Source organism: Desulfobulbaceae bacterium (assembly GCA_015231515.1).
In the GTDB taxonomy this organism is placed as follows: Bacteria; Desulfobacterota; Desulfobulbia; order Desulfobulbales; family VMSU01; genus JADGBM01.
Genome location: JADGBM010000002.1, coordinates 57,672 through 99,382 on the forward strand (window position 1 = coordinate 57,672; position 41,711 = coordinate 99,382).

Sequence of the window (41,711 nt, forward strand, 5' to 3'; positions counted from 1 at the left end):
CGTGACGCCCAGCTTGAACAGATTGAAAAGCTCAGCTTTGAAAGAAACCGACTAGCTGACAGCATTAACCAGAACCGCCTAAAACTTAAAGCTGTCCAAAATGATACCAACTCCAGTTCTGTTATGATTGAAACAATGGAACGGGAGCTTGAAAATATCGAAAATGAGAAGGCTGCTATGCAGAAGCGCCTCATTTCTGTTGGCGATGGAATTTCTGAAATAAGCGCACAAAAAAAGGACAGGCTCCCCGATGTCATGGGACAGGATAAGATTTTGAAAAAGATGTACCGCATTTTTAAAGAGGCTGAAGATCGTATGGAAGTTTCTATCCACCTCAGCGGCACAAAAACAAGCCCCGAGTAAGACCTGTGAATGTTAAAAGAAACGTTACCGCCACATCAAGGATTACCGACAACGAGCCTGTCTCACTGTTATTTCTTAAACGACAGGAGTTGGCCAGACAGTCTGAGCGAGGGTTGCTACCGATATATAAATCGTATGGACTTATCAGTGAAGAACAGTATCAAGTATTGCGTAACGATATAACCTTCCTCTTTCTTGATAATATTGCTGACACTATCCAGCTGGTTTTTTCGGTGGACGGCAACAGAGATGAGGTGCTTTTACAATATAAATTTACTGAAACGGGGATTAAGGAAGTTACTAATTTATTGGCTCGAAGCAGCCGATATCGTTCCACAGAGATTACCCTAGACCTCTATATTGATTTTACCCCATCTTTTTTGGGCTTAGATAAAGATACACGAAGAATGTTACTAAAAAACACAGAATTAGAATGGCATCGTGACTAACTTTCTGGAGACGACATAGCAATGGCAGAAGTAAAAATAATGATAGTTGATGATGAGGAGATTGTCCACGAGAGTATCGAGGATGCCCTTGAAGATGAAGGTTACGAATTTATAGATGCCTTTAGCGGCGGAGAAGGAATCGATCTTTATAATAAGCACAAACCGGCTCTCATTATACTCGATCTTCGTATGCCAAAAATGAACGGCCTTCAATTTCTTGAAAAACTTCAAGTCAAGCCTGAAGACCCCTTCTCAGTCATCGTACTCACCGGGCATGGCGATGCGGAAGATATGGAGAAATGTTACGATCTCGGCATCAGGACTTTTTTACGTAAACCATTCGACATCAAGGAACTGCGCTCTCTGGTGGAATCGTGTATTAACCTCAAAAAGGTTGAGACAAAACTCACCTCAGAGGTTTCAAAACGGGAAGATGCTGAAAGCGAGCTGGATGATTACCGCAAGGAACTTAATAAAATGATGGAGTCACTGAAGATTTGAGCTGACTGCCGCACTCAAGATTTAACTCCCATTCTTCCTCATGATTACCCTGCGACACAGCACCCTAACCATGTGTTTCCCTGATGATATCCATTTCATGTACCGACGTTTTTCCCTTCATGCGGCAGTAGGCAGCAGCACTGTCCAGCACCGCAATCGCCCGGCCAGGAAGGTGCTGGTTCGGATTACTCTTTTCGCTTAAGCGCACCGCTGCAGACAAGGCATCATCGCCTATTCGAACTCCGTGGTGCTTTTCAAAACGTGCCCGAACACCTCGTAAGATTTTCAAAGCTTGGGGCATTGTCGGTTCCAGGACAGTTATTGTATTAAATCGACGAGACAAGGCAGTATCAAGTCCGAGGTGCTTGGCACCCTCAAAAGTAGTTGCTCCAATCAGTGGAAATTCACCCCTGGCAAGAACAGGTTTCAAAATATCGCCAATACCAAATCCGCCCTCAGCCATGCCAGCATCAAGCAAACCATGGATCTCATCAATAAAAAGAATAACCTGTTCCCGACAGCGTCTCACTTCATCAAGAAGGGCTTCAAGCCTCGCTTCCATTTCACCACGATACCTGGTTCCAGCCACCATGCTGGTAAGTGACAGATTGTAGAGAATTCTGCCTTGCAGGAAAGACGGCACTTCATTTCGAGACAACATTAAAGCAAATCCTTCAGCTACTGCCGTTTTACCAACACCAGGATGGCCTACAAGAAGGGGGTTGTTAGCCTCCATACGGGTCAACGTCTGAACCACTTTCTCAAGCACTGGTTCCATCCCGACAACTGGGTTCAGCTTTGCCAGAACTCCAGGAGAAGTCAACTCTATTCCATAGCGATCGAGTGTCCGCTTGGGAACACCCTCGTCAAAGTCATGCTCAGAAACCATACCGGCAAGTTCTGTGGGCATTTCATAGGATGAAGGGATAAAAAAATACACCTTTTCATCCCTGTGCTGTAAAGCGCGATACAGCTGTTTCACCAGGGAACGGGTCGCGCCATAGCCAGGACCGATACTTGTCTTCTCGCCCAGAAAATGATGGATATCTTCAAAAATATAGGCAACCTTGTTCCGGGGTTGAATAATTATTGAACGGAAAGCATCTTCAAGGGTGCGGCAATCAATCAACTCTTCCTGGGCAGGCAGAGGGAAATGTCTGGATAAATGTTCACTTTGAAATCCAGCGGCACTGTTCCAGAGCAAGGGTACCATACCGGCCTGCTCGGCCAGTGATTTAACCTTGTTAATTTCATCAGAAAGTGAATAAAAATAGGAAACAACAGGAGATTGAGATTTTACTGTTCGGGTCGAGGATGCCGGGGCCTGCAACGGGCCAGATGCACGTGTAATTGAGTCGCCAAGGCGTCTGCCGTTGAGGGTGAGATGCTTTGACGAATTTAAAAGCATCTCTTTGGCAGCCAGTAAAAGAACCGATCTGGCATCGGTTAACAAATAGCCTTCACGACTGGCTTTCTCTTCTATTTTTCTGACAATGAGTGGTGTAACTGGGGTCCGGCCTGCCCTGGAGAAAATTACCTGCAGTTCATCGACCCCAAACGAAATATCTGTAAATGCCTGGGAGTTGGACTCGTTAATACGGAGTAAAATGGTTTCCGGATCAACCGCAGGAATAGTTGTCCTCATAGGAAGTCTCCGGTGTACATCTGAATGCTAAACGATCCAGAATACGGCGTAATCGTTCCCTGGCTGTCTTTTTATCTTCGTAACAAGCTTCAATGCGGTCAAGAAGAAGATCGAGTTCTTCATAACACTCAGAGATAAAGGCATCGTATACCAAAAAATCAGGGTTTTCCTCCCGCATCTCAATAATACGAGTGCCTATGCGAGCCGCAACCTTACCCTTTTTCTTTTCCAGATCGTGAAGTTGCAAGTCTATCACAATGCCGGCTGCACTGCGCCGCGCTGCCACCACAGTTGCCTCAAGCATATCAGCAAAAGCATCCCCAAGATGCTGCAATCTGTATCGCCATCCATTTCCCATAGCTTTTACCTTTATTTATAGTGATTACTGACTTTCTTTTTTTATAAGGTGACTACTGAAACTTACTTTTATATTGATATAACTTATCAACTGCTCTTGGCATTTGCAATATTAAAGTTGAATCCATATTAAAGTTGATCCAAACTTCCACACCTAACACTTTTTAGCAATTTTCTTTGACAGAAAGGGAATTAATCTATAAATTATAAAGCAAATACATAGAATATATTTGGAGATTGCCATGGCCCAATTACACTGTTACATCCCGGACGAAATCGCTGGAAACGTGACGGTAAAAGTTGTGCCCTGACCCGGTTGTGAGCTGCAGACAACCGTCCCTTTATGTACTTGTACGATACCAAACACAATGGCCATACCAAGGCCTGTTCCTTTGCCAACCTCCTTGGTCGTAAAAAAAGGTTCAAAGATTTTTTCACGTACCTCATCGCTCATTCCGCTACCATCATCACTGAATTGTAAAACAACAGTGCCAGCCTCGGTATCATTGGTCATGGAAACTGTTATTGTGCCTTCCACTTTTTCATCTAGAGCATCGATGCTGTTCTGAAAAAAATTAATAAAAAGCTGTTCCAGTTTATTACTGTTGCCGTTAATCAATGGCAGGTTTTCTTCAAACTTTTTGTTCAGGGTGATACTGCGAAGCCGCAGTTTTTCACTCAAAAGAATAAGGCTATTTTCCATAATTTTAACAAGGTCAACAGGGAGGATCACATCGTCATCGGCACGGCCAAAGGCACGGAGGTGGGTTATAATGGTGGTAATCCTGTCGGTTTGATACTTAGCACGTTCAAATTTTTTGATAAATTTTTCAGGATCTACTTGTCCGTTCCGAAACTTCTCAAGACTCACCTGCAGAACAGTATTTATATAAGTCAGTGGCTGATTTATCTCATGGGCAACGCCGGTGGCAATCTCACCTAAAGAAGCAAGCTTGTCCTGTTTCATGGCCGACAGATTCTCTTGCTCACGAAGGGCCTGTATCTCTTCACGTTCTGCGATTTCATCCCTGAGATATTTATTTGTATCGGCAAGTTGAATTGTTCGTTCTTTAACTAATTTTTCAAGTATAATCTGCTGATCATCAAGATCTTTTTGCCATTTTTTCTTCTCAGTTATATCTTCCTTAATGATCACAAAGTTAGTGACTTCTCCAGCATCATTTTTCACCGCAGTAATGACGGCTGACTCCCAATACAACTCACCGTTTTTCTTTTTGTTTTTAAACTCTCCGCGCCATTCACCAGCCTCGCGAATATGGTTCCAAAGATTAAAACCAATAGGAGTTTCAGTCTCATCACCCAATAAGCGGGGATTTTTGCCGACAACATCCTCAAAACTGTACCCGGAATGGGTGCAGAAAAAAGGATTAACATACTCAATATTTCCTTTAGAATCCGTGAGTAAGATTGACACAACACTCTGTTCCATAGCCGAAAAATAAAGTGAAATTTTTTGCTGTTTTTCCTCACTCCTTTTATCTTTTCTTACCTGCAGCGCCACCCGCCGCAGACTTAGCAATAATTCATCAAGGTTTACTGGTTTCGGAATAAAGTCTGATATCCCAACCCGCATAGCCTTTACGATCAGACCCCGATCGGCTGTATCAGCGGCAGAAACCATCAGGGCTTTAATTGCGGAATTATATTCAATTGCCTGTCTGGCCAGCTCTATACCATCCATACCGGGCATCATGAGATCAGTAACCAGCATATCTACCGGCTCCTGACGAATTATGTCCATAGCCTTAAATCCGTCTCCCGCACTGGTAACCTCATATTCCTCAACGGATGAAACTATTGCCATAAGTAAATCCAGATTCACGGGGACATCATCAACAACAAGAATTTTTATTTTTTCTTCCATAGTGTGTAGCGCCCGGCTTGCAGGTTCAGTGGTTCACAATTTGACAACACAACAAAAAAGCTGTTTCAAGCGTCAAGAGGAGCCTCACGGCTATTATTAATTGACAATCAACAGTTTATATTTGATTATAAGCAATAATGAAGTAATTATTCAATTTTATTAAGACTTTCAAACTAAAGGGTGCAGATGCGACCGTGTTTTTTAAAAAATAATGGTTCTGAAGACGTCGATTCAGACGCCGAAGATTCCCCGGACTTTGATGAGAGTATCCTTAAAGAACCACCCTTGAAGAGACTATCAACTGTCATGTCAGAAGCTGCCCCCCAATCGACAACAGCCCTCGGCCAGCGTTTAATTTTTTTCATGCTTGCCATCCTGACACCGGTGCTTGCCTTGCCGGTGCTGCTGGTTTTTCTGTTCAAATCGCCGCCCCCTTTAGCCACCGTTACCTTGTTAGGGGTTTCCTATTACAAACTTTTTTTCTCGTTACTGATTGCTGCCGTCAGCTTGATAGTCAGCTCGATATTGTTTTTCAGAACAAAACTGCCCCTCAGCGCAACCTTTTTTGCGTGCAGCCTTTTTTGTTCTATTCCGCTGGTGGTTGGAATGAAGTACGATCTTACTCTTCAGCAAGCCATTCTTGACGTTTCATTTTTTGCAAACTGGCCATATTTCCTGCAGCCCTTTTTTGTTTTCGTTTCACTGCTCCTGCCCGTTGGCATACTCACCTACATCACACTGCAAATACGAAGTATATTTACCAGAGAACGCCACAGTTATGTGTTCATAGGGGCAGCCGCCTTTCTAGCCCTGTCCCTCTATCTGAGCTCCTATGAGTTATCCAGGGCTGGCGTACCGAATATCTTAGGTTTTATCCACAACTCCACTGACACCTCATTTCAGACAAACGTGCCCGTAGAGGACCTGCCAGAGCAACTCTTTGAGCCACAACTCAGCCAGGAAGAGACCTTTAGCCCGGTTGAACAAATCACAACACTGCCGACCCAAAACTACGACCCGGCACCGGGAGTTTTGTCAGCTAACGGACCTGTAGCACCTGAACTGGAAGTACCCGGGCCAGAGTTTGCTTCTGAGGCCCTCAGACTTGAAGAGAAGTTAAAAAGCCTTCTGCAAGAAATTGACAGTAAAATCATCAAACTGTCCCAGCTTAAATCTGCAATTGAGGCTCAGCAACAGACTGATCTGTCCGCCATCAACGCCAGCATTGGACTCTTGAGCAAAAAAACTGATATGCTTCTTGAGCATTTTGACGATAGGACAGATTCAGCTTCGCCTAATGCAAATGCACCCATTGATCTCCCCAAAGAGGCTGCCGAATCATTAAAACCATTTTCATCCAGCCAAAAAGACAGTACATTGGCCAGGTTGAGTGAACAACTTGATTTTCTTACCAGAAAGATCGAGACAATTCGCACCGATGACAGTAGTGCTTCAATGTCCGAGCAAACTAGCGGGATTAAAGAATAACAGTATTCAGGAGAACAACATGAAAGGTATTTTAGCAGGAGTGTTTATCGGGGTTTTTTTTGGCGCCTTAGGTTACGAAATATTGAACCGGACAAATCCTAAAATGGTTGACGCCATCAGACGTAGGGTTTCGGATAATGTCGACAAATTTATGGATCCAAACAATGACCTGGATGAAGACTACGATGACATGGACATGGATCAAGAGCCAAGTCAGGCATAATACGACCCCTTTTCCATGAACACCAAAAATCAGAGAAGCGCCTTCCATTCTCTAACTGTCGATGCCATGAAGTTGTGTGGTACTGCAGCTACTGTTACGTACCAAGGCAGTATTATGGGGGCCCAATCACTTTTTTCGGGAATCAAGCAGGCTTTCGTTGGTGCTGATGAGAAAAAAGACGAATTTGCCTTGAGCAAACTTGAAAAGGCAGTTTTTTTTGCCGGCCAATCTTTTCCAGCCATCCAGGAGGATGTTGCTCTGCGCAGGATTGACATCGAGATTGCCTTCCCTGAAATATCAAAAGAGCAAATCAGCGCAAAACTCAGTCAAAGCCTTATCAACCGAAGTGCTTTTAAGACTGGAGCCTTTGGCGGACTTACATCTGCGCCTGGCACAATACCAGGTATTGGCACCCTTGGCACAATCGCTGTCTCGCTAACGGCAGATGTTGTCCACAAGTTACGGGTTCAAATTGAACTCTGCTACGCCATAGCGACAGTCTACGACATTGAAATGGGAGAAGCGGAACTTCAGGCAACAGCGCTGGCCCTTATTGGAATATCCGTAAAAGAAACAACTACGAGCCGACTGGGCGCTCAAGCCACCAGAGAGATGGTTGACGCTGCCCGGGGTTACCTTGCTACGGGTATGGCTAAAGGCGCTACTCGAGTGGTAGATAAGCTCACTGTACGCACTGGCAGCAGAGCCCTACGAATTATTCCTTTTTTAGGGATTCCCCTCGGTGCCTATCTCAATTCAGCAGATGCCCGCAGAGTTGGCAGGCAGGCGCAAAAATACTTCAGCAGTTTGGCTACGGAGCAAAAAAGATAGTAACAACTCGGGGAGGATTTGATTCCGAGAAGGTAACATTGGCCTGAGTTGCCATATCTGACCCATCAGGGCGTATCATCACAAGTGGCTGAGGTGTCCATTCGCGTTTCACATATTTCTTCAAAAAATGCAGCTCCCTGTCCTTATCAATCCTAAACAGAGAAGACAATGGTACTCCGAGCAGTTTCTCACCTGTTTGAACGCCAAACAGCTCACACCCTTTCTTATTTACATACTCCACAACCCCCTCTTCATCAGCCAGGCAGACCCCCACTTTAAAGGTCTCCAGGAATCGGGCATACTGCTTATGCGAATCAGGATCTTCGTCCTTGGTTAAGCTATACTTCACGCTTTGATCGGTCATCCTGTCAAGAAAAACAGCTGTGTTCCTATCATTAACAAGAGAGTGGATTGTGGACAGAAGCGCTTGGGTATCAACGGGCTTTTGACAAAAACCATGAACAGTAAAGGCTTTATCCTTCAACTGAATACTTGAATCGCCAATGAGAATAACTTTGCAAAAAGGCTGGGCATTATGACAGCTCTTCAAGAGCGTTTCCAACTCACCGGTGCCTATCAAACAGCCAAAAATCGCCAGATCAACTGTCTGCGCTGCCATAATTGAAAGTACAGTATCGGCTGTATCTGCTGTTTTGACCTGATATGACTGCCCCAATGTTTCGACAAGCGACTCAACGATTGCACTATCGACATCCACACAAAGTATTGTTTTTAGTTGGATCATCATTCATCCTGTTGGAGTATAAAACGCATTAGTGAGGGTAGGGCGAGCAACAGCTTCGGCAATAAAATGCCTGCACCATCAAAGAAATTAGATGGCAACTGTCAAATGTTGTTTTATTACACAAATCAACTATTTTTTAAACAACTAATAGCAGGTTATTTTCCAAAAAAATCCAAGGAGATGTCTAAACTTAATATCCTGTTGAATTTTAAAACTTAGTCAGCTATTGTGGGCTTGAACCTAAATTCAAATAATTTAAAGTTGCTATCTGCTACCTATCTGAGTACTCAACTTCATGACGACCCATCTTCACAATTTTCTATTGTGTTTTTTTCTACCTATAGCATCTTTTCTTCTACCCACTGGTGCCCTTGCCGGTGGCTCTGGAGATATTATTCTCCTGTTTGATTCTTCTATTTCCGTTCGGCAATACCGGCCAGACATTGTGCCAAACCATTGGCTGCAGGAGTTTATTGGCAAACTTCCAGATGACACAAACCTGCTTATTGTGAATTTTGACGAAGGAATTCAGCATAGTACAAAAATTAGTGCTCAGGAGTTTAAGGCAAACAACTCCTTAATCCCCACCATTAAACTTGATGGCCTGGTCAGTGACATGGCAGCGCCCATAAAATTTCTCGCTGAATATGATGGCCCAATTACCCTAGCAGCAATTATTTCAGACGGTGAACCTGAAATTAGCGATGACCTGCGAAAATACTTTTCCAAAACTACCCTTGAAAACCCGGAATATGCCTCATTAAACCTTCAGTATAAACAAAAAACCGCCCAAGATCTGACAAAGAATGAACTCTATACCCAGTTAAGCCCCTTGTACACCGAAAAAAACCTTCAAATCATTCAGGCGCACCTCGACTCTCTGGACAATAAACTTGGGGAAGCCCTCATTTTCGTTGACTTATATGGCAAACTACCATTTTTTAAACAATGGGCAACTTCTGTCGGCGGCACGTATCTTTCTGCCTCAGACTCTGATCAACAAATCCACCTTGATACTAACACCGCATTTTCAAAGAGCACCCAAAAGGTACCCATTATGACAGAACAAGCACCGGACCAGCAGACTTCTTTGACCCAGCCCCCAACCGAAATGCAGCAAACAGCACAGCAAACACTCGCCCCGGAAGCATCTGCAGAGGTAACAGCAAGTATTGCATCAACCAGTCAACCAATTCCGCCTGTTGAGATAGAAGTGTACAAAGCTGACCCCCTGAGCATTATTCTATCTGTACTTATTACAGCTGGCGTTCTGCTGACGATCTACTTTCTTCAATATAAAAAACGTGCCGCTCAACTAGCCGCCTTCGATGCTGATATCGCTGCAAAACAAGCGGATCTCTTTTCGCATCTGGAAAGCAAAAGATCGTTGGAACAAGAGCAAGCTGATCTACAATCGAACCTGCACGTGTTAGAAGACAGTCTTCGCACGGTAGAACGTGAAAAAAACAGTGTTGAAGAGGAAATTCAGCTTCTTGCCAAGCAACTCGAATCGGAACAAGCGTCCATTACCGATAAAGTGCACGATTTTGAACAGATGCAAAAAGCACAAATTGATTCCGAGCTTAAAACCCATAAAGACGAATTATATAAAAGCCTGCACGAAGAGTTAGCCCAAGCAAAGGAAGACAAACTCGCAGAGCTTGAAATAGAAACAGCTGCAGCGTTTGAAAGCCGTAAGACTGCTATCGAACAGGAAGCAATGAAAGTTGCGCTTAAAAAAATTGAAGTCTGGGAACAAAATGAAACCCAGATCCGAACAGATAAACTCAAAGAGGAACTAAGCCACTTGGAGCAGCAGTCTAAGGCAACAATCCAACAGTGGGAAGATGAAGCGGAGCAAAGGACGTTGGCCCTTCTTAACAGCCGGTACCGTGAGAAAATTACCGGCTATCAGAACAACATCAAACAGCTTAACGAAACTCAAAATCTCCTTAAAACCACAATTAATTCCAGGAAGGTTGAGTTTGATACCCTGCAAAACAAAATCAACAGTCAACGCCAGCTGTTAGACAAGCTTATGGCTTCAAAGATTGAAGTCCTGGTAGAAGAACGACGCCAAAAAGAAGAACTGCTCTGGGAACAGACAGCAGTCGAGATCCAACAGGCAAAAGAAGAGGCCTTGATTCGAATTCATAAACGGGAAGACGAATTAAAGCAGGGCTGATATTAGCCGCGTGTAGCCCTGATGCCTCCACAATGGTTCACATCAGCTTCATCAAGAAATTTCAGTTTTTTAATCTGCGCCTATCTGTGTCATCTGCGGATAAAAATGCAGTTTACAAAATTAGCATTTTTTTCAAAAACATTTGATTATTCTATTCAATTACACAGATGACTGCAGATGACTACAGATGAACCTAGGACTTCCCAACTTCACAAACTTCATCATTCCTTTGCTGGCAAGTGTGTTTTTTATCGTCAGTATCTTTTTATATCGTCGTCATAAAAGACAGGACAACATCCTCTACCAGCGTAAAAAAATCTCTGAAGAGGCTTTGGATTACAAGGCAGGACTCGAGCGAATACTTAACAGCATCTCCCTTGCCCTTATGGACGCCGGCTCAGAAAAGCAGTTCAACAGGGTTGTCAACACCATGCTGGGCCAAGTTGGAGAATACGTCTGTGTAGACCGACTCTACATATTTCTCTTTTCAGCGGACAATAAAAACCTCACTAATACTCATGAATGGTGCGCGCCAGGCATTACAGCTAAAAAGAACAACCACCAGAAACTACCACCAGAATCAATACCCTGGATCATCTCTTCTCTTAATCAGAATGATCATATTCTTCTCCCTGATGCCGGCGATCTGCCAATTGAAGCACTCCAGGAAGCCGCTATGTTTAAGCGCGGAGGTAACCACACAATGATGATGGTGCCAATCCGTGCGCGCAACGCCCTTATGGGCTTTATCGGATTCGACTTTTTAGAGCAGCCCTGGATGGACGAAGATATAAACCTGCTTCAAAGTTTGAGTAATATTTTGGGCTCGGCAATCTACCGGATACGAGCTGAGAATAAACTCCTGGAGCGGGGTGAAACTCTCATGAAGTACCAGGCCCGCCTCAAATCTCTGGTCATTGAGCTTACCCTTGCAGAAGAACGGGAAAGGCGAAAAGTGGCAAACGATCTGCACGATCAGATTGGCCAAATGCTTGCCGTTGTTAAAATCAAACAGAAGAAACTTGTCGGATGTGTGGATGCAACCGATAGCAAGGCACTCTCCAATGAAATTATTGAAATGCTGGATCAGGTGCTTGCAGATGTTCGCTCCCTGACCTTTGACCTCAGTGCCTTGGCAGTTCATCGCGACGATATTGATGCTGCAATTGAAAGTTTAGGCAACAGGCTTCTTACTGGGCACGGCATTAACTCAAGTTTTCAGACAACCGGCTCCCCCTACGCGCTCCCTGAGCATATACAGACCATACTTTACCAGGTGATCAGAGAGCTGTATTATAATATCATTAAGCACGCTCACGCCAAGAATGTTGAAGTAACAGTTTCCTGGTACCCAAACAAAATTGACATTATGGTTACTGACGATGGCGTTGGCTTTGATACGAATCAACTTGAGCATGATGCACGTGCCGGTCATTTCGGTTTATTCAATGTACAGGAGAGAATCAGTTCACTTTCGGGGGTGTTTCATACCTTTTCTGCCCCAGGTTCCGGTACCACTACCGAAATCTCAATACCTTTAACAAAATCTAAAAACAGGACAGAATCGCAGGCAGAATTACATCAACCCTTGAGCAAGACCCACAATTCAATTAAATATGGATAGAATGAAAACTCAAAAGACCAAATCAAATATCGTTATTGCAGATGACCATACTTTTGTGCGCCAGGGCCTACGCGAGCTTTTGGAGAACCAGGCAGACATGCATGTCATCGGAGAGGCAAAGAATGGCAAAGAGGCAGTGGAACTCTGCAAACAAAATCAGGTAGATGTTGTGCTGATGGACATCTCAATGAATGGACTCAACGGTATCGATGCAACCAAGTTGATAAAAGCAGATAAATCAGAGACCAAAATTGTCATGCTTTCTATGCATGCCGAAAAAAACATTGTTAAAGATGCGCTCAAAGCAGGAGCGAATGGTTACCTTCTCAAAAACAGCGCCTTTGAAGAAATACATCGGGCGATTCGGGTGGTGGTTGCAGGTGAGACCTACATCTCTCCCCAGATTGCCACCCTCATGGTATCAGAGTTTTTGGGCTCCAAGTCGAGCAAACAGGAAACGATTCATGAACTTACTGACCGAGAACGTCAAGTCCTGCAGTACATTGCGGAAGGTAAACGAACAAAAGAAATTTCCGAAGAAATACGCATTGGTGTTCGTACCATCGAAAAAATACGCAGCACCATCATGGAAAAACTAGGCCTCTACACCATTGCAGAACTGACCAAGTTTGCCATTAGTAACGGCATTACAACTATCGACTACTAATTTCATAGTTTTTAGTGCCAGACGGTCTAATAAATCTCCCCCTCCACTTTTCGTAAAAATACCTACAATTTTTCGTAATCATACCCTTTACTTCCTGATAGCCATCAGGCTAGTGTGTTCAATTAAATAATTGTATAAATTTGAAAATGCACTCGGTGTTTTAATTACCTATATGACGAAACTGACCTTCTCAGCTACAGACGTTTCAATAGTGCTGCAACAGCCACAGTCTCAAGTGATGGAGTTGATACGGCAGGGGCAGATCCGAGCCCGAAGCTGCCTCAGCGGGGCATGTACTGTCCTACGGCATGACCTGCTTTCTTTTATGCAGAATAACAACTATTCAACCACAGTGCTGGATAAGCATAAAACAATCCTCATTGTAAATGACAACGCCCTGCTCCAGCAGAAAATTGATCAGGTACTTAACCACCTGCCCCACAATTGCACGATTATACTAATTCGAAATGGTTATGATGCTGTTACGACTCTGATTCAGGAAAAAACGGACTTGCTTGTCATCAACAGCGACAGTGAAAGCTTTGACACTCAAGGTATATTTAAGGCAATAGATGAAAAAACCAGCCCGCCCGTAGTTATCACTTTGTCAAAATTTCATAGTGATATTGGTGCGCCGTTACCACTAGGAACAATATCAGCAGCACTAGCTGCTGATGACATGGAAAAACTTACTAAACTATTGAAGCATTTCATTGACAATTAGCCGCTATGCTATTAGTACTTGAGCTTTTTTTGAGCCACATTAAACCCAATGCTTGACGAATTAGACATCCAATAAATCCGGCATAATACGAGTACTTCCGCCCAACGGGAGTCGAAAAAAAAACTATCAGGTGAACGCTATGATGGAAATTGTTTTGGGATTACTGCTTATCGCCCTGGGAATCTGGGGGATTTACGATGAATATTACTATGTGGCTGACATTGCCAAGGGGGGCTTTCCGCTTATGCTGATTTTCAGCGGGCTACTGGCAACTCTTGCAGGAGTCATCCCCTACAGGAAGGAGAAAAAGGACAATGTCTGAACAAGAAGCAATTAACGAAACTGGGGAAGAAAAAGGCGCAGACAGCGCTCCTTCAATGGATGCTAGCAAGCCTAAGTCGCGGAAAAAGGGACAAAAGAACGCCGACAGTTCTCAGGAAACCCAGACCCAAAAAAGCAGGGCAACCAAGAGTCAGAAAAGCAATGGCGCTTCCCAGGAAAAAATCATGCCGAGCGGACAGCCTTCGACCATGTTCTACATGCATGCGGTAATGCTTTTTGGTGGAAGACTGCTCACAGGAATGCTCGATTTCTATAATGGTCTTTTTGGCTTAAGTTCTGACGACAAAAAGAAAATATATCGTAATGTCAGCTCCCACTATCTTAGAAAAGGCTTGTCTGAAAAAGCGATCGCCTCACTGAAAGAGTGGACCAGGCTTGATAGAAACAATCCAGAGGCCCATTATCAATTGGCGAATGCCCTTGCTGTTTCCGGAAAAACCAAACAGGCGATAATCGTGCTTAATCATGTTCTCAAACTCGACCCTGCCCATTCCGGTGCTATTTACAAAAAATGTAAACTGCACCTCAAGCGAAAAGAGTATGAACTGGCCATCACCGGCTTTGAAGAGCTTATCACCGAGAACACCGACAACGCTGATCTTTTCTACCTTCTCAGTGTAGCATATAGCCGCATTGATCAAATTGACAAAGCAATCGCCTCACTGCAGAAGGCTATTGAACTTGACCCTGAAGAAAGTAAATATTATCAGCATCTTGGTTTTCTCTACGAACGTACCGGCAATCACAAAGAGGCAGCCACCTGCTTTTCCAGAGTTATGGAACTCGAAGAAGCAGATGTAGAGGACGAGGACGAGCTTAGCTACTAAAAGCACTCTTCAACTCCGTATTTAATGACCGTAGATGACTTTGTCCCTTTTGATTCGATGTTCAAGGTTGGGTGTTCAATGTTCGATGTTCAAAATGATTTACTTGAAAAATGGTTCGGATCAAAATCTGGCGCCAACTTTTTTTTTGTTTCTGCTGTACTGCTGACATGCTTAACTTTGTCGGCACAAGCGGCAAAGGCCGCTGCCGGTCAAGAGGTTCTCTATGAGCCAACGATCAGGGACATAGTCAATAGGGACTGTGCTCGCTGTCACTCCGGTGCAGCCAGAAACCTGATGGATTACGATGGGATTAAGGCCTATGCTGACAGCGGCATGCTGAAAGTTATGGTCTCGTCAGGCGGCGCCATGAGCCGTTTTGCCGGCCAGGATTCGGGTCCCATCCTCCAGTGGATAGCCGATGGCGCATTAGAAAAGGCAGGCCCGCAAGTAGTAGCAGGTCGTATGCATGCCGGCACTGGCGCAAAAGCGTATCCCGTAGATGTACCTTTAGATAAGATGACCTACAGCAATACTATTCAATTTATTATTGCCAGAGACTGCCTTGAGTGTCATTCCGGAACTTTCAGGAATCTGACAACATACAAAAATTTGAAGTATTACGCTGACAGCGGTTTGTTGGTGAGTCTAGTCAGTCCCGGCGGTCAGATGCATCGTTTTGCTGGCCCAAACTATCAGTATTTTGAAGCATGGGCAACAAATGGAGCACCAAGATAGATAAGCAGATAGATTAATCCGCAGATTACGCAGATAAAACAAATTGTATTTTTAGATCTGCGGATAAACCATAACAAAAATGGGAACAGTATTATGAACACAACAACCATGAGACCAAAACACATTGCCTGTGGACTGCTGGTCTTTGCCGCAGGCCTCTATTTACTGCTCACGAATATTCTCTACTGTGTTGAATTTATAAAAGGCGCCGCCCAGCCATTTCTCATAATTATCGGTTTGTTAGCCGCCGCGTCTGCTATTTTTACCAGCAAGACTAACCGTACCATCAATATACTTGTTGCCATTGTCTTTCTCCTTGTAGGCAGTTACGGCGTCTATGATGAGTACTACGCAACCATGGATTTTTTTCATGGACTTATACCGCCCCTCTTTGTCGGCATAGGAATTATCTGTCTTGTTCACGGAATCTCACGTCTTAACAAATAGACTGGAAATACCATGCCCCCTAAAATGCGCATTCCGGACATAATTTCCCAAGTTTACAGTAAGCGTTATAAGCTCAAAAATAACCACTGGCAGAACTCACGTTCCTTTATGGACACTCCTTTGTATTATCCGGTGGGTCGATACGCCCCCTACGGCAGATACAGTGCCCTCAACAAAATAAAACGGGCGCTTTCTAATCATTATGTCCTGACCATTCTTTGTGCCGCCCTTATCATCAAGACTATTATGGCCGTTTATTTTTATAATATTCTGGTCAGTTCCGAGCAGAATATGAGAGCCTCTTACAGTAACATGAGTGCACTCATGCAGCGTCGCAACGACATGGCTGCAAATCTTTCTAAAACTGTTCTTGATTACTCCAAATATGAAAAATCTGTCTTCACCTCCATCGTCGGTCTACGAACCCTTGCATCCACTAACAATGGGCTAGATAAAACTTCAATTGAGGCGATAACTAAGGCTTTGCCAGAAGAGAGCGCCGCCTCTTCTTCCGATCTTACCGACCCCAGCCAGACAGCCGCTCTTGCCTCCGGCAAAAATATGCTTGCCTCGCTTTCCAAACTTATGGCAGTTGCTGAACAGTACCCTGACCTCAAACTCTCGACCAACTTCGCAACGTTAATGACGGCCCTTGTTGAGGTTGAAAAGGACTTAGCCAACCAGAGAATAAAATTTAACGCCGAGGCCAACGTCTATACGACGTACCTTCATACCTTTCCGATAAACTTCTTTGCCCGGGTTTTTAATTTTGAAGATTTCCCATATTTTGAAGCATCTGAGGAAGCAAAATCATTTAAGCTTCTGGCGTATTGATAAGCATGATTCATTGGTTATTAATCGCTGCAAGCAGACAGGAAAATAGACAGTTTTGAGCAATAAAGGCATCACACAGGAGGTCGCCCTTTTCGGCGAAGCACCACTCAAGCAAAAGCTGATATTTTTACTCATCTTCACTTGGGCAAGTCTTATGTTTGCCATTTATTCCGATTACAACATGGCCACCGGAACCGGCAATCTTTCAATGCTCCTTTTTCTTGCCGCAAATTGCTATTTTCCAGCAAAACGTATCCGCTTGCACTACAATCCGAAAAACGTCCAAAAATTCTTCAACAAATTTTTGGTGTTTCATATCTGGGTAAATACTGCCTCCTTTGGCGTGGCATGTTATCACTGTTATGTGACCTTGTGGTCAAACACCTGGCTGATGATAGCACTGGCACTTATGGGCTGGTTAACCTTAGGCGGTTTCCTTATGTGGATAAAATATCCGCCTGCCAAAATTAAAAAGGGCGTGTACCTGCTGCACACTCAGCAGACGGTATTCTTTCTCATGATCTATGCCATGTTGAAAGGCCATTATATTTTTTAGTGCCTTATATGGGGGCTAGTGAATTAGAAAATATTTTCTTAAATGAACTATACCCGAAGGGTATCAGGCAACAACTTTAAAACAGGACAGCACATGTTCATCGTCAACCTCTTTGGCTTTGTAATGATCACTTCGACAATAGTCATTGGTGTGCTTTTTTTTAGCAAAGCCAGTGCCATTGAAAAAGAGATCGAACTCGAACTTCTAGCTGCAGCAAAAAACGAAACGATAAAAGAATCAGCAGAAGATTATGACCTTGAAGATTCCCCCGAAGACCCAATCCTCAGTAGTGACGCTGATACCGATGAAGAGGAAGAAACGATTATATGAAGCATAATGCTTGTGAAAAATGTGCCGCCTCGGTTGGCACCGTTAATATAATCGGTAACATCATGATGATCGCCCTGAAAGGCTATATGGGTGTTATTGGTGGCAGTAAGGGTCTTATAGCCGATGCAATTCATTCCTGTGCCGATCTTCTGGCTACCATCGTCATGATTATTGGTATGAAAATTTCCGGCCAGGAAAAGGATGAGCAGTATCCCTACGGGTACGGCAAATCAGAGCATATTGTTGCCATTCTTATCTATATTTTTCTCTTTTTCATTGCCGGTTACATTCTCTATGACGGCATTATTGCCATTATGCAGAACAGACAGGTAACGCCCTGTCTGGTGTCTCTCTGGGGCGCCCTTTTTTCAATCGCCATCAACGAGTTAATGTTTCGTCAAAGCCTTTGTGCCGGGACTCAGATCAACAGCCCATCCATGATTGCCAAAGCCTGGGAAAGCCGTACTGATGTCTACTCATCAATCGCTGTTGTTATCGGCATCATTGGCGCCAAACTCGGGTTTCATTTCATGGATCCCCTGGCTGCTGTTGTTGTCGGCCTGCTTATCTTGAAAATATGCATCGAGATGACCAAAGAGGCCATGTTTAATCTGATGGACAAAGTGCCTGAAGAAATTGACACTGGAGAGCTGCGCTCCAGACTGCTTGAAAGGGCAGATAACATCCTGCTTGATGTTCGTAACATCTGGGCCCGTGAAGTTGGCGGCTCCCTTGAGATTAATGTCGAAGTCGACGTGCCGGACTGTCTTACTATTAATGAAAGTGAAGAGGTTAAACTCGATTTAAAGCAGATTATCGCTGGTATGTATGAACAAAAATCCCACATAAACGTTCTGCTTGTACCAATGGAACAGGAAAACCAATGAAAAAAGTTACTTCCGAATTCTGTATGACCCAGTTTAAGCCGGCAATCGGTGCTCTAGCCGTACTCATTGTAGTAGTCTTAGTTTGGTCAACCTGGAATTTACGACAACATCAAAATCGAGTGCATCATCTCAATTTAAGCTTAAGTGCCGCCGTCAAACCGCCTGCACCGAATATACTGGTCAATGACAAAATGGCCCATCCCTACTGGGGCAACTGCAATCAATGTCATATAACCACCAACGCTCCTGCTGCACCAATTACCAAGGTATTTGCTGGCCCGCCAATTTCCATTAAACAACCCATGATCCACGATTACTGGGGCAACTGTGTTCTTTGTCACCAGGTCACTGATGGCTTCCAGCCTCCGGGAGCAAATGCAGCAAACGGACAAGCTGCTCCACTCAAACCCGTAGCCGCAGCCGCTCCGGCCATCCCTCCCATCGCAGCCAATGCACCAAACCCACACGCTGATATGGGCCCATGTAAAAACTGTCATACGATCCTCGGAGGTAATACCCCGGCAGGTGGTGCTACCCCAGCCGCATTTAACCGAATATCAGCAACAACCCTGGGTCTGAGGGTACAAGCTGTAAACGCTGCACAAATGCACAAGCTTGGCCTGATTAACGAAGACGGTATCCTGATTTTGGCCGTTGCTCCTGGCTCCATTGCCTATCAGGCCGGCATCAAAAAAGGTGACGAACTTATTCGCATTAATAAAATTCGCCTGGAAACTATGGCTGACTTTCAGACAGCTCTCAACCAGGCAAAACCCGGCCACTCACTTAAAGTCAATTTTTACCGAGGTAAAAAAGGACGAAATACCTTTTTTGCAATTCCAGAAAACCTGCCTCTAAATCTCAATGTTGCCGCCGTTACAGCACCAATGACCCAAAATCAGATAGAAACTCAGGCAGAAATACTTGGGGTGCCTAAAACCTTGGAAGCTGTTCAGCAAGCGCAACAACAGGCCCAACAACAAACTCAGCAACAGACCCCACAACAAGTTCAACCTGTTGCCATGCCTATGCCTGGTATTGTCGCGGTTGCTGCAAACGGTCCAAACTTAAACAGTCCAGTGCATCATCAATTTGGTTCTGCGCCTTATTTTATACTCTATGATCAGGCTCAAAACGCCTACCAGAGCATAGGTAATCCTAATTTTAACGATGGTAACGGCCGAGCTTTACAAACTGCCCAGTTTCTTGCCGATAAGGGTGTGAAAAACGTCATCGTCGGTAATGTTTCGACTGACGGATTCACCGCACTTAAAAATCTGCATATGAACGTCTACACCGGAGCAACCGGAACAGCGAGTACAATTTTGAATGTGTACAATCAAGGGCAACTTGTACCCAAGGTATTTATGCAACAGCAACAAGTGCATACTCCAAGGGCAGCCATACAGTCGCCTACAGCTGCCGCGCCAATCCAACAGGCTTTTTTCTAGGGAGGAAAACTGAATATGAACCTTTCCTATTTACGATCACGTAATCTTGACCTCTGGGTAGCTCCGCTGCTGGTGCTGTCCTTTGCTGTCCTGCTTGCCATGATGTATGGCTGGGTGGGCACAGCAAGCAGTGTGGGCGGTGAAACTGCTGAAAGGCCAGAAATACAGCAGCCTCAAGGTCGTTGGGTGGCTGCTCAGGGGCCAATAGGTACCCAGCCAGCAACACCTCCAGCCCCCCTGCCAGGCTACCCAATCGGTATCGGAGATGGTGCTAATGGTCAAATGCAACTGATTGGAACGCCACAGCCTCTTCCTGGTTATCCGGTTGGCATTGGCCAAGGTGCCAACGGCCAGATGCAGCTGATCGGTACACCACAAGCTCTGCCCGGGTATCCTGTTGGAATTGGACAGGGACTCAACGGCCAGATGCAGCTGATTGGCACACCAAATGATCCAGCACTTCAGGCACATCACTTGCCAGCCCCTGCTGGTATGGGAATCGGCAATGGTGCTAACGGTCAAATGCAGCTCATTAAAACACCCCAATACTCCCTCGGCATTGGCAACCCTGGTGACAACAACCTGCAGTTGATCAACCGACAACTACCTGTCTATATCGGTGCTCGGCTTAGTGACGTTCCAGACGTAATGGCTCGCTCCATGGGAATTGCAACCCAATCCGGACTGCTCATTGAAGATATTGCACCACGCTCACCTGCCGACAAAGCAGGCTTGAGTAAAGGCGATGTCCTGCTCTCTTTTGATCGCCAAAAAATTATCGGTCTTGATCCGTTCATTAATCAACTTATTACCAAGGCTCCCGGTGACAAGGTTAAAGTTATTTATTTTCGCAATGGTCGCCAAAAATCTTCGCATTTAAGTTTAGTCGCTCCCCCAGGGCTCGTCCCTGCCGCTGCTGTGGCCCAAGGCGTAACCCCGCCTTCCCAGCCCTGGTTTGGAGCCGATGTCCAAAACATCGATATGGTCATTCAGCAGCAGTTTAAGCTTAAAGACAGAAAAGGCGTGATCATCAGTCACGTCAGACAGCAATCCCCTGCCGCTGCAGCCGGTCTGGTTACAGGAGATGTAATTACCAGATTTAACGGCAGCAAAGTCAAAGATACCAGCAGTTTACAAAAACTCATTGGCAAAACCAGTGCAGGCCAAACTGTGGCATTGCAAATTACCAGAGAAACCCAGACGGGAGATATCTCTATGGTTCTTGGTGATATCAATAGCGCCCCAAAGGTATCACCAGCCAAACTGCCTCCAGCTGAAATGGCAATTGAAGGCACCTGGATCGGTATGGATGTGTCGCCTCTTGATCCTAAAGATGCCGCCGATTTCGGCTTCCCGGCTGGCACTAGCGGCATACTCGTTAATGACGTTGAAAGCCCGCCTGCATCAACTGTTGGTTTTACGACAGGCGATCTCATTACCGCCATAAATGGCACCCCGACCCCGACAATGAAACAGTTTGTTGCTTCCAGTAAACTACAGACTGGAGCTGTTGTTGATGTTATGCGTGGCAGCACCCACATATTCATCACCGTACCGCCGCCTGGTGTGTCCCAGCAAGGAACGCCAATTGTTGACACAACAGGCCCACAATCCCAACAAGTTGCTTTTACTCAGCAAACCACAGGCAGACTTGCTATTCTTTCGGCTGGACCGACCTTGGGCTCAATTATTGTTGGAGATAGAATGACGACCGCCTACATAATTATAGTTGATCTGTCGGATAACTCCTTCAGCTCTGTAAACATGGCGACTGTCGAACAGCTTTCTGAAACATTAAAGAAACATCAGGTTATTGCCCTGATTGGCAACGATATCTCAGGTAAAAACGCGACTAAATGTAAAGCTTCTGGAATACAGGTTTTCACTGGTGTTGTTGGAGCCTCAGGAGACGCAATCCAGCTCTACAGATCAAACAGTTTAGTGGCTTTAAAATAAGTGTCTGAAATGAAAGCTACCATAATGAACATCGAACATCCAACGTCCAACATCGAATGGTGAATGGCGTGCTAAGGAATTCTAGTTATGTGGGCTTCATCTTTCGTTCTTTACATTCAATGTTCAATGTTCGATGTTCGATGTTCGATGTTCAGTATTTTACTTTAGCCACCAAACTAAAGAGATCCGCAAATCTCCAGAGGCCAATGATTGCTGTATTACTGATTGCCTTTCTCTGTCCTACACAGGCATATGCAGTAACTGGCATGGAGAATCAGGCGCTGATTGGGCTTCAGGAAGACATTCACCAGGCTATTTCGCTGGTAAAACAGTCGGTTGTCAGCATCAGGGCTCAGAAAAGGGCAAAAACAGGGAAACAGGCAGGTTTATGGTTTGAGAGTATCGGTTCCGGCTTTATCATTGATAGCGACGGTCATATCCTAACTAATTATCACGTTGTTAACGATGCTGAAACCATTGATGTAAGTATCTGGCCTATCAAGGGAGAACGTTTTGCCGCTACAATCGTTCATAGTGACCATGCCCTTGATTTGGCCCTGCTTAAAATTACAACAACCAAGGCTTTGCAACCTGCACTACTGGCAAATTCTGACCAGCTTGAACTTGGTGATTATGTACTTAGCATAGGCAGCCCTTTTGGTTTTGATCACACAGTAACACTTGGGACGGTTTCGGCAGTTAATCGGGATCTGCTCATCGAAGGAAGAACGTACTCAAATATGATTCAGACTGACGCAGTTATAAATGAGGGGAACTCTGGTGGTCCGCTGATTGACATCAACGGTAAGGTCGTTGGTGTGGGCACAGCCATATATGCCCCCGATGGGACCTATACAGGTCTTGGCTTTGCTATACCTATTAATCGGGCTAAGCATTTCTTTACCCGAATAACCGGGGCGCTGACTGTGGCCCTTACCCAACCAGCTGCCCCAGCAAACAAACTGCCAATTGATATCAACAAGAGACGGCCTGGTGATGCAATTCACCTGAAAATCACTGATTGTACCCAGTGCCATATAATCACAACCAAGAGTGTGGTCAGTACCCAGCTTGCTCTGCCGCATCCTATGGTTGGTGCCTGCAACAACTGTCACATCATGGAGGCCCATCCACCAGCCGGAAAACCAGTGACCGTTGCCCAGACTCGGCCATTACCTCTAGAACATCCCCAGACCGTAAATTTTAATGAGAAATTCTGGAACCATTACCTTCCTAAAACGATACTGCTTGTTCTTGCCTCGACAATACTCTTTTCAATGCTTGGTGTTGGCGGCGGTTTTATTTATGTTCCAATTTTACTGGCCTGCGGCCTTGATTTTTACACGGCTTCAACCACAAGCCTGCTCATGCTTTCTGCCGCATCTGTTTCGGCCCTCATGATATTTATTCGTTCCGGCCTGGTAGACTGGAAACTGATTGCCATTCTGGAAATCCCCACTATGCTCGGGGCCTTTACCGGTGGGATGTATGCTTACTTTTTCAATGTTTCCTTGCTGTATGTTTTATTTGCTATCTGCCTTTTTGCCGCGAGTTTTTTTATGATCCAGGATGAGGATTGGCTTTCCCGGCAGAAAAAAAGTTTCAATTTCAGCCCATACCGAATCATGGGCGATAAAGCAAACTATGTTTACGAAATTGATCTGGCCCTTTCTGTTCCGATTACTTTTGCGGTAGGTTTTCTTGGCGGAATAATGGGACTGGCTGGCGGCTGGCTCAAAGTGCCAATGATGGTTGTTTTATTCGGTGTTCCCATGAAGGTCGCTATAGCCTGCTCAGCGATAATGGTGCCAATAACCGGAATTTCAGGCTTTATGGGACATCAAACTCTTGGCCACTTTGAACCAAAAGTAGCTTTGGTTCTCTGTCTTGTTGCCGTAATAGGTGCTCAGATTGGCTCAAGAATTTCTATCCAGAGCAAAGCGAATCTCCTTCGTGTTCTGTTTGCAGGAGTTTTAAGCTTGGTTGGCATCTGGATGCTAATCAGGATTTTCTTCTTTAGCCAATGAATTGGATATACACAATGATTGATAAAAAAAATCTAATTACCAAAGTGCCCTGGCTTATAATTATTGCATTGGCAATTATTATATTCATAGTGGTGCTTGAAAATATTGGCCCGGTGGGTAACAGTCAGCTGGCTAATCCTGTAGCCTGGCAGCCAATGCCGCCTCAGTTCCATACTGTTCAGCCTGCACAGATACCGCAAGCAGGACAAGTACAGGCGCAGGGAACGCAACCCAGTACAGCGATGCAGGTTCAGGAAGGGATCAGTCAGGCTATTGCCATGGTACGACCCTCTGTTGTTGCTATATTGACACCTGAAAATGCCAACACACCACCTGATAACACGGGTATTGCCTTTATTCAGCCATATACCAAAAATGGCAAGGCCCAGGGTTCTGGGGTAATTATTTCTCCCCAGGGCCATATTCTTACTACATTTCAGGCTGTCGGTCAGGCTACTGAAGTTACGGTACAGCTATTTTCACGAGGGAAGAGAAGGCACATCGCCGATGTTGTCTCTGTTGACGCGGCAACCGACCTGGCACTTTTGAAAATTCGCGCCACAGAATCATTTCCAGCCGCGATGTTGGGTAACTCAGACTTTATCGAAACCGGCGACATGGTTCTAGCCATTGGCAGCCCTTATGGTTTTTCCAGAAGTGCAACTCTTGGAATTATCAGTTCCAGCCGCAGACATCTTAATATCAACGGCATTAATTACCCGGATCTGATTCAAACCGACGCAGCTATTAATGATGGTGAAAATGGTGGTCCTTTGGTAAATGTTAAAGGGGAGATAATCGGCATAAATATGGCCTATTATATTCCAGGGAACCATTTCAGCGGAATTGGTTTTGCCATCCCCATTAATGATGCTAGACGTGTTTTTAATATGTGAATTTAAAGCAGTTCGCTATTAGCTATTCGCTTTTTGCTGAGAGCGAATCGTTAAAGGCTAACGACTTAAAAAATATTTAACTACCTCACGGAGGAAATAAATAATGCAAAATGAAAAGTATGATTTCTCAGTCAAAGGATTTGCCATATATATTGGGCTTGTTGGTGCTACTGCCGCTTCAGTAATTACTCTGTACGGCTATGCAAATGGGTTCGACTTTCTGGGTGAAAGACTGCGTGGTGCCTCAATGGCAATGACAGCTGCCTTTAATACCCAGCCGGTTCAACAACCCATGCAGCAGCAGTTTATACAGCAACAACCTTTTTACCAGGGGCAGGGCCAGATGATGTATCAACCGGCTCCATATGCTGCTCAACCGCAGGCCATGCAGCAACAGGCACAGGCGGCAGGACAGTTTCTCTGCCCTCAGCATGGCCCGGTTGGCACTCCGACCCTTGACGCAACAGGTATTCCGCGCTGCCCGCTTGATGGTCAGCCAATGCAGTTTCACGGTGCAACAGCTCCTTTAAGATAACGTGAAAGAAATGGAAGAAAGGGAAACCAATTCAGTGCAGGACCATATTCCTTTCGCCTCGGAGCCCTATCTGGAGGATACCCTTCATTTGCCCTCGTGGCTCATTATAACCTTAGCCAGTGTTATTATTTTTGGCGTAGTTTTTTCAGTTTTAGACCACGCTCGTAAAAAACCAATGAGTCCACAGGAACTGGTTGCTGCGGCCTTTACCCAGCCAATAACAGCTCCGACCTTGGATTGGAAGCCGGGAATGGGCCCACAACCCCTGATCTACCACCCGGCAGCTGCTAATCAACAGCTCGTCGTACAACAATGGAAACCTGGAATGGGGCCAAAACCATTTATATATCACCCTGCCGCCTTCCAGCTGCCAGCACAAGCAAATCCGGGATGGAACCCACTGTATATTTGTCCTGTTCACGGAGCGACTGGTACCGGCATATCAGGACAAAACGGTTTACTTTACTGCTCAATCTGTAATCAGCCTTTGGTGATGAACAAATGAAAATTTTGCTGACAATTATCCTGACAACAATCACGATTCTCTTTGCTGCCCAGAACTTCGATCATGTTAATATTTATATCTTTGCAGGTAAACCAGTGCCAGTCCGTCTCTTTTTTGTGATGGCTAGTTGCGGTGTTATTGGCTACCTGACTCGATTCATGATTGGCATCTCGAAAGAAGATGAGATCAAAAAGAGATATCGAATGCTGCGACTGCAAGATAAAAAAAAGCAGTACGGAGCCGGTCATGATGATCATGATGATATATAGCTTCAAAAGCTGAATAATGAAATTCCCCAGATATAGAACTCATAAATTAAACGATAAACTGATATAACATCATGCAATGTGCAAACTGTGAAGATTGTGGAAAACGTGTCGCCTGGGTTGGCATCTGGGTTAACGTTGTCCTGGTATTACTGAAGTTATATGCCGGATATGCTGCCGGCAGCAAGGCCTGTCTTGCCGACGGTCTGCACTCTGCTTCCAATATTGTAATCGCCTTTGTTATCCTGATAAGTCGGCGGGTTACCCGTCGAAATGCCTCCCATGAATATCATTTTGGTTATGGCAAGGCAGAGTTTTTGGCTGCCGGATTCAGCAGCTTTTTAATTATTATTGGGGCCATAATCCTTATCTCAGTCTCAATCAAACATTTGCTGCACGATAGCACCCATGTGCCTCACTCATCTGCCATAATTGTTGCACTTATCTCTATTGGCGCTAATGAAATGCTTTTTCGCTACATGCGCTGTGTTGGAACCAAACTAAAAAGCCAGACCATATTAGCAAATGCCTGGGCAAATCGTGCTGACTGCTTTTCTTCTGCGGCTGTTATTGTAGGTGTTATTGGCCAACGTCTCGGTATTCCCCACCTTGATCCATTTGCCGCCTTGATTGTCGTTGCCGCAATTATCAAAATAAGCTCTTCAATACTGATGGATTCGTTACGTTCTCTCATGGATGTCTCTGTTAATTCACATTACAGTGAAGATATTAAGGACATAGTCCGTGAAATTGAAGGCGTTCGAGGCTTAGAAGCGCTTAAGACCAGACAACTTGGGCATTACGTCTGGGTCGAGATGGATCTCCTTGTCGACCCTCTGCACAGTCTTAAAAATGCCAACTATATTGGTGAAATGGTCAGAACTTCGATTCATGATAAGCTTAAAGATATTGAGCGGGTAACGTTACATATCAAACCAATGATACAATCAGCTGAAACCGAGTAATAACGTTTTTTTAACAGCTAAGGACATCAGGCGCCTATGAAAAAGAAAACCATGTGTACAAACTGTCCAGTAAAAGGCTATAGTAAGGAAATATGTAAGATGCACAGCAAATTAGTTGCCCATCATAAAGTTTGCCCCCAGCAAACTTGCTCTTTACGTTCACTAGGTAAAATAGCTTTTTGGGGCGCCGGAATCGGTATTACAGGAACCCTTGCCGGACTTGCTGTTCTGCCTGCTTTTGGAGCCAAAGCGCTGCTTGGTCATACTCTGGCTGCGAAACTGTCAGGGGCCGGTGGGGCAATGGGAGCAGGTGCTAATGTTGTACGTCACAAAAAAAACAATTGCCAAAAAAGTCAAAAAATGAAAAAAAGAAACTTAATCCTTCCAAAATCATTCAGCTATGCAGAGGTGTGTAATGAGTAATGCAACCAATTATGACCAGACAAAACGTGAAATCAAGATGCGCAAATTTGAGGAAAGAGAGATAGATTCCCAACTTGAGGATGAGTGGCAGGAAATAACTAAACCAAGAAAGAGAGTAACTAGTATCGATATTGCTAAGCTAGGAACTGGCGTTCTGGTTGGCGGTGGGTTGGGTCTTCTTGCCGGTGTTGCAACCATTGCCGTTGCGGCCAGTGCAGCAGAAATTGTTATTGGCGGTGTTATAACTAAGGTTGCCGGCGTAGTTGGTGGCGCAGCGGGCCTTGGTTTTGGCTTACAATCACTTGACAAAAATACAAACCGTTAATGGCCATGTCAGAGTCATCATCTACTCAAGGACACTCCCCGACCTGTAAACATTGTAAGGATACTATGTTTGTCGAAGAGGTGCATCGGCACTCCAGCAAATCCCCTTGGATTGTTGGCGGTATTGGTCTGTTTCTTTCTCTGTTTCTGGGTGGCCTCATCATCGGACTCCCCATGATCTGTTATGCATTTTATATGCGTCAGGCAAAGGAAACCCTGTGCCTGTGTCATTCATGTGGGTATTATTTTCCAGTATATTCTAACCGGGAACGGGGTTAAATTTACTATTCGCTGATGCATTGAAAGGCTTATAGGCTTTCACCCCTCCCCACAGAGTATTTGTTTCGCAATAGTTGTTAAGTCCTTTTTTATCTGTCTTCTAAACGGAAGGGCTGCCAGCGGTATTTTGCCGTCTATATTGATTTGTCCCGTCTGCACGTGCACCTGTATTGAAAATGAATATGACCCCACCATAAAGGCATAATGGCCCTTATCAGCACCCCACGACTCATCACATAAAATAAAATCATCCCCGGAATTTTGGGCAAGAGCTTTTACAAGTTTAGATTGCAACCTGGATTTCACATCTTCCACATTCATCGTGTGCGGTATGATATGTTTTAATTTAGGCATTGTTATGGTACTAATTACACCATGTCATACGAAATAAGCGAAGATTGTATAGGTTGTGGGTTATGTGTATCAAAGTGCCCGGTAGATGCAATCGCTGGAGTAAAAAAACAGCGCTTTGATATAAATCCAGGCTTATGTGAGGAGTGTGGCACCTGTTTTGAACATTGTCCAAAAGCGGCAATTGTCGATCCATATGGCAATCGAAGGGATATAAAAAAAGGAAAACGACAAAAGCCGAAAAAGTCTTTTATTGATAAAGGGTTATGTGCGGGATGCCAGACCTGTATCATGAACTGCCCACATAAGGCAATAACCTTTGTCAAAAAAGGATTACTAAGCAAAGGATATAGCAAGATTGAACAGGAAAAATGTCTCGGTTGCGGATCCTGTCTGCGTTTTTGCATAACTGGGGCTATCTCATTAGCTGATGAATCAACACCTTAAAGATACTATCCAAATAACCAAGAACTTATAATTCTTCGGCATTTGCCATGATAAGCGCACCTTTAGCAGCTGCATTGACAGGGTCCTGGGCCAGTCTAACCCCAGAAATTGATAGAGGCAGTCGGCAGCTGGCCAAGGCTTTTTCAAAAATCTGTAAAAAACCATCCGATTGAACAGAGCCACCGCTTAAGACCACTGGAATTGATGAGTTAATATTGGCAGGAGGTCTTCCTCCAAGTGCTTTCTCAAGACCGGCAACTATCGCTGTAACAACATCTTCATAATATATGCGAAGTCCCCTCTCCAATCGTGTTGCCGGCTTTGATGAAAGTGAAAAAGAGTTTTCTTTATATTCTTTCACCTTAAACTGTAACTCATTAGATGTTTGAGCAACCATTGCGTCAATATAATCCCCGGCCTTTGGAATACTGAAACTAACTACCGGAACAGAAAGATAGGTAAGCGCAATATTACAAACACTTGCACCAACTGTAACAACAAGTCCTGTATAGTTATTGTCGTGTAGTTCTGACATTACAACGGCAAGCCCTTCCTCAACTGGCATGGCTATATAGCCAAACCTGGAGAAAAAGGCCTTCAAAGTACCTTTAACAAAAGCCTTCGTATTATCATTTTCAAGTGCTGGGGCCGGCACGGTAAAATAAAGCGGTGTGGCTGGAGTGCTGGGGCGTCCGATTATAGCCTGTAAAATAACCTCACAGAGCACAACCCCATCCTGACCCTTGGAGTATTCGGCAGGTACTGGGCGCAATGGGTGCGAGTGAAAAGCTTTGGCTATATTGTCGGCACCATAGCCCTGAACATAGTCAAAATTATTCATCTCAAAATATGGGATCTCGTGCTCGTAAAGGACGTTAGTATAAAAACTTTCAAAGGGGATGGTGTTATTAAACTTGGCCCGGTGGATATCATGCACTTTTTTGTCACGCCCTTCAGCTAGAACAATTGCACTTGTACCAATGTCTATACCAACTGGCCCCTGCGGTTTAACTGTTGAGTTGCCTAGTCGCTGATCTGACACAGATGCATTTTGAGGCGCGGGATTTTGCGGGCCAGAATTTGTGGCCGATGCAGAGGCAGAAGAAGCGGAAACAGCAGCCGCGGGCTGAGTACTTGCTGATGCAGGTTGTGCTGGGGTTGCTGGCACTGAGGCTTTAGGCGTCGAAGTTTGCCACGGTCCTGTTGCGGTATCAGTCCCGAGGGAATTCTCTCCGATTGCTAACGAGGCCTCAACAGCTCTATTTAATACTTCATCCCGCCTGTCGTCCTGCATACCCTTCTCCCATTATTTATTAACTGATGCTTAATAGTAAATATCTTTACGTAATTCAGACACTTTATCAAGAAAAATATATATACTCGAAACGACTCAAAACTACATAATAATAGTTACACGCCAATAATTGCTGAGCCCGTAAATAAGTAACATACTAAATTTATTGCATGATTTCAGGAAAAAAGCTACTTTTTATTACGATAACAAATGATTTTTTAGTAGCTTTCTAAGCACTTTTATTTGAAATCGTTTCGGGACAGTGCATAAAAAAGTCTCAAACCTAAAACACCCCATGCACTCATAAGGTTTTAGCCGTATTCTTCAGCCCAACTCAACCTTTGATAATGTGTCTGTTAATCGCGCATTTGCCTTGCTCGAAAAGTCTCCCCACCACCATATTTTGACATTTTCTTCCTTTGCTTTTTTCGTTGATCTATCGGGCCGGGACGACCAACTTCCTTGGCAATGAATTCAAAATCACGGCACATCTCTTTACGATTCAACAAGGTGATATATAACAGAGGCACGAGGTGAAAAACAACAATCATGGCAATAATAATATCACTGAGTGACCAGACAAAACGCAGATCAAGAAAAGGCCCGACAAAGGTCACAAGCAGGAAAACCAGGCGGTAGTATAGATCGTTGGTGCCACCTAGGTACACAATACATCTTTCTGAAATATGAGCAAAGGCGGCAATAGTTGTGAAAGCAAAGACAATAAGACTTGCAATAACAACAATTTGTCCGGCAAAGCCCAGTCCAGCCTCAAATGCTGCGGCGGTGAGATGCGCGCCGGTATTTATCTGCCAAAACGAAGTGGAAAGTATGACAAGCCCCGTAACAGAGCAGATAATAACCGTATCAACAAAGGGAGTAAGTGCAGACATAAATGCCCCCATGGCAGGAGAATCTTTATTTGCCCCCTGTAAAAATGTACTGGTACCCATACCCGACATATGCGAAAAAACACCACGGGATACCCCGAACTGCATGGCCTGAAAGACAGTATAACCAACAATGCCCCCAGCAAAAGAATAGGGCTGGAAGGCATAGTAAAAAACCTGGCCAATGTTTTGAATTGTCTGTAAAGGGTGGGAAAGTAAAATCAGCAGGCCCGCGACAACATATATGGTGATCATAAATGGAGCAAAAAAAGAGGAGTAGTTGACAATTTTTTTCAACCCGCCCAGAATAACCAGGCCTACACAAAGGGTGAGCAGAATGGATGTTGCCACGTTGGGAAAGTCAAACCTGTTATGGACTGCCTGAGCCAAGGAGTTTGCCTGTACCAGATTGTATAAAACCAGACCCTGAACTAAAATTAGTCCAGCGACTAATGACGGAATAAAACTAAATCCACCCGTCATATATTTATCCAAATATACCATCGGCGTAGCAAATGATTTGGACCTGTCATCATCGGGCCGAAGTTTGATAGCCATGTACGTGGATGCCATTCGAAAAGACATGCCAAGTAGCGCAGACATCCACATCCAGAATAAGGCCCCCGGACCACCCACATGTATAGCAGTGCCAACTCCGGCAATGTTACCAATCCCAACGGTGGCAGCTACTGTCGCCAGAAAAGCTTTTCTATGGGAGACGGTTCGATCAGTAGAAGTTGCTTGATCTCCCCCCATGATCTTCAAAAAAACCTGAAGGCTCTTTCGCCAGACAATTGCCCGGTTAAGGTACAGAAAGATACAGCCCAGTTCTAAATAAACTAGACAAAGAACTGGATCCCAAATCCATTTTGCTAAAGTTTCTATTGTACTACTCCATGAAGTTATAACTTGGTTTCCAGAAAACACACAATGAAGTCATATTACTGACACCAGAGCTTTAAAAGTTGTTTAACTTGCTACAAAAACAACCGATTATAAACTATTTCATCGGAGTACACTACGATTAATCGTAACGACTAAACACCATCGAAATATTTAAACTTATCCTTTACCTCTAAAGTAAATGCGACACCTAACTGATGAATCTGGGAATATCTGTATCCCCGCTCCTTACAAACGAAGATTGCTCTTACATCAGATTGACCCAAGTATTCTTATAGATGAAAGCCTTCATGGTTTCACCGATCCTTTATCAAAAAGACGACTTCTGCTATCTGCATCCGAGATGAAGCATTAAAAAAAGGAAGACAAAGGGTTAAGTCCGCCTTTGCTTTTTTTTAAACTTCTTGAATATAAAATTGGTGCAAAAAAATCGGTTCAAATTAATGTTCCGCAGCCAACATATTTCCAAATTAGTTAGTCTGATAGCGACACTGCGGAAATCCTTTGCACCTGAACTTCCATTTTGCGCTATCATTAACAACCAATTTATTGCCACAATCAGGGCAGATTAACATCTTTTTAAAAGAAGTAGATTTGCTGTGTTCCGTATATGGAGCTGGTTCAATAATTGTTTTTGCGTTCAAATAGGGGGCGGAATCAATATTGTCATCGTGCTGATTATTTGGGACAATATGGGGTCCTTTTTTCTTTTCCACCAAGCTGGATTTTTTATTATTCTCCAAACCGGCTACATGCTGAATTTGTCGAGGATAATAAAAATTACGAAAAGCATGTTCGGCTTGTTTGCAGGCGGTTTGGTTATGTATCCGAGTTGCAATAGATTTATCGCTGGGGAAATCAGGATTGGGTTCACCGATATGCCACAGTATGTTGCCATCAATTATGCATATTTTCCCTGGCATATGCTCAGAAAACTCAAGGGTTATTCCTAAATTTCTATATAATTTTTGAGCCTCTCTTTCTAAGATTTTGGAGGATTGATTCTCATCCACCTGGCATAACCGTTTGGTCCCCAGACAAATTCCAACCCCTGATTTAAGCTGACGCTTAAAAAAATCTTGCCAGTAGTTCTCTCCTTTTGCCATTATGGTAGGAGCAAAGAATGTAATTTGTTGTTTTGCGGCCTCGATATCTTTGCTGAACAAATCAGCAGATGACTGCTTATCTGGGAAAAACATAACTTGCCCTGTATCATCTTCAATATTCTCCTGGGAAAGTAAGGGTATCTCGTTGAGTGAAATAGTTTGGTGATTACCTTCAATGATCGAAAAGGCCTGAGTAATAAAGGAGCTTTTTAATTCTGGAGATTCTCTGATATAGCTACAGTTTGCGAGGATTATTAGTTTACACTGTGCTCTGCTAAAGGCCACATTGAGTAGCCGAACGCCTTCATCTTTAAATGAAAATGCTTTTAAGAACAAACTTGGGTTTGCTCCAAAACTGTCTGTCACATCGAAAATAATAATTTTTCGCTCGCTCCCTGAAATTTATGAACTGTTCCAACTGTAACAGAACTGGTTTCATCAGAACAAAGCATTTCTTGGAGCATTTTTTCCTGTGTTGTATAGGGAGTAATAACTCCGATATCCTGTCCGACAATGGGACCATTAGAAATTAAATAATCCACTATACGTTTTATGATGGCGGCATTCACTACATTGGCCCGCCCTTTTGATTGGCCTATACCGCCATGTCCGGCCACTGATGACAAACTTGATGTGTCAAAAATAATCACACTGTCTTCGAACCACTTTGGAAAAATAAGATCCGGGAAATGACCGGCGCCAGGTGCGTTTTGCAACAAGCCGTTATAACACAATGTGTTATAAACATGACAAATACTCGGTATTTCTGTATTGTAGTTTCAGAAAAACACAGTTACTAGGCAGGCGATCTTGCTCTAATGACTCACTAATGTCCATGGCATCAAATACTGACTTGTCCATCCAATGTACTACAATTGGGTCTTTTGACTTATTGATTGCAGCAAATTGTCGAGGATCTCCAGCTAGCACAACTTGGCATTTTGCCATGCCGGCCACCAAAGCAGCAGATAACGATAACATAGATACTTCATCCACGACCACTGCATCATAATTAGCATCTTGGCCGAACTTTAGATAGGCTTGGGTTACCGTGGCTGCAACAATTTTTATTGACCCATCAATTAGGGAGTCAACATTATGAAAATCGTACTCCAGTGCGTTAATTTCGGAAACCAGCATTTCTTGGAAATATTCAAGCTCTGTTAATCTTTTTTTGAGTTGTTCACGGGTTTGCGTCAAGTCTATATGTCGATAAAATTCTTTGCGCTTGGTTTCGTCCTCATCGGCTTCGCTCCATAACTGTTGGATCTTGTTGCGTGTTTTATCAAGTTTTATTTCAAGGAATGACTGCTGGAGATTGATTTGCATACATTTGGCAAAAAGGCTGTTAACCCTTTTCTTCATAAAAAAGCTCCAGACTATACCCAACTTTTCATGTAGCGTTTGCTCCCAATCATATTTTTTAGCTTGGTTATTGAATCGACTGATTGTCTGATATAACTCGTCTTTAACAAGCAAGTATTGTGCATATTTTTTATGTCGTGCTAGCCCTTTCTTGTCCAGGTTCGAATCTTGCCGGGCGCACCAGTAAATTCAAGCCTTTAGCTCTTTTTGAGTTAAGGGCTTTTTTGTTGGTTAGATGCTGGTTAGATGAAATCGGTATATGTTGGTCAATAGATATAAAAAAATTCCCCTACACAAATTAATGTGCAGGGGGATGGATTGGCTGGCTTTATGAGAAAATAATAATCTGGCCGGTTAATCTCGATAGATAGAATCTTGACTTTTGGGGGTAGCTCGAATCGCCAAGAGCAGAAAGCCACATCTTCACCGACAAAAAAGAAATGGCAGACTCATTAATTTGGGACTGCCATTATGATGTCATCCTGCGCATCGTAAGAAATTTTACGATATCATATTTGAAGATATAAAAGGTATCTTCAATTGGAGGAAGGCAAATATCGGAGATATATTAACTTCTGTTTTATCTATGAAAGCAAGCAAGGAAGGGTTTAGACAGAGAACACTGAATTTATAGTCTTCTGCATTCTTTCAGCATAAGTATAATTCATTTTTGCTTTTGATTTATTGATATCCAATTTCAATTTATAGTCCGCATCTTCTCTTGCCTGTTTTAACTGAAAGAGTTGATTTCCAAGCGTTTTTATTTTAGCATCCGAATCATCTTTCAGCTCTTTAATGAACCTTTGATGGCTGCTTATAACTGAATCTTCAACCTCAAGTCCTTTTGCGACTGCATATTCCCTAGCCATCATATGATAAATGGCATAATAAGACCGACTAATTGCAGTTCTGTATTTTGATTCGTTTGGGGAATCACTATCGATCAAATCTAAAGATAGTATTAGAAAATCTGTAGCTTCAATCATTTTTCAGATATCAAGGTAAAAACAAATTTTTGAGGAAGAACAAGTGTCAACTACCTCTATGAAACGTTCTTGTAATTCATCATATTTGTCAAGCAAGCCGTCTATCTCGCTTTCTTCAGTACTTTTAACATGTAAGGTTATATTTAATAACTTAATACCCGGCTCATCAGGGTCAGTATAAATATGAGTTTTAGTTTCGATTTGAGCAAAAAGCTCCTCTATAAGATTAAATGCAACATCAATTGATTTTTGTAAGTTAAAACGAAGAATAAAAATTTCCTCTTCTGATATATTTTCAAGATGAAAAATATCTTTCAATGCTTTCCATGCAGTTTCTAACTCATCAATTTTTCTGTAGCGTTTTTTCCATATAGATTTTGTGAAATGTCCATAAGCAGAAATATCTGGCCTGTACGGTATATAATCACCTTGCTCTGACCGAAAAATCTTGATGCTTTCGTCAATAAGTTCGTTTTTGGGCAATCTGTCGCAAGTGTCAGGGGTGGTCTCATATCTTTGCCAATTCTGCCAAATTGTATATAATCCCTGTTTTCTATCGGATATAGCTTCAATGAAATTTGATTGGTTAGACAAACTGAAAGCACCTGTATTGCATTGTGTAGGAGCAGTTACGCTTGGAAGTGTATTAAAATGTTCAATATTCATGGAATTCACCTAGTTCCATATTTGAGTTATCAATGAATTAAATTCAATGATAATTTCTTCTGAATGAGAGCTGAGATAATTAATTTGATCCCGGGCTTTGATTATATCACGTTTTTCAACATTCAAATTTACTCTAAAGAAATCTTCTAACCAATCGATACTTAATTTATAAACAGGGTCGTCACCTTTGGTGAATTCCCATCGAATTGGAGTTTCTCCATCACTACTAAAAACCATTTTTTTGTCATATAAAATAGTATCTGAATTAAAAATTTTACAAACAAATCTAGGGTCATTAAGTTTATCGAATAGCGCTTCGTCCTTTTCAGATATGTCGACATTGATATTCAATCCCATTACATGTACTGGTGTGAATTTTAAGACATCCAAATAATTCACCATTACAGACATGATGCGTAAGAAATCAATACTTGATTGGTTTCTTTCCATAATCTGGAACTTTTCAAGTTCTAATATAAAGCTTGTATCTCCAAATTCGATTGCTGTTACCACAGGTGTGGCTTTTCCCTTTGCTTCATCAGTAGTTTCAAACTTACACGAATCTTTTAAGAAATCAGGAGATAAAATAGCAGGGTTAAAATTACCCAGAGCAATAATGCTAACAAAATTGTTTTTAACTTTCATGTATCAGCCAGTCGATCATAATTTGGTTTTGAATATATGATATTATAACTATGATAATTTAGTTTAGCACACCTTATGCCATATAGGAAAGTCGGGGTCAATCTAAATCAATTTATGAACTCAGAGTCGAGTCAACATATAATTCCAAACTACAATAACACCCTCAAAGTTGAATATGACGTATATGAATCTTCGATCTGTCTACTTTTAATGTTTTTTTAATGTTTTGTACATCACAGCAATTATTTTGCTAACACAAAACTGCAATTCTCCCAATCGTTAAGAATCGCAGGGTCTGGCATTAGGGGAATTGTACAGGTTCATTTTTCCGATATTCCGTACAAAATATCCGGATATGTGTAATTTGTTCGTAAAATCAACAAAATAACAGTCTCTAGTATTGTCAGTTTATCTCCCTGCTTTTACGATACTTTTCAGCTAATAATTAGTTTTTTGCTAGTACCGGTATGAAAATTGCGTAATTATAAATTTTGTTTGTACGGTCAAATTATCATCTTCTTATGAGGCCATACGACACATCACAAAAATAGCAATTCTTACATAAGCAGTAGAAATATTAAACACGGGAAAAGGAGAAAAAATGAAGAAGAAACTTTTAGTAGGATTGGCAACTGGGTTGTTTCTAGTTGGCATGGTTGGGGTTGCGAGTGCTACGCCAACAAACGTTGCTACCACGGGAACAGCTAGTCAGAGCTCAACTGGCACCTGGGGTGGGATTTACGCCATTGCTGATTATGCAATTGATGGCAATACTGATGGTAATTTTTATGCAAGTACCGTTTCGCATACACTTGCTGATGTAAACCCTTACGCTTGGTGGGAAGTCGACCTAGGCCAGAGTTTCGACATAGATGCGATAAATATTTGGAATCGTGACAGCTATCAGGATCGCTTAGTTCCCTTCACATTGTCCGTCCTGGAAGATGATAGGGACATTGCATGGACTCAGAGTGTTTCTTCACTCACCGGCAACCCATTATTATACTCTCTTCCGGATAATATTGTAGGTCAATTTGTAAGGATTCAATTGGACACTAGAGATTATCTTCAATTAGCTGAGGTTCAAGTTTTTTCTGAGCCAGTCCCAGAACCAGCCACTATGCTCCTTTTTGGTACAGGTTTAGCAGGTCTTGCTGGTTTCAATATTAGACGAAAGAAGAAAGCATAAATCATAAACACAAACGACTTAAAATCGTGAGAAGGAGAAAGGAAGAAATGAGAAAGAAACTTTTAGTAGGATTGGCAACAGGATTATTTATGCTTGCAACTCAGCCAGCCTTCGCGGATCTTTTTGTTACCGGCCTTAACAATGGCACAGGGCTGTTACCAATCCCTGGCAACCAGGCTTGGGGAGGGCAGCTCGGCGATGATTTTACGGCAACAATGGACTTGAGCATAACTAGAATTGGTGTTTTTGACGATGATGGAGATGGTTTGATAGGAGATCTCGTTTGGCAACTTTTTGAGATAGATACAAGTACATTGATACACACTCAGACTGTGTCAGCTACTGGACTCCGCACTGCGGATACATCGATCGCGGACAATTACGTTTTCACCGAAGCATCTAGTCTTATTAGTCTTGAAGCTGGAAAAAACTATAGTGTTGTAGCCTACGGATTTGATAGCTCTGATAAAAACTTTAACACAAACTTCAACCTATCTTTGCTCGATGTCGGTTTCAACACTTTTGGTCTCATTAGTGGTGGTGGACGTTATAGCTCCTCTACTTCTTCCATTATGCCAACAATTGGAGCGTCTACCTCGGTAAGCACACAGGCATATAATTTTGGCGCTGCCACCTTTGATTACGACGTAGCTCCCGTCCCCGAACCAGCTACCATGCTCTTATTCGGTACTGGCTTAGTTGGGCTTGCTGGATCAAGACTCAGACGTAAAAAGAAAGCATAGTCGATTAATACTTACCAATCATAACAATCCATCATTCCACTATTACCTGAATGGCTCCAACCAGGAGAAAGGGTTTCCTTTAATCCTTTCCAGTCTATTGAAAGTACAGCAGGACAGTGGGGCTTTAGGGACATGGGAACTGTGGTAAATATCTGACAGTATTAAAGTCAATATGTGTTGCACTTTGTGTTTAGGGTTATACGTTGTTATCGAGTAGGTAACGGCACGCCATTCAAGTTCGAATCTTGCCGGGCGCACCAATCATAGTAAGGGTTTCGGCGTTTTCGCTGAAACCCTTTTTTGCGTTTTGCATAATATCTCTCCAAACTTCCCAAACTCAGCCAGTAGCTTCTCATAAATTGAAGTACCTAAACAGTATTTTATTCAATTTTTAACACAATCTTAATAGTAGCCTGTTAGATTCACGTTATAATTAACTCACAAAAAGGTCCCACTATTTCAGAATCAAGGATTGAAGGTTAATCGTCAACTATTAAAGTTAGTAGTGTCCTCGGGAAGATAAAAAATGCATCATAACTACCATAAACAGTTAGAAAAACTTAGGAAAAATTTTTTAGACCTTGGGCTTATTGTCGAAGATCGGGTCAGAAAGGCTTGTTCAGCTTTTAAGGACAATGACATGACGGACATCGAGTTTGTCATCAAATCTGACTATGAAATCGATGCAATGGAAATTGAAATCGAGGAGGAGTGCTTGAAGATACTGGCCCTCTATCAGCCAGTAGCCAAAGATTTACGGTTCATCATTGCCTTGATCAAGATCAATAGTGAAATCGAGCGCATTGGTGATTATGCCGTTAAAATTGCCAGTAAGGTAAAATTTGTCAGTGAGCATAGATGCCAGCAATTTCGCATGGATTACGCCCAAATGTCTGAGAAAGTTTTAGTCATGTTGAAAATGAGCCTTGATGCTCTGGTCCATTATGACGAGGAACTCGCTAATCGAGTATTCATCCTGGATGACGAGGTGGATACCATGCGAAACAGTGCCTATGACATCATCAAAGAGCAATTACGCAAACAGCCTGAAAATGCCGGGTGTCTATTAAATTGTTATCTTATCTCTCGTCATCTTGAGCGCATAGCTGACAGGGCAACCAACATTGCGGAGGAGGTCATCTATTTGGTTGGCGGTGAGATCGTCCGTGGTGACCGTATCTGATTCCGGCAGGATTACTCATGTCACCCTTAATGGTATTACTTTCACTCCTGCTCCTTTCTGCTGTGGGTTTTTATTGCGGACGCCGTAAGGCCCTTGTTGTTGGCCTGGCCTCGGGAACGGTACGCAATCTTCATTCCCGTCCTGTGTATTACGGCACCTTGACCGCACTCTGGTGCGGCTTGCCGGCGCTCATCATTTTTGCTTTTTGGCGGGCCATTGAGTCATCTATTATCGTCTCCATGATCATAAATACACTTCCACCGGAGATGAGTTCTTTGCCGACAGACAGCCTAGGCCTTATCGTCAATGAGATCAAGAACCTGGCAGCCGGAAACTCCTTTGGCGGCATAAAAACCCCGGAAATCGAAGCTGCCGCAAACTATTATACACATCTGCAGGCAATGAGCAGTGTCATTCAAAGTACAACTATGTTGGTAGTTGGCTTGGCAGCAGTTATTTTTGCCATAAATCGGATTTCGCCTCAGTTACGGGCCAGAAATCAGGTCGAGGCGGTTTTGCGAACCGGTATGATTTTTTGTTCAACCATCGCAATTTTTACCACTATCGGCATCGTTCTCTCTGTCCTCTTTGAGGCCATCCGCTTTTTTCAAAAAGTTCCCCTTACGGATTTTCTCTTTGGACTACAGTGGAGTCCGCAGATGTCAATTCGAACTGACCAAGTCGGTTCTTCAGGTGCTTTTGGTGCAGTGCCCGTTTTTACCGGCACTTTGATGATTTCGGCTCTAGCCATGCTGGTTGCTGTTCCTATTGGTTTAATGGCGGCCATTTATCTTGCTGAATATGCCGGCAAAAAAGTCAGGGCATCAGCTAAGCCCCTCATCGAGATTCTGGCTGGGATACCCACGGTTGTTTACGGTTTTTTTGCTGCCCTGGTGGTTGCTCCTTTCATTCGCGATCTAGGGGCGAAAGTGGGGATTTCTGTCTCCTCCGAGAGCGCTCTGGCTGCCGGACTGATCATGGGAATTATGATTATACCCTTTATTATGTCCATTTCCGACGATGTTATTAATGCTGTACCGCAATCCTTGAGAGATGGCTCTTACGCCCTGGGGGCTACGAAGAGTGAGACCGTCAGGCTGGTGCTTCTACCGGCGGCCCTTCCTGGTATTGTCGGCGGGATCCTGCTGGCGGTTTCAAGGGCTATTGGCGAAACAATGATTGTGGTTATGGCGGCAGGGCTTTCCGCAAAGTTAACTGCCAACCCCTTACAGGCAGTCACTACGGTTACCGTCCAGATTGTAACGTTACTGGTTGGTGATCAGGAATTTGACAGCCCCAAGACCTTGGCAGCCTTTGCTCTTGGTCTCCTGCTTTTTCTGGTTACCCTGCTGCTTAATGTTACCGCCTTGTATATTGTCCGAAGGTATCGTGAGCAGTATGAGTAGGGGAACAGCTTGCTGTTAGCTGTTAGCCATTAGCTGTTGGCCGGTTGAGCTGAGCGGACAGTTCATCTTAAATATGGAAAGGGTATGTCTCAACAACAAAAAACAACAATAGAACGAGTTAATAAAAGTCTTGCCAGGCGTTAAGGACATGAAGACGTTGGAAGGTTTATAAAATCTATTTGACCATTCGTGTATGAATGACAGGCGGTATCCTCCCAGAGGTTGCCGCCTGTTTTTATTTACAGCCACCTAGGGTGCTGAGATG

Annotated in this window: 46 protein-coding genes (1 of these 46 only partly in view); 33 read left to right on the forward strand and 13 right to left on the reverse strand. The window is 43.6% G+C overall.

The window, feature by feature from the left end:
- The 3 genes in view from HQK80_00760 to HQK80_00770 are tightly spaced (at most 21 nt apart) and all read left to right on the forward strand, a layout consistent with a single transcriptional unit that may run on beyond the window.
- Nucleotides 1–363 carry the 3' portion of a hypothetical protein gene (locus HQK80_00760; protein MBF0220753.1) on the forward strand. It extends 201 nt beyond the left edge of the window, so 363 of the gene's 564 nt are visible here — the last part of the coding sequence; its start codon lies beyond the left edge, outside the window; its stop codon occupies nt 361–363.
- Nucleotides 364–368: 5 nt separating this feature from the next.
- Entirely contained in the window at nt 369–812 is a 444-nt protein-coding gene (locus HQK80_00765; protein ID MBF0220754.1) for a hypothetical protein, read from the forward strand.
- 21 nt (nt 813–833) lie between these two features.
- Nucleotides 834–1,313: a response regulator gene (locus tag HQK80_00770; GenBank protein MBF0220755.1), complete on the forward strand. Its 480-nt coding sequence runs from the start codon at nt 834–836 to the stop codon at nt 1,311–1,313.
- A gap of 64 nt (nt 1,314–1,377) precedes the next feature.
- On the opposite strand, the gene HQK80_00775 is transcribed toward HQK80_00770, so the two are convergent.
- The 3 genes from HQK80_00775 to HQK80_00785 all read right to left on the reverse strand — a co-directional run bounded on the left by HQK80_00775 (nt 1,378) and on the right by HQK80_00785 (nt 5,200).
- Nucleotides 1,378–2,958: an ATP-dependent Clp protease ATP-binding subunit gene (locus HQK80_00775; GenBank protein ID MBF0220756.1), complete on the reverse strand. Its 1,581-nt coding sequence runs from the start codon at nt 2,956–2,958 to the stop codon at nt 1,378–1,380.
- Nucleotides 2,933–3,316 carry a hypothetical protein gene (locus HQK80_00780; protein ID MBF0220757.1) on the reverse strand — a complete coding sequence of 128 codons (384 nt, stop codon included), beginning with the start codon at nt 3,314–3,316 and terminating at the stop codon, nt 2,933–2,935. The genes HQK80_00775 and HQK80_00780 overlap by 26 nt, the downstream gene beginning before the upstream one ends.
- A gap of 258 nt (nt 3,317–3,574) precedes the next feature.
- On the reverse strand, nt 3,575–5,200 hold the full coding sequence (locus HQK80_00785; GenBank protein MBF0220758.1) for a response regulator: 1,626 nt from the start codon (nt 5,198–5,200) through the stop codon (nt 3,575–3,577).
- A 180-nt stretch (nt 5,201–5,380) separates the two neighbouring features.
- Between HQK80_00785 and HQK80_00790 the strand changes: the two genes are divergently transcribed.
- The 3 genes from HQK80_00790 to HQK80_00800 are packed head-to-tail and all read left to right on the forward strand — an operon-like array spanning nt 5,381 to nt 7,742.
- A complete protein-coding gene (locus HQK80_00790) occupies nt 5,381–6,688 on the forward strand; it encodes a hypothetical protein (GenBank protein MBF0220759.1) in 1,308 nt (435 codons plus the stop codon).
- A 19-nt stretch (nt 6,689–6,707) separates the two neighbouring features.
- A complete protein-coding gene (locus HQK80_00795; protein MBF0220760.1) occupies nt 6,708–6,911 on the forward strand; it encodes a hypothetical protein in 204 nt (67 codons plus the stop codon).
- Between the two features lie 15 nt (nt 6,912–6,926).
- On the forward strand, nt 6,927–7,742 hold the full coding sequence (locus HQK80_00800) for a hypothetical protein (GenBank protein MBF0220761.1): 816 nt from the start codon (nt 6,927–6,929) through the stop codon (nt 7,740–7,742).
- Here the strand turns inward: HQK80_00800 and HQK80_00805 are convergent.
- Nucleotides 7,723–8,487: a PAS domain S-box protein gene (locus tag HQK80_00805; GenBank protein MBF0220762.1), complete on the reverse strand. Its 765-nt coding sequence runs from the start codon at nt 8,485–8,487 to the stop codon at nt 7,723–7,725. The two genes, HQK80_00800 and HQK80_00805, sit on opposite strands and share 20 nt — an antisense overlap.
- A gap of 295 nt (nt 8,488–8,782) precedes the next feature.
- Here HQK80_00805 and HQK80_00810 point away from each other — a divergent pair, with 295 nt between their 5' ends.
- From HQK80_00810 to HQK80_00915, 22 genes are all read left to right on the forward strand, one after another.
- Nucleotides 8,783–10,672, forward strand: coding sequence for a hypothetical protein (locus HQK80_00810; protein ID MBF0220763.1), 1,890 nt, complete (start codon nt 8,783–8,785; stop codon nt 10,670–10,672).
- 187 nt (nt 10,673–10,859) lie between these two features.
- Nucleotides 10,860–12,296, forward strand: a complete 1,437-nt coding sequence (locus HQK80_00815) for a GAF domain-containing protein (protein ID MBF0220764.1) — start codon at nt 10,860–10,862, stop codon at nt 12,294–12,296.
- A 1-nt stretch (nt 12,297) separates the two neighbouring features.
- Nucleotides 12,298–12,963 carry a response regulator transcription factor gene (locus HQK80_00820; GenBank protein ID MBF0220765.1) on the forward strand — a complete coding sequence of 222 codons (666 nt, stop codon included), beginning with the start codon at nt 12,298–12,300 and terminating at the stop codon, nt 12,961–12,963.
- Nucleotides 12,964–13,135: 172 nt separating this feature from the next.
- Nucleotides 13,136–13,687 (forward strand): hypothetical protein, encoded by a 552-nt coding sequence (locus HQK80_00825; GenBank protein MBF0220766.1) that lies wholly within the window; start codon nt 13,136–13,138, stop codon nt 13,685–13,687.
- 139 nt (nt 13,688–13,826) lie between these two features.
- On the forward strand, nt 13,827–14,009 hold the full coding sequence (locus HQK80_00830; protein ID MBF0220767.1) for a hypothetical protein: 183 nt from the start codon (nt 13,827–13,829) through the stop codon (nt 14,007–14,009).
- Nucleotides 14,002–14,856, forward strand: a complete 855-nt coding sequence (locus HQK80_00835; protein MBF0220768.1) for a tetratricopeptide repeat protein — start codon at nt 14,002–14,004, stop codon at nt 14,854–14,856. The genes HQK80_00830 and HQK80_00835 overlap by 8 nt, the downstream gene beginning before the upstream one ends.
- 24 nt (nt 14,857–14,880) lie before the next feature.
- Nucleotides 14,881–15,591, forward strand: a complete 711-nt coding sequence (locus HQK80_00840; protein ID MBF0220769.1) for a hypothetical protein — start codon at nt 14,881–14,883, stop codon at nt 15,589–15,591.
- Between the two features lie 108 nt (nt 15,592–15,699).
- On the forward strand, nt 15,700–16,038 hold the full coding sequence (locus HQK80_00845) for a hypothetical protein (protein ID MBF0220770.1): 339 nt from the start codon (nt 15,700–15,702) through the stop codon (nt 16,036–16,038).
- A 12-nt stretch (nt 16,039–16,050) separates the two neighbouring features.
- On the forward strand, nt 16,051–16,872 hold the full coding sequence (locus HQK80_00850) for a LemA family protein (GenBank protein ID MBF0220771.1): 822 nt from the start codon (nt 16,051–16,053) through the stop codon (nt 16,870–16,872).
- Nucleotides 16,873–16,927: 55 nt separating this feature from the next.
- Complete coding sequence (locus HQK80_00855) at nt 16,928–17,428, forward strand: hypothetical protein (GenBank protein MBF0220772.1); 501 nt, start codon at nt 16,928–16,930, stop codon at nt 17,426–17,428.
- 42 nt (nt 17,429–17,470) lie between these two features.
- The gene (locus tag HQK80_00860; GenBank protein ID MBF0220773.1) at nt 17,471–17,758 is read left to right on the forward strand and encodes a hypothetical protein; all 288 of its coding nucleotides are present in this window, start codon (nt 17,471–17,473) and stop codon (nt 17,756–17,758) included.
- On the forward strand, nt 17,755–18,645 hold the full coding sequence (locus HQK80_00865; GenBank protein ID MBF0220774.1) for a cation transporter: 891 nt from the start codon (nt 17,755–17,757) through the stop codon (nt 18,643–18,645). Before HQK80_00860 ends, HQK80_00865 begins: the two co-directional genes overlap by 4 nt.
- Complete coding sequence (locus HQK80_00870) at nt 18,642–20,096, forward strand: magnetochrome domain-containing protein (protein MBF0220775.1); 1,455 nt, start codon at nt 18,642–18,644, stop codon at nt 20,094–20,096. Before HQK80_00865 ends, HQK80_00870 begins: the two co-directional genes overlap by 4 nt.
- A gap of 15 nt (nt 20,097–20,111) precedes the next feature.
- Nucleotides 20,112–22,052: a PDZ domain-containing protein gene (locus tag HQK80_00875; protein MBF0220776.1), complete on the forward strand. Its 1,941-nt coding sequence runs from the start codon at nt 20,112–20,114 to the stop codon at nt 22,050–22,052.
- A 206-nt stretch (nt 22,053–22,258) separates the two neighbouring features.
- Nucleotides 22,259–24,079: a TSUP family transporter gene (locus HQK80_00880; protein MBF0220777.1), complete on the forward strand. Its 1,821-nt coding sequence runs from the start codon at nt 22,259–22,261 to the stop codon at nt 24,077–24,079.
- 14 nt (nt 24,080–24,093) lie between these two features.
- Nucleotides 24,094–24,975, forward strand: a complete 882-nt coding sequence (locus HQK80_00885; protein ID MBF0220778.1) for a trypsin-like peptidase domain-containing protein — start codon at nt 24,094–24,096, stop codon at nt 24,973–24,975.
- 103 nt (nt 24,976–25,078) lie between these two features.
- Nucleotides 25,079–25,510: a hypothetical protein gene (locus HQK80_00890; GenBank protein ID MBF0220779.1), complete on the forward strand. Its 432-nt coding sequence runs from the start codon at nt 25,079–25,081 to the stop codon at nt 25,508–25,510.
- A gap of 10 nt (nt 25,511–25,520) precedes the next feature.
- Complete coding sequence (locus HQK80_00895) at nt 25,521–26,015, forward strand: hypothetical protein (protein ID MBF0220780.1); 495 nt, start codon at nt 25,521–25,523, stop codon at nt 26,013–26,015.
- Nucleotides 26,012–26,284 carry a hypothetical protein gene (locus HQK80_00900; protein ID MBF0220781.1) on the forward strand — a complete coding sequence of 91 codons (273 nt, stop codon included), beginning with the start codon at nt 26,012–26,014 and terminating at the stop codon, nt 26,282–26,284. Before HQK80_00895 ends, HQK80_00900 begins: the two co-directional genes overlap by 4 nt.
- 71 nt (nt 26,285–26,355) lie before the next feature.
- Nucleotides 26,356–27,246 carry a cation transporter gene (locus HQK80_00905; protein ID MBF0220782.1) on the forward strand — a complete coding sequence of 297 codons (891 nt, stop codon included), beginning with the start codon at nt 26,356–26,358 and terminating at the stop codon, nt 27,244–27,246.
- Between the two features lie 99 nt (nt 27,247–27,345).
- Nucleotides 27,346–27,669 carry a hypothetical protein gene (locus HQK80_00910; protein ID MBF0220783.1) on the forward strand — a complete coding sequence of 108 codons (324 nt, stop codon included), beginning with the start codon at nt 27,346–27,348 and terminating at the stop codon, nt 27,667–27,669.
- The gene (locus tag HQK80_00915) at nt 27,662–27,994 is read left to right on the forward strand and encodes a hypothetical protein (GenBank protein MBF0220784.1); all 333 of its coding nucleotides are present in this window, start codon (nt 27,662–27,664) and stop codon (nt 27,992–27,994) included. Before HQK80_00910 ends, HQK80_00915 begins: the two co-directional genes overlap by 8 nt.
- A gap of 317 nt (nt 27,995–28,311) precedes the next feature.
- On the opposite strand, the gene HQK80_00920 is transcribed toward HQK80_00915, so the two are convergent.
- Entirely contained in the window at nt 28,312–28,626 is a 315-nt protein-coding gene (locus HQK80_00920) for a hypothetical protein (protein MBF0220785.1), read from the reverse strand.
- Nucleotides 28,627–28,647: 21 nt separating this feature from the next.
- On the opposite strand from HQK80_00920, the gene HQK80_00925 reads away from it, so the two are divergent.
- The gene (locus tag HQK80_00925) at nt 28,648–29,070 is read left to right on the forward strand and encodes a 4Fe-4S binding protein (GenBank protein MBF0220786.1); all 423 of its coding nucleotides are present in this window, start codon (nt 28,648–28,650) and stop codon (nt 29,068–29,070) included.
- A 25-nt stretch (nt 29,071–29,095) separates the two neighbouring features.
- On the opposite strand, the gene HQK80_00930 is transcribed toward HQK80_00925, so the two are convergent.
- From HQK80_00930 to HQK80_00965, 8 genes are all read right to left on the reverse strand, one after another.
- The gene (locus tag HQK80_00930; GenBank protein ID MBF0220787.1) at nt 29,096–30,364 is read right to left on the reverse strand and encodes a hypothetical protein; all 1,269 of its coding nucleotides are present in this window, start codon (nt 30,362–30,364) and stop codon (nt 29,096–29,098) included.
- Nucleotides 30,365–30,720: 356 nt separating this feature from the next.
- Nucleotides 30,721–32,181 (reverse strand): sodium:alanine symporter family protein, encoded by a 1,461-nt coding sequence (locus HQK80_00935; protein MBF0220788.1) that lies wholly within the window; start codon nt 32,179–32,181, stop codon nt 30,721–30,723.
- 446 nt (nt 32,182–32,627) lie between these two features.
- Nucleotides 32,628–33,629: a hypothetical protein gene (locus HQK80_00940; protein ID MBF0220789.1), complete on the reverse strand. Its 1,002-nt coding sequence runs from the start codon at nt 33,627–33,629 to the stop codon at nt 32,628–32,630.
- Entirely contained in the window at nt 33,626–33,997 is a 372-nt protein-coding gene (locus HQK80_00945) for a hypothetical protein (protein ID MBF0220790.1), read from the reverse strand. Before HQK80_00945 ends, HQK80_00940 begins: the two co-directional genes overlap by 4 nt.
- Nucleotides 33,998–34,001: 4 nt before the next feature.
- Complete coding sequence (locus HQK80_00950) at nt 34,002–34,628, reverse strand: hypothetical protein (GenBank protein ID MBF0220791.1); 627 nt, start codon at nt 34,626–34,628, stop codon at nt 34,002–34,004.
- A 608-nt stretch (nt 34,629–35,236) separates the two neighbouring features.
- Nucleotides 35,237–35,614, reverse strand: a complete 378-nt coding sequence (locus HQK80_00955) for a hypothetical protein (protein ID MBF0220792.1) — start codon at nt 35,612–35,614, stop codon at nt 35,237–35,239.
- Between the two features lie 3 nt (nt 35,615–35,617).
- Nucleotides 35,618–36,280 (reverse strand): hypothetical protein, encoded by a 663-nt coding sequence (locus HQK80_00960; protein ID MBF0220793.1) that lies wholly within the window; start codon nt 36,278–36,280, stop codon nt 35,618–35,620.
- 9 nt (nt 36,281–36,289) lie between these two features.
- Entirely contained in the window at nt 36,290–36,925 is a 636-nt protein-coding gene (locus HQK80_00965; GenBank protein ID MBF0220794.1) for a hypothetical protein, read from the reverse strand.
- A 601-nt stretch (nt 36,926–37,526) separates the two neighbouring features.
- Here HQK80_00965 and HQK80_00970 point away from each other — a divergent pair.
- The 4 genes from HQK80_00970 to pstC all read left to right on the forward strand — a co-directional run bounded on the left by HQK80_00970 (nt 37,527) and on the right by pstC (nt 41,446).
- Nucleotides 37,527–38,114, forward strand: coding sequence for a discoidin domain-containing protein (locus HQK80_00970; GenBank protein ID MBF0220795.1), 588 nt, complete (start codon nt 37,527–37,529; stop codon nt 38,112–38,114).
- 215 nt (nt 38,115–38,329) lie between these two features.
- Nucleotides 38,330–38,857 carry a PEP-CTERM sorting domain-containing protein gene (locus HQK80_00975; protein MBF0220796.1) on the forward strand — a complete coding sequence of 176 codons (528 nt, stop codon included), beginning with the start codon at nt 38,330–38,332 and terminating at the stop codon, nt 38,855–38,857.
- Between the two features lie 526 nt (nt 38,858–39,383).
- Nucleotides 39,384–40,040, forward strand: a complete 657-nt coding sequence (gene phoU, locus HQK80_00980) for a phosphate signaling complex protein PhoU (protein MBF0220797.1) — start codon at nt 39,384–39,386, stop codon at nt 40,038–40,040.
- 17 nt (nt 40,041–40,057) lie between these two features.
- Nucleotides 40,058–41,446 (forward strand): phosphate ABC transporter permease subunit PstC, encoded by a 1,389-nt coding sequence (gene pstC, locus HQK80_00985; protein MBF0220798.1) that lies wholly within the window; start codon nt 40,058–40,060, stop codon nt 41,444–41,446.
- Nucleotides 41,447–41,711: the final 265 nt, after the last annotated feature.

Bases quoted from the DNA above. Each gene is read 5' to 3' on its own strand.
- HQK80_00770 (MBF0220755.1), top strand. From the start codon at position 834: ATGGCAGAAGTAAAAATAATGATAGTTGATGATGAGGAGATTGTCCAC.
- HQK80_00775 (MBF0220756.1), bottom strand. From the start codon at position 2,958: ATGAGGACAACTATTCCTGCGGTTGATCCGGAAACCATTTTACTCCGT.
- HQK80_00780 (MBF0220757.1), bottom strand. From the start codon at position 3,316: ATGGGAAATGGATGGCGATACAGATTGCAGCATCTTGGGGATGCTTTT.
- HQK80_00785 (MBF0220758.1), bottom strand. From the start codon at position 5,200: ATGGAAGAAAAAATAAAAATTCTTGTTGTTGATGATGTCCCCGTGAAT.
- HQK80_00795 (MBF0220760.1), top strand. From the start codon at position 6,708: ATGAAAGGTATTTTAGCAGGAGTGTTTATCGGGGTTTTTTTTGGCGCC.
- HQK80_00800 (MBF0220761.1), top strand. From the start codon at position 6,927: ATGAACACCAAAAATCAGAGAAGCGCCTTCCATTCTCTAACTGTCGAT.
- HQK80_00805 (MBF0220762.1), bottom strand. From the start codon at position 8,487: ATGATCCAACTAAAAACAATACTTTGTGTGGATGTCGATAGTGCAATC.
- HQK80_00810 (MBF0220763.1), top strand. From the start codon at position 8,783: ATGACGACCCATCTTCACAATTTTCTATTGTGTTTTTTTCTACCTATA.
- HQK80_00815 (MBF0220764.1), top strand. From the start codon at position 10,860: ATGAACCTAGGACTTCCCAACTTCACAAACTTCATCATTCCTTTGCTG.
- HQK80_00820 (MBF0220765.1), top strand. From the start codon at position 12,298: ATGAAAACTCAAAAGACCAAATCAAATATCGTTATTGCAGATGACCAT.
- HQK80_00825 (MBF0220766.1), top strand. From the start codon at position 13,136: ATGACGAAACTGACCTTCTCAGCTACAGACGTTTCAATAGTGCTGCAA.
- HQK80_00830 (MBF0220767.1), top strand. From the start codon at position 13,827: ATGATGGAAATTGTTTTGGGATTACTGCTTATCGCCCTGGGAATCTGG.
- HQK80_00835 (MBF0220768.1), top strand. From the start codon at position 14,002: ATGTCTGAACAAGAAGCAATTAACGAAACTGGGGAAGAAAAAGGCGCA.
- HQK80_00840 (MBF0220769.1), top strand. From the start codon at position 14,881: ATGACCGTAGATGACTTTGTCCCTTTTGATTCGATGTTCAAGGTTGGG.
- HQK80_00845 (MBF0220770.1), top strand. From the start codon at position 15,700: ATGAGACCAAAACACATTGCCTGTGGACTGCTGGTCTTTGCCGCAGGC.
- HQK80_00850 (MBF0220771.1), top strand. From the start codon at position 16,051: ATGCCCCCTAAAATGCGCATTCCGGACATAATTTCCCAAGTTTACAGT.
- HQK80_00860 (MBF0220773.1), top strand. From the start codon at position 17,471: ATGAACTATACCCGAAGGGTATCAGGCAACAACTTTAAAACAGGACAG.
- HQK80_00865 (MBF0220774.1), top strand. From the start codon at position 17,755: ATGAAGCATAATGCTTGTGAAAAATGTGCCGCCTCGGTTGGCACCGTT.
- HQK80_00870 (MBF0220775.1), top strand. From the start codon at position 18,642: ATGAAAAAAGTTACTTCCGAATTCTGTATGACCCAGTTTAAGCCGGCA.
- HQK80_00875 (MBF0220776.1), top strand. From the start codon at position 20,112: ATGAACCTTTCCTATTTACGATCACGTAATCTTGACCTCTGGGTAGCT.
- HQK80_00880 (MBF0220777.1), top strand. From the start codon at position 22,259: ATGATTGCTGTATTACTGATTGCCTTTCTCTGTCCTACACAGGCATAT.
- HQK80_00885 (MBF0220778.1), top strand. From the start codon at position 24,094: ATGATTGATAAAAAAAATCTAATTACCAAAGTGCCCTGGCTTATAATT.
- HQK80_00890 (MBF0220779.1), top strand. From the start codon at position 25,079: ATGCAAAATGAAAAGTATGATTTCTCAGTCAAAGGATTTGCCATATAT.
- HQK80_00895 (MBF0220780.1), top strand. From the start codon at position 25,521: ATGGAAGAAAGGGAAACCAATTCAGTGCAGGACCATATTCCTTTCGCC.
- HQK80_00900 (MBF0220781.1), top strand. From the start codon at position 26,012: ATGAAAATTTTGCTGACAATTATCCTGACAACAATCACGATTCTCTTT.
- HQK80_00905 (MBF0220782.1), top strand. From the start codon at position 26,356: ATGCAATGTGCAAACTGTGAAGATTGTGGAAAACGTGTCGCCTGGGTT.
- HQK80_00910 (MBF0220783.1), top strand. From the start codon at position 27,346: ATGCACAGCAAATTAGTTGCCCATCATAAAGTTTGCCCCCAGCAAACT.
- HQK80_00915 (MBF0220784.1), top strand. From the start codon at position 27,662: ATGAGTAATGCAACCAATTATGACCAGACAAAACGTGAAATCAAGATG.
- HQK80_00920 (MBF0220785.1), bottom strand. From the start codon at position 28,626: ATGCCTAAATTAAAACATATCATACCGCACACGATGAATGTGGAAGAT.
- HQK80_00925 (MBF0220786.1), top strand. From the start codon at position 28,648: ATGTCATACGAAATAAGCGAAGATTGTATAGGTTGTGGGTTATGTGTA.
- HQK80_00930 (MBF0220787.1), bottom strand. From the start codon at position 30,364: ATGCAGGACGACAGGCGGGATGAAGTATTAAATAGAGCTGTTGAGGCC.
- HQK80_00950 (MBF0220791.1), bottom strand. From the start codon at position 34,628: ATGAAGAAAAGGGTTAACAGCCTTTTTGCCAAATGTATGCAAATCAAT.
- HQK80_00955 (MBF0220792.1), bottom strand. From the start codon at position 35,614: ATGATTGAAGCTACAGATTTTCTAATACTATCTTTAGATTTGATCGAT.
- HQK80_00960 (MBF0220793.1), bottom strand. From the start codon at position 36,280: ATGAATATTGAACATTTTAATACACTTCCAAGCGTAACTGCTCCTACA.
- HQK80_00965 (MBF0220794.1), bottom strand. From the start codon at position 36,925: ATGAAAGTTAAAAACAATTTTGTTAGCATTATTGCTCTGGGTAATTTT.
- HQK80_00970 (MBF0220795.1), top strand. From the start codon at position 37,527: ATGAAGAAGAAACTTTTAGTAGGATTGGCAACTGGGTTGTTTCTAGTT.
- HQK80_00975 (MBF0220796.1), top strand. From the start codon at position 38,330: ATGGACTTGAGCATAACTAGAATTGGTGTTTTTGACGATGATGGAGAT.
- phoU (MBF0220797.1), top strand. From the start codon at position 39,384: ATGCATCATAACTACCATAAACAGTTAGAAAAACTTAGGAAAAATTTT.
- pstC (MBF0220798.1), top strand. From the start codon at position 40,058: ATGTCACCCTTAATGGTATTACTTTCACTCCTGCTCCTTTCTGCTGTG.